General features: G+C 33.8%; 58 protein-coding genes and 2 other annotated features (1 of these 60 running past the window's edge). Of the genes, 4 read left to right on the forward strand and 54 right to left on the reverse strand.

All coding sequences use genetic code 11. The features are described 5' to 3' along the window. From BHF71_RS09010 to hemA, 51 genes are all read right to left on the reverse strand, one after another. On the reverse strand, window positions 1-273 hold a 273-nt coding region (locus BHF71_RS09010), incomplete at its 3' end, for a helix-turn-helix domain-containing protein (protein WP_176717347.1). A 178-nt stretch (window positions 274-451) separates the two neighbouring features. Continuing rightward, window positions 452-1,432, reverse strand: coding sequence for a phosphotransferase (locus BHF71_RS09015; RefSeq protein WP_069657329.1), 981 nt, complete (start codon window positions 1,430-1,432; stop codon window positions 452-454). Window positions 1,433-1,512: 80 nt separating this feature from the next. Next, window positions 1,513-2,085, reverse strand: coding sequence for a LysM peptidoglycan-binding domain-containing protein (locus BHF71_RS09020; protein ID WP_069657330.1), 573 nt, complete (start codon window positions 2,083-2,085; stop codon window positions 1,513-1,515). An 86-nt stretch (window positions 2,086-2,171) separates the two neighbouring features. Continuing rightward, window positions 2,172-2,624 carry an ACT domain-containing protein gene (locus BHF71_RS09025; protein WP_069657331.1) on the reverse strand — a complete coding sequence of 151 codons (453 nt, stop codon included), beginning with the start codon at window positions 2,622-2,624 and terminating at the stop codon, window positions 2,172-2,174. Window positions 2,625-2,860: 236 nt separating this feature from the next. Further along, the gene (gene obgE, locus BHF71_RS09030) at window positions 2,861-4,144 is read right to left on the reverse strand and encodes a GTPase ObgE (RefSeq protein ID WP_069657332.1); all 1,284 of its coding nucleotides are present in this window, start codon (window positions 4,142-4,144) and stop codon (window positions 2,861-2,863) included. Between the two features lie 15 nt (window positions 4,145-4,159). Beyond that, window positions 4,160-4,774 carry a Spo0B domain-containing protein gene (locus BHF71_RS09035; RefSeq protein ID WP_069657333.1) on the reverse strand — a complete coding sequence of 205 codons (615 nt, stop codon included), beginning with the start codon at window positions 4,772-4,774 and terminating at the stop codon, window positions 4,160-4,162. Window positions 4,775-4,876: 102 nt separating this feature from the next. Next, the gene (gene rpmA / locus BHF71_RS09040; RefSeq protein WP_069657334.1) at window positions 4,877-5,167 is read right to left on the reverse strand and encodes a 50S ribosomal protein L27; all 291 of its coding nucleotides are present in this window, start codon (window positions 5,165-5,167) and stop codon (window positions 4,877-4,879) included. A gap of 13 nt (window positions 5,168-5,180) precedes the next feature. After that, the gene (locus BHF71_RS09045; protein ID WP_069657335.1) at window positions 5,181-5,528 is read right to left on the reverse strand and encodes a ribosomal-processing cysteine protease Prp; all 348 of its coding nucleotides are present in this window, start codon (window positions 5,526-5,528) and stop codon (window positions 5,181-5,183) included. Window positions 5,529-5,540: 12 nt separating this feature from the next. Further along, window positions 5,541-5,852, reverse strand: a complete 312-nt coding sequence (gene rplU / locus BHF71_RS09050; RefSeq protein WP_069657336.1) for a 50S ribosomal protein L21 — start codon at window positions 5,850-5,852, stop codon at window positions 5,541-5,543. A gap of 12 nt (window positions 5,853-5,864) precedes the next feature. After that, window positions 5,865-5,937 (reverse strand) — a sequence feature (ribosomal protein L21 leader region). Between the two features lie 64 nt (window positions 5,938-6,001). After that, complete coding sequence (locus BHF71_RS09055; RefSeq protein ID WP_069657337.1) at window positions 6,002-7,450, reverse strand: Rne/Rng family ribonuclease; 1,449 nt, start codon at window positions 7,448-7,450, stop codon at window positions 6,002-6,004. A 104-nt stretch (window positions 7,451-7,554) separates the two neighbouring features. Then, window positions 7,555-8,442, reverse strand: a complete 888-nt coding sequence (locus BHF71_RS09060; RefSeq protein ID WP_069657338.1) for a site-2 protease family protein — start codon at window positions 8,440-8,442, stop codon at window positions 7,555-7,557. Continuing rightward, window positions 8,435-9,127, reverse strand: coding sequence for a M23 family metallopeptidase (locus BHF71_RS09065; protein ID WP_069657339.1), 693 nt, complete (start codon window positions 9,125-9,127; stop codon window positions 8,435-8,437). Before BHF71_RS09065 ends, BHF71_RS09060 begins: the two co-directional genes overlap by 8 nt. A gap of 123 nt (window positions 9,128-9,250) precedes the next feature. Next, window positions 9,251-10,378, reverse strand: coding sequence for a rod shape-determining protein RodA (gene rodA, locus BHF71_RS09070; RefSeq protein WP_069657340.1), 1,128 nt, complete (start codon window positions 10,376-10,378; stop codon window positions 9,251-9,253). A 175-nt stretch (window positions 10,379-10,553) separates the two neighbouring features. After that, window positions 10,554-11,351: a septum site-determining protein MinD gene (gene minD / locus BHF71_RS09075; protein ID WP_069657341.1), complete on the reverse strand. Its 798-nt coding sequence runs from the start codon at window positions 11,349-11,351 to the stop codon at window positions 10,554-10,556. Between the two features lie 11 nt (window positions 11,352-11,362). Beyond that, a complete protein-coding gene (locus BHF71_RS09080) occupies window positions 11,363-12,022 on the reverse strand; it encodes a septum site-determining protein MinC (protein WP_069657342.1) in 660 nt (219 codons plus the stop codon). Window positions 12,023-12,101: 79 nt separating this feature from the next. Then, window positions 12,102-13,955: a peptidoglycan D,D-transpeptidase FtsI family protein gene (locus BHF71_RS09085; RefSeq protein WP_069657343.1), complete on the reverse strand. Its 1,854-nt coding sequence runs from the start codon at window positions 13,953-13,955 to the stop codon at window positions 12,102-12,104. A 29-nt stretch (window positions 13,956-13,984) separates the two neighbouring features. After that, on the reverse strand, window positions 13,985-14,485 hold the full coding sequence (mreD, locus tag BHF71_RS09090) for a rod shape-determining protein MreD (protein ID WP_069657344.1): 501 nt from the start codon (window positions 14,483-14,485) through the stop codon (window positions 13,985-13,987). Continuing rightward, window positions 14,486-15,376, reverse strand: a complete 891-nt coding sequence (mreC, locus tag BHF71_RS09095; protein WP_069657345.1) for a rod shape-determining protein MreC — start codon at window positions 15,374-15,376, stop codon at window positions 14,486-14,488. A gap of 21 nt (window positions 15,377-15,397) precedes the next feature. Continuing rightward, window positions 15,398-16,429, reverse strand: a complete 1,032-nt coding sequence (locus BHF71_RS09100) for a rod shape-determining protein (protein WP_069657346.1) — start codon at window positions 16,427-16,429, stop codon at window positions 15,398-15,400. A 44-nt stretch (window positions 16,430-16,473) separates the two neighbouring features. Further along, complete coding sequence (gene radC, locus BHF71_RS09105; protein ID WP_084024479.1) at window positions 16,474-17,166, reverse strand: RadC family protein; 693 nt, start codon at window positions 17,164-17,166, stop codon at window positions 16,474-16,476. Between the two features lie 50 nt (window positions 17,167-17,216). Continuing rightward, the gene (locus tag BHF71_RS09110) at window positions 17,217-17,822 is read right to left on the reverse strand and encodes a Maf family protein (RefSeq protein WP_069657347.1); all 606 of its coding nucleotides are present in this window, start codon (window positions 17,820-17,822) and stop codon (window positions 17,217-17,219) included. A 10-nt stretch (window positions 17,823-17,832) separates the two neighbouring features. Beyond that, a complete protein-coding gene (locus BHF71_RS09115; RefSeq protein WP_069657348.1) occupies window positions 17,833-18,072 on the reverse strand; it encodes a DUF4321 domain-containing protein in 240 nt (79 codons plus the stop codon). A gap of 245 nt (window positions 18,073-18,317) precedes the next feature. Further along, entirely contained in the window at window positions 18,318-19,724 is a 1,407-nt protein-coding gene (aspA, locus tag BHF71_RS09120) for an aspartate ammonia-lyase (protein WP_069657349.1), read from the reverse strand. 102 nt (window positions 19,725-19,826) lie between these two features. Further along, the gene (locus BHF71_RS09125) at window positions 19,827-20,921 is read right to left on the reverse strand and encodes an SPOR domain-containing protein (RefSeq protein WP_069657350.1); all 1,095 of its coding nucleotides are present in this window, start codon (window positions 20,919-20,921) and stop codon (window positions 19,827-19,829) included. A 113-nt stretch (window positions 20,922-21,034) separates the two neighbouring features. Continuing rightward, on the reverse strand, window positions 21,035-21,424 hold the full coding sequence (locus BHF71_RS09130) for a hypothetical protein (RefSeq protein WP_069657351.1): 390 nt from the start codon (window positions 21,422-21,424) through the stop codon (window positions 21,035-21,037). Window positions 21,425-21,440: 16 nt separating this feature from the next. Next, window positions 21,441-22,388, reverse strand: coding sequence for a hypothetical protein (locus BHF71_RS09135; protein ID WP_069657352.1), 948 nt, complete (start codon window positions 22,386-22,388; stop codon window positions 21,441-21,443). Window positions 22,389-22,414: 26 nt separating this feature from the next. Then, the gene (locus BHF71_RS09140) at window positions 22,415-22,921 is read right to left on the reverse strand and encodes a type II secretion system protein (protein WP_069657353.1); all 507 of its coding nucleotides are present in this window, start codon (window positions 22,919-22,921) and stop codon (window positions 22,415-22,417) included. 18 nt (window positions 22,922-22,939) lie between these two features. Continuing rightward, window positions 22,940-23,401, reverse strand: coding sequence for a type IV pilus modification PilV family protein (locus BHF71_RS09145; protein ID WP_069657354.1), 462 nt, complete (start codon window positions 23,399-23,401; stop codon window positions 22,940-22,942). A gap of 22 nt (window positions 23,402-23,423) precedes the next feature. Further along, window positions 23,424-24,053 (reverse strand): type 4a pilus biogenesis protein PilO, encoded by a 630-nt coding sequence (gene pilO / locus BHF71_RS09150; RefSeq protein ID WP_069657355.1) that lies wholly within the window; start codon window positions 24,051-24,053, stop codon window positions 23,424-23,426. Further along, complete coding sequence (locus BHF71_RS09155) at window positions 24,046-24,639, reverse strand: hypothetical protein (protein ID WP_069657356.1); 594 nt, start codon at window positions 24,637-24,639, stop codon at window positions 24,046-24,048. Before BHF71_RS09155 ends, pilO begins: the two co-directional genes overlap by 8 nt. Further along, window positions 24,629-25,591, reverse strand: coding sequence for a type IV pilus biogenesis protein PilM (gene pilM / locus BHF71_RS09160; RefSeq protein WP_069657357.1), 963 nt, complete (start codon window positions 25,589-25,591; stop codon window positions 24,629-24,631). Before pilM ends, BHF71_RS09155 begins: the two co-directional genes overlap by 11 nt. A gap of 38 nt (window positions 25,592-25,629) precedes the next feature. Beyond that, on the reverse strand, window positions 25,630-26,385 hold the full coding sequence (locus tag BHF71_RS09165) for a prepilin peptidase (protein ID WP_069657358.1): 756 nt from the start codon (window positions 26,383-26,385) through the stop codon (window positions 25,630-25,632). 74 nt (window positions 26,386-26,459) lie between these two features. Then, window positions 26,460-26,831, reverse strand: a complete 372-nt coding sequence (locus BHF71_RS09170; protein ID WP_069657359.1) for a type II secretion system protein — start codon at window positions 26,829-26,831, stop codon at window positions 26,460-26,462. An 81-nt stretch (window positions 26,832-26,912) separates the two neighbouring features. Further along, window positions 26,913-28,118, reverse strand: coding sequence for a type II secretion system F family protein (locus tag BHF71_RS09175; RefSeq protein WP_069657360.1), 1,206 nt, complete (start codon window positions 28,116-28,118; stop codon window positions 26,913-26,915). A gap of 12 nt (window positions 28,119-28,130) precedes the next feature. Further along, window positions 28,131-29,171 (reverse strand): type IV pilus twitching motility protein PilT, encoded by a 1,041-nt coding sequence (locus tag BHF71_RS09180; RefSeq protein ID WP_069657410.1) that lies wholly within the window; start codon window positions 29,169-29,171, stop codon window positions 28,131-28,133. A gap of 10 nt (window positions 29,172-29,181) precedes the next feature. Continuing rightward, on the reverse strand, window positions 29,182-30,837 hold the full coding sequence (locus BHF71_RS09185; RefSeq protein WP_176717348.1) for a GspE/PulE family protein: 1,656 nt from the start codon (window positions 30,835-30,837) through the stop codon (window positions 29,182-29,184). A 149-nt stretch (window positions 30,838-30,986) separates the two neighbouring features. Further along, window positions 30,987-32,366 carry a UDP-N-acetylmuramate--L-alanine ligase gene (murC, locus tag BHF71_RS09190; RefSeq protein WP_069657361.1) on the reverse strand — a complete coding sequence of 460 codons (1,380 nt, stop codon included), beginning with the start codon at window positions 32,364-32,366 and terminating at the stop codon, window positions 30,987-30,989. 43 nt (window positions 32,367-32,409) lie between these two features. After that, window positions 32,410-33,747 carry a bifunctional folylpolyglutamate synthase/dihydrofolate synthase gene (locus BHF71_RS09195; RefSeq protein ID WP_245683851.1) on the reverse strand — a complete coding sequence of 446 codons (1,338 nt, stop codon included), beginning with the start codon at window positions 33,745-33,747 and terminating at the stop codon, window positions 32,410-32,412. Between the two features lie 104 nt (window positions 33,748-33,851). Then, window positions 33,852-36,506 carry a valine--tRNA ligase gene (locus BHF71_RS09200; protein WP_069657363.1) on the reverse strand — a complete coding sequence of 885 codons (2,655 nt, stop codon included), beginning with the start codon at window positions 36,504-36,506 and terminating at the stop codon, window positions 33,852-33,854. 65 nt (window positions 36,507-36,571) lie between these two features. Then, window positions 36,572-36,789: a binding site (T-box leader), on the reverse strand. Window positions 36,790-36,865: 76 nt separating this feature from the next. Next, a complete protein-coding gene (locus BHF71_RS09205; RefSeq protein ID WP_069657364.1) occupies window positions 36,866-37,420 on the reverse strand; it encodes a GNAT family N-acetyltransferase in 555 nt (184 codons plus the stop codon). Continuing rightward, window positions 37,405-37,974: a GNAT family N-acetyltransferase gene (locus BHF71_RS09210; RefSeq protein WP_069657365.1), complete on the reverse strand. Its 570-nt coding sequence runs from the start codon at window positions 37,972-37,974 to the stop codon at window positions 37,405-37,407. The genes BHF71_RS09205 and BHF71_RS09210 overlap by 16 nt, the downstream gene beginning before the upstream one ends. 354 nt (window positions 37,975-38,328) lie before the next feature. Continuing rightward, a complete protein-coding gene (locus BHF71_RS09215) occupies window positions 38,329-39,342 on the reverse strand; it encodes a phosphotransferase (RefSeq protein ID WP_069657366.1) in 1,014 nt (337 codons plus the stop codon). Window positions 39,343-39,359: 17 nt separating this feature from the next. Then, the gene (locus BHF71_RS09220; protein WP_069657367.1) at window positions 39,360-40,352 is read right to left on the reverse strand and encodes a protein kinase family protein; all 993 of its coding nucleotides are present in this window, start codon (window positions 40,350-40,352) and stop codon (window positions 39,360-39,362) included. Window positions 40,353-40,361: 9 nt separating this feature from the next. After that, window positions 40,362-41,654 carry a LysM peptidoglycan-binding domain-containing protein gene (locus BHF71_RS09225; protein ID WP_069657368.1) on the reverse strand — a complete coding sequence of 431 codons (1,293 nt, stop codon included), beginning with the start codon at window positions 41,652-41,654 and terminating at the stop codon, window positions 40,362-40,364. Window positions 41,655-41,951: 297 nt separating this feature from the next. Further along, on the reverse strand, window positions 41,952-43,244 hold the full coding sequence (gene hemL, locus BHF71_RS09230; protein ID WP_069657369.1) for a glutamate-1-semialdehyde 2,1-aminomutase: 1,293 nt from the start codon (window positions 43,242-43,244) through the stop codon (window positions 41,952-41,954). 6 nt (window positions 43,245-43,250) lie between these two features. Further along, window positions 43,251-44,294 (reverse strand): siroheme decarboxylase subunit alpha, encoded by a 1,044-nt coding sequence (ahbA, locus tag BHF71_RS09235; RefSeq protein ID WP_069657370.1) that lies wholly within the window; start codon window positions 44,292-44,294, stop codon window positions 43,251-43,253. 1 nt (window position 44,295) lies between these two features. Beyond that, window positions 44,296-45,276 (reverse strand): porphobilinogen synthase, encoded by a 981-nt coding sequence (gene hemB, locus BHF71_RS09240; protein WP_069657371.1) that lies wholly within the window; start codon window positions 45,274-45,276, stop codon window positions 44,296-44,298. 4 nt (window positions 45,277-45,280) lie between these two features. Next, entirely contained in the window at window positions 45,281-46,792 is a 1,512-nt protein-coding gene (gene cobA / locus BHF71_RS09245) for a uroporphyrinogen-III C-methyltransferase (protein WP_069657372.1), read from the reverse strand. A gap of 1 nt (window position 46,793) precedes the next feature. Beyond that, complete coding sequence (hemC, locus tag BHF71_RS09250; RefSeq protein WP_069657373.1) at window positions 46,794-47,720, reverse strand: hydroxymethylbilane synthase; 927 nt, start codon at window positions 47,718-47,720, stop codon at window positions 46,794-46,796. 4 nt (window positions 47,721-47,724) lie between these two features. Further along, window positions 47,725-48,366, reverse strand: coding sequence for a precorrin-2 dehydrogenase/sirohydrochlorin ferrochelatase family protein (locus BHF71_RS09255; protein ID WP_069657374.1), 642 nt, complete (start codon window positions 48,364-48,366; stop codon window positions 47,725-47,727). Window positions 48,367-48,386: 20 nt separating this feature from the next. Continuing rightward, on the reverse strand, window positions 48,387-49,703 hold the full coding sequence (gene hemA / locus BHF71_RS09260; protein ID WP_069657375.1) for a glutamyl-tRNA reductase: 1,317 nt from the start codon (window positions 49,701-49,703) through the stop codon (window positions 48,387-48,389). 190 nt (window positions 49,704-49,893) lie between these two features. Between hemA and BHF71_RS09265 the strand changes: the two genes are divergently transcribed. Then, window positions 49,894-50,913, forward strand: a complete 1,020-nt coding sequence (locus BHF71_RS09265) for an ABC transporter substrate-binding protein (RefSeq protein ID WP_069657376.1) — start codon at window positions 49,894-49,896, stop codon at window positions 50,911-50,913. 120 nt (window positions 50,914-51,033) lie between these two features. On the opposite strand, the gene BHF71_RS09270 is transcribed toward BHF71_RS09265, so the two are convergent. Together BHF71_RS09270 and BHF71_RS09275 are read right to left on the reverse strand one after the other, a co-directional pair. Beyond that, window positions 51,034-51,540 carry a ferritin gene (locus tag BHF71_RS09270; protein ID WP_069657377.1) on the reverse strand — a complete coding sequence of 169 codons (507 nt, stop codon included), beginning with the start codon at window positions 51,538-51,540 and terminating at the stop codon, window positions 51,034-51,036. 116 nt (window positions 51,541-51,656) lie between these two features. Further along, window positions 51,657-53,426: a M3 family oligoendopeptidase gene (locus BHF71_RS09275; protein ID WP_069657378.1), complete on the reverse strand. Its 1,770-nt coding sequence runs from the start codon at window positions 53,424-53,426 to the stop codon at window positions 51,657-51,659. 159 nt (window positions 53,427-53,585) lie between these two features. Here BHF71_RS09275 and BHF71_RS09280 point away from each other — a divergent pair, with 159 nt between their 5' ends. The 3 genes from BHF71_RS09280 (at window position 53,586) to BHF71_RS09290 (ending at window position 57,462) form a co-directional block, all read left to right on the forward strand. Beyond that, window positions 53,586-54,356, forward strand: a complete 771-nt coding sequence (locus BHF71_RS09280; protein ID WP_069657379.1) for an ABC transporter ATP-binding protein — start codon at window positions 53,586-53,588, stop codon at window positions 54,354-54,356. Beyond that, on the forward strand, window positions 54,346-55,170 hold the full coding sequence (locus BHF71_RS09285) for an ABC transporter permease (RefSeq protein ID WP_245683852.1): 825 nt from the start codon (window positions 54,346-54,348) through the stop codon (window positions 55,168-55,170). Before BHF71_RS09280 ends, BHF71_RS09285 begins: the two co-directional genes overlap by 11 nt. Window positions 55,171-55,329: 159 nt before the next feature. Continuing rightward, window positions 55,330-57,462 carry a cache domain-containing protein gene (locus BHF71_RS09290; RefSeq protein ID WP_069657380.1) on the forward strand — a complete coding sequence of 711 codons (2,133 nt, stop codon included), beginning with the start codon at window positions 55,330-55,332 and terminating at the stop codon, window positions 57,460-57,462. A 49-nt stretch (window positions 57,463-57,511) separates the two neighbouring features. Here the strand turns inward: BHF71_RS09290 and BHF71_RS09295 are convergent, their stop codons facing one another. Further along, on the reverse strand, window positions 57,512-57,671 hold the 3' portion of the coding sequence (locus BHF71_RS09295; protein WP_069657381.1) for a hypothetical protein. 23 nt of this gene lie beyond the right edge of the window; only the last 160 of its 183 coding nucleotides appear in the window; its start codon lies off the right edge, out of view — the gene reads right to left on this strand; the stop codon is at window positions 57,512-57,514.

The following is a 57,671-nucleotide window of genomic DNA, read 5'->3' on the forward strand; positions in this document are numbered from 1 at the left end:
AAACTTTGTGAAGCTATCGCAAGCGTCTTTAATAGCTTGCTTAGTTACATTATTTGAATAATTATTTAACCAACTATATTCTTTTGTTTTCTTTAAAATAGTTAGTTCTTTTCTTAGAACACTATCTTTAAGAAACTTTCCACCTTTATCATAGTTATCTTTTTGTCTTGCTAAAGCAAAGTTATAAGCCCATCTACTTACACCAGCATTTTCAAATAACTTAGTTCGCTGCTTGTTATTTGGTTTTAATATCACTTTGTAAGTTTTAATCATTTTCTTTCATTTCCCTTATTATTTTTTGGGCTGTTACTATTTGGATCATATCTTCTCTGTAACATATAAATTCGTCAACTGTTAATCAGCCTCCTTGTTTCATTTAACACGGTCAAACTCGTTCCGTAAAAGTTCTATCAAGATGATTATACAAAAGCTTCAATGTTTTAACAAATTATTATATATCCTTAAGATTTTTTTGAAAAAAAAGATATGCTTCTAGGTTTTCATTGTATTTATTGATAATTTTTAAAACATTTTTCTTTTTATATCTGTTTGGATATAAATATGCTCCTAAACTTTCCCTAAAAAAATCATTAGGAAATAAAGATAGTTGACGTATTAGTTTTTTTTCCTCATTTCGTATTTTCCGATAAGAATGATAAGTATTTTCCAGTTTAACAAACATCTCAAGATCCCAATTCCAATCTACTATAACCCTATTTATTAGTTGTAATAAATCTAAAAACTGTGGCTCATAGCTTGACAAATCAAAATCAATAATCCATGACTGCTCCCCGATAATGAAGTTATGACTTGCAACATCTCTATGTACTACCAAATGATTATCAATAGCTTCTTGGTACAAATGATTAAGTTGTTTAAGGTCTATCGCCTGCAAAGAATTTTTAGCAAGTTTAATGATTGTAGGAGCTAAAACAAGTATTTGCCGATCTAACTGATCTTTTTTTACTTTGTTAATGAGATGTTGATATAGTTCCTGAAAACGTCCTAATCGTTCTAGATATTTGAGGTATATGGGCTTGTATATATTAGGAAAATAATCGTCACCAATCCAACCTCCATGATGATGAAAACCAGCCAATACTTCTATTACCTTTTCAAGATCTGTTTCCATTGTATAATTGGCCATTTTCCCTTTGATACATGGCATAAGTATGAATAATTGTTCACCTATATTAAACCAAGGCAGACCATTATTTGTTAATAAAATCATTGAAATTCTTTTAAATCCTTTTTTTTTCAATTCTTGGCTTAAATAATTTATCCACATAATATTTGAAACTGGTTTCTTATAACCCTTTATCACCCACTCCCCTTCCCTTGAAGTAACCCTCAAAAGATGATTAAAACGTGTAATTTTATTAGGTAAAATACCATAATTTTTGAATATTTTCTCTTGAAACAGTTCCCCCATACCTATTCCCCCTAGAAAATCATATATATAATAAACTCCCACTCAGTCCAGTGGGAGCATATTTTATAAAGATAAATTGCCTAATCAGAACTATCAGAGTTTTCATATCCCTCATAATTTGAGCTTGAAGAACTCTCATATCTTTCATAAGGTGAGTTCATGTCCATGCATGGGTCCATTTGTGACATTTGACCATATGGCATTATAAAATATGGATTCTTCATTGGCATTTTAGGCGGTTTCTTTTGCGGCATTTGTGGCATTTGTGGCATCTTCATGGGATATTTTTCTTGAGGTGGTTCAGGATAAGGAACTGGCATCTCAGGCATATATGGTGGGAATATCGGTATTATCGGAATTACTGGAATCATCGGCATTCCCGGCATTTTTGGCATCTTATGTGGCATCTTGTGTGGCATTTTTGGTTTTTCAGGCTTTTCAGGTGGTTTTGGCTTCTCAGGTTGCGGCATTGGTTTTGGGTGTTCTGGTTCTTTAGACATATTTCCCTGAGGAATAATTATCTTCATTCCGACCTCTAACTTATCAGGATTTTTAATTTGTGGGTTAGCTTCAATTAATGTTTGCATGTCAACATTATGTTTTTGAGCTATTATCCATAAATTATCACCTTTTTTTACAATGTGAATTTTCATCCGTTCTACCCTCCTAGCTAAAATACAATACATCATATGCGTCTATAGGCATTTTGCTAATAAATTGGGCAGAAAAATATCTTTCACTAACCTCTCCCGATAAGTTGGACCCTCTTAACACCTTCCATTTCCTTTAACAAATCTAGCAATTCTGTAATTCCATCCTTCATATTTACCGTATCAATTGAAAGGACAATATTTGCTATTTCTTGCAGAGGAATCGTTTGATTTATCGTTAATACATTTCCACCTAGTCTTGCAATTAGTGATAATACTTTAGATAAAAGTCCCGATTTATGTTCCAAATCCATGGAGATCGTCACTATTTTTTCTTTCATCATTGCATTAAAGGGAAAAATTCCATCTTTGTATTTGTAATAAGCACTCCTGCTTAGTCCAACCCTTTTCACAGCTTCATAAACCATATCTACTTCTCCACTATCTAATAGCTTTTTTGCTTCAATCGTTTTAAGAATAGCCTCAGGTAAAATATTTGAACGAACTAAATAGAACGTATCTTTTTCGGTATTTTTCTTCATATAGTCCCCCTGGAATGTACGATGGTATTTTTATAATGGACATTTTACTATGGATTTTGGTGAATAACAATAACAATTTTGGGAGCAACTGCTCCCAAAAAAGTTTAATAATCATAAGAAACCTAGTCATTCAAAGCTAACTTTATTGTTGGAAAACTTATTTGCTGGACTTCTTCTAATAAAATCCTTCTCTTATCTGGTAATACTGCTAGAGCATCATCAATAAAATTTTTGATTTATTCAACGAATTCAAACTCATAATCTGCTATCCGAACGCTATCGCCATTTTTAGCACCCATTTTCCTCAATTGATCATCCACACCCATTTTACGTAGAATTCTAGCAAAACGTTGTACAGAATCATATTGATTAAAATCAGTCATTTTAAATAACTTTTCGATTTTCTTGCTTTCGATTACAAAAATTTCATTTTCCCTTCTTATGGTGAACTCAACTTCTTCTTTTGGCTTATGTTTATAAATTTTTCGCTCTTCTTCTACAACTTCTTCTACCAATGGTTCTATAGGGATTTGATCTAACATGTCTGCTACAGCAAATAATAATTCTTGGATCCCTTGTCCGGTTGCTGCTGAAATAGGGTATATAGGATATTTATCTCCGACTTTTTTTCGAAACTCTACTAAATTTTCTTCAGCCTGTGGAATATCCATTTTGTTTGCAGCAATTATTTGCGGCCTTTCCATAAGTTTTAAATTATATTGCTCAAGCTCGTTGTTAATTTTAATCCAGTCTTCATAAGGATCTCTACCTTCAATTCCCGACATATCAACTACATGAACTATAATCCTAGTTCGTTCAATATGTCGTAAAAATTGATGCCCTAATCCTGCTCCTAAATGAGCACCTTCTATCAATCCAGGGAGATCTGCCATTACAAAGCTTCTGCCATCACCAACATCGACTACGCCTAGGTTTGGCATTAATGTAGTAAAATGGTAAGCAGCAATCTTGGGCTTAGCCTTTGAAACTGTTCCTAATAAAGTTGATTTACCTACACTTGGAAAACCAGCTAATCCCACATCAGCAAGAACCTTAAGTTCGAGCGTAATATAACGTTCCTCACCTGGTTCACCCTTTTCTGCAATATCTGGTGCTGGATTTGCTGGGGTAGCAAAACGCATATTTCCTCTGCCTCCTCTACCCCCTTTAGCAATAACTACTTGTTGTCCATGATGAGTTAAGTCAGCAAGAACTTCCTTTGTATCATCATCAATAACCACTGTTCCAGGTGGTACTTTAATAATCTTATCTTCAGCATTAGCACCATGTTGTCCCTTACTTCTTCCGTGTTCCCCTCTATCAGCTTTAAAATGTTTTTGGTAACGAAAATCTAATAAAGTCCTCAAACCTTCATCTACTTCTAAAATTATATCTCCACCCTTGCCTCCATCTCCACCAGCAGGGCCACCTAGTGGAACATATTTTTCACGGCGAAAGGCTTTTTGACCGTTTCCGCCATCTCCAGCTTTAACATATATTTTGACTACATCAACGAACATAATAACACCTCAATCTTATTGATTTAACAGAAAGTGTAATTCCAATACAAATTCATCATCATTATTTATATTGATGAAAAATTCACCATTTTGATTATTAAATTCTTCTCCCAAGTTATGTATAGCTTGAGAAATCTCTTTGGTATTCCCTTCAAACTCTAATTTAATGATCAAGTAGTTATTTGTTCCAGAAATTGATATATATAATTTTTGATCCTCATTTTTAGTAACAGCTTCATTAAAAATATCAACAAATTTCTTTAGAATAACTAAAACCAGATCACCATCTACATACTTTTCTTTAGAAGGTACGCTTTCTTCTAACTCTAGCTCAATAAATAATTCCTGATAATCCAAAGTTAATTTTAGGAGATAAGCCGCCAAATTTACATTATTGAAAGAAGAAATAATAGCTTCTCGCCTTGAACTATGATTAATTTTTTTTATGTATGAAATAATCTCCTCAGATTTTTTTAAGGTGGCATAACCAAAAATAATTTGCAGATGATTTAACCAATCATGTCGGTATTTTCTCAGGACTTGAATTAATTCTTCATTTTTTGCAACGTCAAAAAAATCATCACTATCGTTAGATTCCCACTTTTTTTGATTTCTAAACAAATCTTTCAAAAAAACCATCTCCATATTATTTCTACATTTCAGTATATCTTATTTTTTAGTGATGAAGAAACAAAAAAATCCCAGTCATAAGACCGGGAATCTAGTTTTCAATTAAGCTTCAGCTGCTACTGGATATACGCTTACTCTTTTGCGATCACGTCCAAGGCGCTCGAATTTTACAACACCTTCTACTTTAGCAAATAAAGTATCATCTCCACCGATACCCACGTTTACGCCTGGATAAATTTTAGTACCACGTTGACGAACTAGAATGCTTCCAGCAGTTACTAATTGTCCATCAGCACGCTTAACACCTAAACGCTTGGAAATGCTGTCACGACCGTTTTTAGTACTACCTACTCCTTTTTTCTGAGCAAATAGTTGTAAGTTCATTTTTAGCATAACTATCCACCTCCTATTGGGCTGTTTCTATGAACACTTTTATATAACGTTTATATTCCTCTTCAATCATCAGTAATGACTCAACCATTGCCTTCATTAAAAGCTGTAAACGATCGTCTGTTTGTGGATCATCTATCTTAGGAACATCCCAAGCTAAGTATCCATTCTCCTCTAACCCTTCCTTAGGATTTAAGTTAAGGTTTAAAAGGATCTCCACCGAATTTACCGCACCTATCGCTAGAGCAGATACGGCAGAACAGACGATATCTTTACCTGGTTCATCATAATAGGCATGACCCTTAATAGTTACATGAAGAATCCGATCTTCAGTTATCGATTTCTTTACTATTACCTTAATCATAACCTTAACAAATTAAGCATTAATTTTTTCGATTACTACTTTACTGTATGGTTGACGATGTCCTTGCTTACGACGATAGTTCTTCTTAGCTTTATACTTGTACACGATAATCTTCTTACCTCTACCGTGCTTTTCTACTTTACCAGTAACTTTAGCATTAGCTACTGTTGGATTGCCCACAACTAGCCCATTGTCATTTTGAACCATTAATACTTGATCAAACTCAACAACGTCTCCTTCATTTGCGGACAACTTCTCAACGTAGATTACATCGCCTTCTTGAACTTTGTATTGTTTTCCACCAGTTTTAATAATTGCGTACATATGCCGCACCTCCTCTTAATTAGGACTCGCCATCATAGGTGCATGAAAACATGCTTAAACCCACTCTGAGCGGTTGTCGAAGTGTTTTTTGCACACTACAGAAAAATATTATCATATACGAGATAAAGTGTCAATTCACTTTTTATCTATTACATAAATTGTATATTGTAATGATGAAAATGAAGATTACTATTTCCTTTGATATATATCAACTTATCACTTATTTTTTCTAGATATTGTAAATTATCCTGATTCGTACCTTTAAAATAGGGAACCATTAACGGATGAACTTCAATGATCAAGCTCTTAATTGACGTATGCTCTTTAAAAGAGGCTATTTCCCTTTCAATTTTGCGGTATATTTCATCTTCGGAAATAACTCTTCCTGTACCATCACACATTGGGCATGATCTTAATAGAACGCTATCTAAACTTTGCCTCACTTTTTTTCTAGTTATTTCTACAAGACCTAATTGTGTTAAACCCAATACTTTAGATTTAGTACTATCCTTTTTCAATTCTTCCTCAAGAACTTCTAAAATTTTTAATCGATTATCTTCATTTTCCATATCAATAAAATCGATAATAATAATACCACCAATGTCACGTAATCTTAATTGCCTTGCTATTTCAACAGCAGCTTCTAAATTAGTCTTAAGCACAGTATCTTCTAAGCGCGAATGTCCAATGTACTTACCTGTGTTTACATCAATAACAGTAAGAGCTTCTGTTTTGTCAATAATAATATAACCGCCACTTTTTAGCCATATTTTCCTTCTGGTAGCCTTATCAATTTCAGCTTGAATATCGTAAGCATCAAATATATGTTGTTTATCAGTATACAAAGATAAGCGTTCAACAAACTCTGGAGCAGAATGTTTAATCATTTCTTTAATTTTTCGGTATTCAAAGCCATCATCTATTACAAATTGCAACACGTCTTCTGTAAGTAAGTCTCTAACTAATCTTGCCACTAAATCTAAATCTTTGTATATCAATGATGGAGTGTTAATTTTTTTACTTTGTTCTGTTGTTGATAGCCATAAACCTCTTAGAAATTCAATATCTCTCTTTAGTTGCTCATCACTAGCTTCAGTTGCCTTTGTTCGTATTATCAAACTTTCTTGCTCTTGTCTCAATGAATCACCAAGTGTTCTTAAGCGGTTGCGTTCTTCGTCATCTGTAATTTTTTTTGATACCCCAATATGTGATCCATTTGGCATATAAACTAGATAGCGACCTGGCAGCGATATCTGAGCGGTAACCCTTGGACCTTTAGTTCCAAAGGGTTCTTTTTTTACTTGGACAATTAATTTTTGTCCTTCTTTTAAAACTTCGTTGATATTCGGTAATACCTTGCCCTTTTCATTTTCATTGATATTTATGGCATCACCTACATACAAAAAAGCATTCCTTCCAATTCCGATATCAACAAAGGCTGCTTGCATACCCGGCAAAACATTCACTACTTTTCCTATGTAGATATTTCCCACTAACTTCTCTGTAGGTTTTTCAACGTAAAACTCAATGAGTCGCCCATCTTCAAGTATTGCTGCCCTTGATTGATTGTGAGCTATATTAACAATAATTTTTTTCATAAATTTCCACTCCAACATTACCAAATTATCTTTAAGAAAGCCCTAAGATTGGTACTGAATAATATAACCATTTTAACATATTTTACTTTTATTCTATATACGTTTTAACCTACTATCTGATAAATCGGCCGGTACAATTCCTTATTATCAAAAATGTTTTCTAGTAACTTCTCTTCTGGTATAACATTAATAATTTCTCCATCATCAGAAAGTAAATAATACAGATGGTACTTTTCCTTTCGCAATAATTGCAACGCTTCAATCAAAGGAGTATCCCGATGTACAATTATAGGGAGAGCCTGTATATTCCTTCTTGGCTTTATCTTCAACTTCTGAATGAGAAAATTCCAAAAAAGGTATGGAACCTGTTTAAAATCTTGTAAATTGTTGTAAATAAAAAAAATAGCTAAGATTAGTCCATTAATATTTATTTTCGTACCTAAAATTATTCCACTAACTAATAGCAAAAATAATATGCTTAATACAATACTAATAAATATTGAGTATATCAAAGCCTTACGAAAGGGAAAATACCGATAGAAAAATACTTTCAAAATTTTACTACCATCTAAAGGGGAAATAGGCAACAAATTGAATACTCCAACTAATACATTTGCATTAATAAAAAAAGTGGTCCATTCCTTTGACCACAAATTCATTTTTTGAAAAGTAATCGCAATAATGATCATCATTAAATTTTGAAAAGGTCCAGAAATGGCGACAATAAATTCCTCCCAGATGGAATCAGTAATTTGTTCAACCTTTGCCATCCCTCCAAAAGGCAACAGCTGAATCTCTATTATTTTCCATTGATAACTATTTGCTGTAAATAGATGTCCTATTTCATGAATTATTACTACAGCGAACAACGTAATTATTTCCACTATTTGGCCAGTTAATATTGCTCCGATTATAATAATCCAAAAAAAGGGATTAATCGTTATTTTGAACCTTTCAAAGGAATAGAAGCTTATAAAGAATGCTTTATTCAAAAGAAATCACATCCTGGGGATTTAAATAACTATTATTACTTTTGATGGCTAAAAACATTCTTTGTTTCACAGTACCTAATAATTGTCCTGATTCAACCCATTCATTTTTTTCGATAGCTACCTTGTCTAATAACGCATATATACTTTCAACCCCATTTTTGTGTCTTATCATTACTATATTTCCTAGTTTACGATTTTTTCCTACATTGATTACGATCCCTTTTCCAATTGCAAGAACAGGTTGTTTATCCTTGACGTCTATATAAATTCCTTGTTCACTTCTAGTGATTTTAGTAGGAGCAATTGAAAATGGTGATTGAAATTCATAATTAATTTTCCTTACCTTTTTTTTGAATGTCGGTATAATAGCAGGATTGCCGACAAATATTTGATGATACCAATTATATAAACCTCTAAAATTATATTCTCTTGTCAGTGATTCTTTAATAAAATTTTGTGTATTAATTGCATTTGGCTGATTGATTTGAAAGACTACGTAAACCGCAAGCACCAAAAATATCGATATAATAGCTCTTATTAAAAATCTTGAACCATAATTAAAACCTAGCTCGCTTGAGGGTAAATATTCGGGGCGCCTATTATGTTGAAAAGATAATCCTTTTTTGTTATAGAGTTCAGATATTCTTTTTTTTCTTCTTTTTTGTATCTCAGAATTGTACCCCATTTCTGCTCCCCCTTTCGGCTTGTCTAATCTATTACAACATATGAACTATTTTTTTAATTTATTCATAAAAAAGCTAACGCACCTTTGAGTAAGTAAAAAAAATAAGCCACTGATGTGACTTAATTATTCAAACATCAACGGCTTTCTCCTCATTCCAATATTCAATATAATTCCAATAGAGATAAAGTTAGTTAATAGAGAACTTCCTCCATAACTTACAAAAGGTAAAGGGATACCAGTAATCGGCATTAAACCTATTGTCATCCCCACATTTTCAAAAATGGTGAAAACGAACATCCCAACCATGCCTGCAGCTACATAAGTTCCAAATCGATCCTGCGAATTAATTCCTATATGAACGATTCGATAAATCAATAAGAAGAATAGTAAAATTAATATACTTGCACCAATAAAACCATGTTCCTCAGCAATAACCGAAAAAATAAAATCCGTATGGGCCTCAGGAACCCAGTTGTTCTTGCCTTGTTGTCCTTGATATAACCCTACACCATATAATTGCCCCGAACCGACGGCTATCAGTGATTGAATAACTTGATACCCACTCCCTAAAGGATCTTTACTGGGATCGATAAAGGAGACTAATCTATTCAACTGATGTGGGGGGACAAGCTTAGAAAACAATTCTTGATTAAATTTGTATAAAAGTGTTAATCCTAAAAGTCCCAGCCCAGCAATACCACCTAAAATCGCGAAGTGTTTACCTTTTACTCCATAAACCAACATCATACTAAGCATGATACTTACAAAAACAAGAGCGGTGCCCAAGTCAGGCTGAATCAAAATTAATAAAAGCGGTACACCAAATATTAAAAACAAGGGAAATAATTCTATAAAACTTTCAAATCGTTTTTCTTGTCTCTTGTCTAAGTATTTAGCGACGGTAATAATTGTAAATATTTTCATTAACTCCGCTGGCTGGAATTTGAAAAAACCTAAATTATACCAACCTGTGATTCCTTTAGTTTTACCAGCAAAAAGAAAAAGTCCCAATAATAAAACAATTCCTACAACATAAGCAAAATACGCATAATGACGGATCAAATCGTTATCAACGTAAAGTATTACTAATAAAACGATAAGACCCAAGCCATACCATATCAATTGCTTTAAAGCATAAGAAGAATCAGGTTTGGCACTAGATATTCCAAAATAGCTAAACATAGCTAATCCGATGATAATTAGTATTATCCAATAATCAATGTATTTAATTAACCGCTTTGAAAAAACCATATATGATACCCCCTCTAAATCTAGGGTAATTCTCCTATTTTATTATACTTTTTGACAGCAAAAAAAAACAGGTAAAAATTCATCCAAAAAATAACAACGCTAACTAACCTGTAATTAATTACTTTGTAAAAGTAAAAAACCCCTATTGCCGGGGTTTACATCACAATATTTAAGTTTATCTAATACCTAAGATTCTCTTGGCTTTAGTAAAGAATCCTGGTTTATCTTCTAGTTTTATCAAAGGTACTGTTTCTCCCAAGATTCTGCGGGCAATATTCCGATAAGCTAATCCACCTTTAATTTCAGGATTTAAAGCCACCGGCTCACCATAATTTGAGGATCTAATGATATTTTCATCATCAGGAACAATTCCTAATAAATCAATCGCCAAGATAGACACAACTTCTTCTACATCCATTATTTCTCCATTTTTCATCATATGTGGTCGAATACGATTAATTATTAGTTTTGGAGGACTTATTTGTCGCTCAGCTTCTAATAAACCAATTATCCGATCCGCATCCCTAACAGCAGATACTTCAGGAGTAGTAATCACAATTGCATGGTCAGCACCAGCTACTGCATTCTTAAATCCTCGTTCAATTCCAGCTGGACAGTCGATAAGAACGTAATCAAACTCATTCTTTAATTCATCTACTATCTCTTTCATCTGTTCAGGAGTTACAGCATTTTTATCCTTAGTTTGAGCTGCAGGTAAAAGTGATAGAGCATTAAATCGTTTATCTTTGATTAGAGCCTGCTTTAGACGACAAACCCCTTCAACGACATCAACGAGGTCGTAAATAATTCGGTGTTCTAAACCCATAATCACATCTAGGTTTCTAAGTCCAATATCTGTATCAACTAAACAAACTTTTTTACCAGACAACGCCAAAGCCGTACCAATATTTGCAGTTGTTGTTGTCTTCCCTACTCCTCCTTTACCCGAAGTAATAACGATAGCTTCTCCCATCTTTTTACCTCCTAATACAAAGTGCCCATGAAATCCCTATTCAATCTCGAAATGTGCTGGTACTTTTCTAAAACAATTTCGTTATTTTTGACATAAGCAAACAGATTTTTTGAATTATCCATTTCTCCCCATTGTTCTACAGCAAAACTGACGGACTTACCAATTCTTAGCTGGGTAGGTTCCATAATTGCCGCAGCTATAATTGAGCTCTCATCCCCATCATAACCTGCATGTGCTATCCCTCTTAAGGAACCTATTACATAAATATCCCCTGTAGCCTTCAAGAATCCCCCGGGATTAATATCTCCAATCAACAAAATATTCCCTTGATGTTGATATACCTGTCCCGAGCGTATTGTTCCAGTGATTACTTTTACTTGGCTCTCTACACGATTTTTTAGTTTATCAAGTTCATTCTCTATTTTCTCAACTAATAGATTTTCTTTTGCTTTAAAAACTTCTTTTAATCTCTTATATTGTTCGGTTGAGAAGTTTCGATACCCTACTTTGATAGTTACTTTTGTAGGTGGACCATCTAAAATATTTTGATGGGTATTTTCTAAAATATCCTTCAATTCATTTATTGCATCATCAAAAGAACAATCGTCATTAATAAGAAATACTAGGCCATCTTTGGTTCCTTTGATGCTTACATTTTGTTTTTTTGCCATTGCCAAAGATCACCTCATTCTTAACAATTCGCCAATAACCTAAAAATTCCTGCAACATGATGGTAAGAAAAACTATGATTTACGATTTATATATTTGAAGATATGCCTCAATAATATCTCTAACAATTGGACCAGCCGCAGAACTACCTCCACCATATGGAATGATGATTGCAAAGGCTATTTCTGGACTTTCATAAGGGGCATAACCGATAAAAATACCATGGTCATCCTTATTCCTTTCTGCAGCTTGAGCCGTTCCAGTTTTGGCTGCAATCTTAATTGGTAATCCTCTCAAAGCATAATAAGCTGTACCACCAGGTTGTGTAACTTCATACATTCCTTCTTGTACCGCTTTAAGATTCTCTTCAGATATATCTACTTTATTTAATACTTCAGGTTCAAATTTGTAGATGATCTTACCGGAAACACCATCCTCTATCGCTTGAACTAGATATGGTCTCATTCGATAACCACCATTAGCTATTGCAGTAACGTACTGTGCTAATTGCATTGCTGTAAAAGTATCATGCTGTCCGATAGTATGGTGAACGTAGTTTAAACTTGACGACATGTATCCGGGAAGTTCTTCAGGAAGATCAATGCCAGTTTTCTCCCCTAAACCAAACATTCGATCATAATAACGCATTATCTCTAAAGTCTTTATAATCCCAAATTTTTCACGCATCGCTAAAGCTATTTCCGTCATGAAAACATTACTAGATTTTTGAAGAGCTTGTTGTAATGTGATCGGTCCATTTGCTTTGCTTCCGTAGTTTTTCATATATAAAGGATTACCATTGGGATCTCGGTCATAAAGGATTCGTCCTTTATCAACGATAACCGTATCTGGTTCAATAATTTCTTCTTCTAACCCCATTAAGACTGTAAGTGGCTTTACTGTTGATCCGACTGGAAAACGTCCTCTAATGGCGGTATTTGCGGCATATGGCATAATATAATTTTCATATAATTCTTGTGAAATCGGACTATTATACCAATTAGGATCAAAACGTGGATAGTTTCCCATTGCAAGAACAGCCCCAGTTTTGACATCTAACACCACTGCAGTAGCTTTCTCAACATCTTTTAATGGTTTTACCGTTCTACTTTGTAGTCTATTGATCTGCTTTTCCATAGATTGTTCCACAGCCTGCTGAAAACGTCTATCCACAGTTAATATGATGTTATTCCCAGGAATCGGTTTTTTTAGGTCCTTTTGCTTGATCGCAGAGTACCTACTATCAACTTCAACAACATTTTCTCCATCACGACCATGTAATACATATTCATATTGTTTCTCTAAACCATACCTTCCAATCCGATCCGTTAATTTGTACCCTAAAGCTTGATAATAATCTAACTCGCTGTTTGGTATGCTTCTCGTATAGCCAATGACTTGCGCCATAAAATCATTATAGATATAGTTTCGCATTTGATCTGGAATGATCTCTATTCCAGGAAGCTCAGCTTTATGTTCTTCAATATAAGCTCTTGCTTTTTCGTTAATATCGACTTTAATAACCCGTGGAATATATTTAGATGCTCGATAATATGGACCAACATCCATACTTTTGAGGATGTCTTCTTTGACCTGTTCTATATCATCTTCAGGTTTTGCTAAAATTTTTGCCAAATTATAAGCTATTTTTTCGAAATCCTGCTCTGAATCTTCATCGATTTGGAAAGTTATCGTCCAAACAGTTTTATTACTAACCAAGATTTCCTTATTAGCGTCTTTAATTAATCCCCTTGGTGCAGTGATTGGAATCTTTTTCGTTCTATTCTTATCAGCTAATTCCTTATATTTTTCACCTTCAACTAATTGGACATATGATAATCGAAAAATGATAGCAGCAAATAGAATAAAAACAATGAAAAAAAGAATATTTATTTTTTTTATAGCAATTGGCTTCTTATCCTTTGACAACTTCATAGCTGCTCACCCCAAAATAAAGACAATTATCACTCACTGCCTTCTATTAATTTTCTTAAAGGTAAATAAAAAACTAGTGCAAAAAAGAGATTAAAAATAACTGTTGGAATTAGAATATTGGAGGCCATCCAATTAAATGGAATATTTATCAGTTGGTACAATCGTAACATCCCGTACAAATACAATTCAAATGCCAAATTTCCTATTAATTCAGCTAAAAAATATAATAAAAAAGTAGGGTGGAAATGTTGAGTGAGCCAACCACTGAAATAAGCAATCCCAGCCATTCCTATCATATAAACGCCAATAACCCTTCCAAGTACAATATCATGTAGTAAACCAAATATGAGCCCTGCTATTAAAGCAAATTTTTTGTCCTTGTAGATAGAAATATATATGATGAAGATTAACATGAAACGTGGAAAAATAGAATAATCTGATCCATAACGGCCGAAAAGCAACAACTGAAAAACTGTACTTTCCAAAAGGAACAGAAGAAATAGGGTAGCACTCATCCATCTTCTTTGCACCTAATCTTCCTCCTTTTTAGGTACAGCAGTAGCGGTTGACTGATTGTTTCCAAATAATGCTTCGGTAACTACAAATACTTCATCTATATGATACATATCTGCAGCAGGTCTCACATAGGCTATCTTCGTCAGACCTCCACTACCATCTTCTTCAACCCTAACCACTTCACCTATGATTAAGCCATCTGGGAATATACCACCCAAACTAGAAGTAATAACAAGTTGTCCGGGTTCTACATTGGCGTCTAAATCTATTTTTTCTATTTTTAGTTCATTCTTAACTTTATCGTATCCTCCAACAACGCCATAGGTTTTGGGTTTACTTTGAATAGAAGCAAAAACAAAACTATTATCTTCATTATCAGTTATTAGCTGTACGTTTGCTGAAAAATTAGAAACGTTGTACACTTTACCTATAAATCCTTTGGTAGTAATCACAGCCATATTCTTTTTTATCCCCTGCTTTGAACCTTTATTGATCACTAACATATTATTCCAACGATCAGGATTCCTCGCTATTACTTTCGCCACGGTAAGCTGATAACGAGAGCTATTTTGTTGTCTGTAATCTAGCATTTCTTTTAAGCGAACGTTCTCTTCCTTTAATTCATTTAATTCTGCCAAAACTTGTATATATTGATCTAAACTATTCTTCAAAGCTTTATTCTCTTCAAAAACAACCCTATAATCATGAACATCTTCAAAGAAACCCGCTATGACATTAGCGGGTTTATATAAAATATTCTGGGTCCATGCTACTGTATCTTTAATTAGTTTTTCAGGCCATGTTAAATCACGTTGATTGATCGTTATCCCCATTATAATAATTAAAAATATTAAACTTAATAAAATGATAATCAGATGTTTATTATTTAATAGCTTAGAAACCAACTCAAACACCTACTCATAAATTTACTTGGTCCTCTTGATTCGTTTAGACTGGTTCTGCAATAACTCCCTATGTTGAAGGGACTGTCCGGTTCCAATAGCAACACAGTCTAAAGGATTATCTGCAATAAGAACTGGCATACCAGTTTCTTGACTCAACAGACGATCAAGGTTTCTAAGTAAAGCTCCTCCACCTGCTAAAACAATACCTCTATCCATTATATCCGCTGCTAGTTCCGGTGGTGTTTTCTCTAGAGTCATTTTTACCGCATTGATGATATTATTAACGGTTTCAGATAACGCTTCAGCTATTTCAGTTGAAGATACTTTGATCGTCTTAGGTAAACCAGTTACAAGATCTCGACCTTTAATCTCCATAAATTCTTCCTTTTCAGGAGGTATAGCAGATCCGATTTCAATCTTCAAACGTTCTGAAGTTCTTTCCCCAATCATTAGATTATACATTTTCTTAATGTAATGAGCGATTGCTTCATCCATCTCATCACCAGCCACACGTACTGAGCGACTACTAACGATTCCACCTAAAGAAATAACGGCTACTTCAGTAGTTCCACCACCTATATCTACGATCATACTTCCGGTTGGTTCCCAAACTGGAAGATTAGCACCTATTGCCGCTGCCAATGGTTCTTCAATCGTTCCGGCTTCTTTTGCACCAGCTGCTTTAGCAGCATCAATTACAGCTCTTTTCTCAACTTCTGTTATTCCAGATGGAACACAAACCATAATAAAAGGCTTCCTTGGAAGAATACCCCGTGTTTTTACGGTTTTGTTAATAAAATATCGTAACATCGTTGCAGTAGTCTCAAAATCAGCAATAACTCCATCTTTCATCGGTCTTCGTGCAACTATACTTCCTGGAGTTCTCCCAATCATCTGTTTCGCTGCTTCACCTACAGCTTGAATCTCTTTAGTATCATTGTTAATCGCCACTACTGACGGTTCTCTCAATACAATACCTTTACCCTTAACATAAACCAATGTATTTGCTGTACCAAGGTCAATTCCAATTTCACGATTAAATCCACCAAACATTATTGTATCTCCCTTCATGTTCTTATGGTGTATTGTTCCCTAATTTATAACATTCCTCTATCTTTAAGTGATATATACCGCGAATCTCCAATTATTACATGATCTAAAAGATCAATACCAAGAATATTACCAGCTTCAACAAGTCTGTTAGTGACTTCAATGTCTTCCTTACTTGGAGTAGGATCACCACTTGGATGATTATGTACCACAATTATTGCTGAAACACTTTTTTTAATCGCTGGTTTAAACACTTCTCTTGGATGAACGATAGATGAATTTAAGCTACCAATACTTATTGTTTCTTTTGCAATGATTTGATTCTTTGTATCTAATAGTAATGCTATAAAATGCTCCTGTTTCAAATGTTTCATATCTTCTAATATAAAATTGGCCACATCCCTTGGAGAACGAATTTGAATCTTATCCTGAGGAATCGATTTAACAACCCTTCTCCCAAGTTCAATAGCCCCCTTAATCTGTATAGCTTTTGCTGGACCAATCCCTTTAATCTTAGTAAGCTCCTCTAACGTAACATCATTAAGATTTTGCAAAGTTTCTAACTCAGATAGTACTTTTTGCGCCAATTGAAATACAGATTCATTAGAACTACCAGTTCGCAGAAGAATAGCCAGTAACTCGACATTACTAAGACTTTGTGGCCCAAAACGTATCATCCGTTCCCTTGGACGCTCGTCCTTCGGGATATCTCTTACCATTATTTGCTTCATCTGTTCCATATTTTATACCTCCCACTTCTCATCCACAAGCAGGAGGAAAGCACGGATGATTACACTTTGCTTTTGGGATGTAATATACCTTTCATTATATTAATTCCAAACTTCTCGAATAGAGTTTTAAGGAGTGATAAAGGAAGTCCAACCACATTAAAGTAGTCCCCCTCAATCTTTTCGATAAATAACGCTCCATAACCCTGTATTCCATAAGAACCTGCTTTATCCATTGGTTCTTTGGTTTTAATATAAAGATTTATTTCATCATCTGTTAAAGAACTCATATATACATTGGTCACTTGATGGGCGGCCAATGATTTTCCTGTTTTAGCATCCACCAAAGCAACACCGCTATACACTTGATGTACATTACCTTGAAGCATTTTTAACATTGAAAAAGCTTCCTCTTCATCCTTTGGCTTTCCTAATATCACGTCGTTATACACAACGATAGTATCGCCACCAATTATTATCCCATCTTGATAATAACTAGAAACTTCCTTAGCTTTTATCATTGCTAACTGTTCAACTACATCTTCTGGTGAAGCATCTTTTTCAATTACTTCTTCAGCTTTACTTGGATGGACAGTAAAGGGAATTTTAATCAATTCTAACAGCTCTTTACGTCTTGGGGAAGACGAAGCAAGTATGATTTTTTTCATTTGACATCACCTATATTTTTCGATATAACCAAATTGCAATCAACAAACCGATTACACTGGCTACATTTAGTTTAACCTGAAGATAAAAATCATACTTCAAAATATTAAAATCGGCTCTTGGCTCCCATACAATCTGTTGTGACTTGTTTAATATTGGAAGCCAATTTGCAAAAAATTCCCCAATTAGACTTCCTAGTAATAATCCAACTACAAGAAATATCACTAGTATCGCTGTTTGTTTATTTCTCATAAGATTCAATTTCTCCCTATACTCCAAGTACTATAACATTACCATTACTTATTTTGAAAAATTATTCATAAATGAAAATTTCTATTTAATGTACTTTTTTACTGATTACTACAATCAATTATAAGTGTAGCAGAAGAGTTATATGGTGACAAGTGCACAAAGATGATTTCCTAGATGTTAAAAAAGACTGCTCGATAATTAGCAGTCTTATGAATTAGTTATTCTAACCAAATTAAGTTAAAAAACTATAATTTAGCTCCAGCAATTCCAGGGGAGGTCATTTCCTTAACATCAAGAATGACATCTAACTCCTCCTTTGTCAATAAGCCCCGTTCTAAACAGATTTCTCTAATTGACCTACCTGTTTCTAAAGCTTCTTTGGCCACTTGGGTTGCCACCTCATATCCAACATGAGGATTAATAGCTGTAACTATTCCAACACTCTTTTCAACCAGATGTTCACAATGATCAACATTTGCCGTAATACCATCAATTAAATATTTTGTAAACACTTTTATTCCATTTTGTAAAATACTTAAAGATTGTAGTAGATTAAAAACCAAAACTGGTTCCATAACATTTAGTTCTAATTGACCTGCTTCTGAAGCAAGAGAGATAGTATGATCATTTCCAATAACCTGGAATGAAATCTGGTTAATTACTTCGGCTAATACCGGGTTAACCTTACCTGGCATTATTGATGACCCAGGTTGGCGAGGTGGTAGGTTAATTTCATTAATACCTGTTTTAGGACCAGATGCCATCAATCTAAGATCATTAGCAATTTTTGAGATATTTATCGCTAATATTTTTAATGATGAAGAGACCTCAGTATAGGCATCTGTGTTTTGTGTTGCGTCAACAAGATTTTCCGCATTTTTTAATGGGTGTCCAGTCAATTCTGCCAATATTTCAACAACCCGTTTAATATATTCAGGTTTGGCATTAAGTCCTGTACCGACGGCGGTAGCACCCATATTAATTTCCCCAAGGTGTTGAACAGATTGTCCAATTCGTTTTATATCTCTACCAATAACTTTGGCGTAAGCTCCAAATTCTTGTCCAAGTCGGATAGGAACAGCATCTTGTAAATGGGTTCTTCCCATTTTGATAACATCATCAAATTCTTTTTCTTTTTTATGTAATGATTTTTTTAATTCATATAATGCTTCTAACAATCCCTTAGCTAGATTAAATATCGCAATATGAATGGCCGTAGGGAATGAATCGTTTGTTGATTGCGCCATATTAACATGGGTATTGGGACTAACAACTGAATAATCACCTTTTTTCCCACCCAATATTTCAATAGCTCGATTAGCAATAACTTCATTAGCATTCATATTAAATGAAGTACCTGCTCCACCTTGAATCGAATCAACTATAAATTGGTCGTGTAATTTACCAGCGATAATTTCGTCAGTGGCTTTAATTATTGCCTCAGCAATTCTTTTATTTAAATAACCAACTTCAGAGTTTGCCATTGCTGCTGCTTTCTTCACATAACCAAAAGCAATGATTAATTCCTTATGAGGTGGATATCCGGTAATTGGAAAATTTTCTACAGCACGCATGGTTTGAATACCATAATAGGCATCACGTGGTACCTCTTTAGTTCCTAGTAAGTCTCTTTCGATACGATATTCGCTCATATTGCTTTGACCCCCAAGTAAAATTAGAACAAATTTTTCATATTTTTTGTTTATTTCACGTATTAAATATTATCTCACTTATGTTTTATAAAGACAATATTATTATATTTCACTTTGACTTTTGGTTAATCCTTCATAACTCATCTTATAGTTTATCAATGATTCTTGTATCTTCCATAAATATTGTTTATTTGGATTTTTTCTGTACTCAGTAGCTGCTTCAACTGCATAATTCATCTGTTCAACCATACTCTGAAGAACTTTTTGCTCTAAAAAGAGGTTTTCTTCTTTTATATATGCTTTTATGATTTGTGCTTCCAATAAAAATTGTTGATGTAACCTTACTAATTCCTCATAATCAATTCCAGATGGATAATCAGTTAAACCACTAATTGACCCCTTAGCTAAAAGATCTACCATTTGGTCCCCTATAGTTATAAATTTAAAAAATGATTGATTAGTTTCACTAGGTAATTTTATCTTATATTCAGGTATCGTATATTCTTTTACATATATCTCTAAATCCTGGGAATTTAATGATGATTTTAGGCTTTCTGCTACCTCTTTTGTCGACCCAATTCCCACGAATACCCGATAAGGACCTTGTCCAACTATAACTGCAGCCCTCCCGAGTGTTTTTTGCTCAGATAAAATCAGCTCCGCCCTTGAACGTTCTGAAAACACACCTACTTGGAGCACATATATATTTTGTAATGGAATTGATTGATTAATCTTAATTTCAGAATTAGAAAACTGTTGTTGACTTGATATTTGCCCATTGACATTCTCTTGCTCAAACATCGGTTGCAGATAATAATTAAGTAGGATATAACCAAAAATCATTCCAGTAATTATGGCACTGGTACCAGCAACTATTGCTTTAATAAATTGGGGATTAATCCCATTATTTTTACGTTTTCTCCTATTTATTTTCCTTCTGTCAACATCTGAGTAGTCCCTATAGTATATATTCCTAGTTGGGTGCTTTGTAAAAGTTACATAATCCATATTGTGTTGATCATTTAATTCTGATTGAAGGTTATCTTCCTTATTAAAATTTTTTTCCACTAAGTCCATACTTCCAATTGTCTGTGTATTAAAAATTAGCTTACTATTGTCTTTTAGTTGATTATCTGAAGATTTTTTTCGTTTTTCCAAAGGTACCCATGCTCTAATGGTTATTTTAGGCTTGTCCATTCTATTCAACTCCTTTTGATAAAACTACTATTCAATATATATTTCAAAAAAAGCTAAATAGAACTTTATTACCAAAAAATCTAGCAAAAAAAAATAGACTTCTATGAGTCTATTTAGTCAATTATCCAACTATCGAATTGCAGTTGTCCATCTATGAAGTCAGATTCACCACTACCATTTGATCCGGTATTAGAATCACCATTTCCTCCCACATTCCCATCATTACTTCCATTATTAGAATCTTCATCTTCATCTTCATCATCATCTTCATCTTTGCCGTCTTCATCTTTTTTATCATCATCTTTTTTATTTTTATCGTCATCTTTATCCTGGTATCCATCTGTTCTATCTCCATTATCTATCTTGTCATCACCACTATAGTAACCTCCGCTTCCATCGTAAGTACTATCAACAGACCTGTTCCAACATCCCGTTAAAGAAAAAATCAATAAGATAGATATTATAATTAAATAAATTTTCTTCAGCACCGATATTTTCGTCATTCTATCACCCCATCAGCTAATTGGCAGGAAATACGTCTGTATTACTAGACTCGACATAAATTTGATCAGCAGCAATACTTTTCAGATATATCTTGGGAGATTTTTTGATCTCTATTTTACCTTTAACTATCAAATTACCACCAATATTAATGTTATTAACTTTATCAATCTTCAAATCGCCATCGTAGATCACTAAATCTCCTAAAACTGTAAAATTATTTAGTTTGTTAAGCTCCATATCCCCTTTAATATACGCATCACCGTTTACTGTAATGTTTGGTCTTTTTTTACCTTTTCCTTTAATCTTCAGCGGGCCTTCCACCCATAAATTAGTAAAGGTTACATTACTATCATACTTTTCATCTAAGCTGTCAAACTTAGAATAACTATTTTCGTTGTATCCAATCACAAAACTACTATATTTTTGAAAGATTAAATTAGCAAATAGGGTGTCAGAAATTCCTATTATATCCTGTGCTTGATAACTAGACTTAAAATTATTATTTCCATCAACTTGTGCTTCCGGATTGGTTTTACTACTTATTATTATCTTATTATTATCAAATATCGTAATATCAAAAGTCCGATAAGTTATTGCAATTTGACTATTAGATCTTTGATTAAAAAAATCGCCTTCAGTAGCATAAAATATTCTATTTTTACTTTTGTCAATTCCAGAGCTCAATTTAATATTAAATAGGGTTTCACTATTGACGCCGATCTGCTTTACTACTTCTTCTAACTGGTCTTCTGTTTGAAGATTATTAGCTTCAACTATAGCCTTAGTTATTTCAACGGCACTCTCAAGTACATAATTATTTTGATTCTTGAGGGTTTCTATCTCCATCTCCCGAGTATCATGTAAAATAGTATTCAAATAAGGGACAGTAAAGATTGTGGCAATCACGATAAATGCCAACACCATTATAAGAGCATACCCTTTTTCATTAGATAGATACTTCATTGTTATCACCTTTAAAATATTGCCCGTCAATAGTTCCAAATCGGGAAATAAATGTATCTGTTTTCTAATTTAACTTCGATATTTTTGTCGTTTACTGTACTTGATAGTTTAATAGTATATAGTAACTTTTTAACCGTTTCACCCTCTTCTTTAAGAAAAAAACCGGTAACATTATTCGAAAGTGTGACAGGAAAATTATCATTATAATATATTAAACTTGTACCATTTAATTCAAATACAAACTTTTCAGTCTGATCTTCCGATGAATAAAAACTATAACGGTTTCCAGTAACTTTTAGAAATGAATTCTGATCTGGAATATTGGTTGAATTTCGCACAACAAATATTAATTGTGCTTCGATCTTCTGTGCTTCTTTAAAAAGTTTACTCCTTAATGTTTCCTCTTGAAAATCATTTATCGTTTCCATAACTAAAGGCAAAGTGACTGCACTTATGGTAGTTAATAATGCCACAACTGCTAATACTTCTAATAAGGTTATACCATCGTTTTTGTGAAGAATTTTTTTTAACATTAAAACATCCCTTTACCACTAACGTTTTATTATCACACTTAAGTTAATAGGTTTGTAATTTATTACGTCACTTTTTGGTGCTAAACTAACACTAATTTTGTAGAGATTCGTTGGCTTTGTATTGATAATAGCAGAGAGCATACTATCTGGTATTAGATAATTTTCAATGGTAAATGATAATATGAAATCTGTTCCGTTAAGTGAAATCGGATAATTAGTTATCTTGACAGAGCTTGGATTAGAAATATCAAATGATTCTCCTCCAATATTCACAGATAATTGATTTTGTCGCAACCCCGATTTTAATTCTTCAATAATGCCAGTGGCAACAATTTTGGTATCTAATTGTTTAATATTTTCCTGATTTGATTTGTAACCTTGAAAAAATAAGTTAGTAAATGGTATTAGAACCACCATCAAAAGTGTCATTGCCGCCAATAGCTCTATTAGAGTTACTCCTTTTTCATGCTTCTGTTCCATATGTTTCACCATTTTCCCAAAGCTAATCTTCTAGCTCTATCACAGGAGTTATTTTATTTGATGGAGGATAAGTGATAATAGGTTCTAAATCAGGAATTTTACCTTGCATATCTGGAATATAAAATATATCAAATGTTAACTCATAGATAGGACCGTCCTCATCCACAAAAAAACCTAATTTTTTTAAATTAATCAATCGATCAGCTTCATAGATATTTTGAATAAATGATCTTATCTGCTCGTATTTATCACTAGTTACCATCATATTAAAAGTCAATGATTGATAAATTGTATTTTCTTCATTTTTTTTCCGACTATCTTGATTCTTAACATCGTCATCATCATTAAGATTTAAGGATATTAAGTTGATTTTGTCTGCTTTGGATATTTGATAGAAAAATTGAAATAACTGAGGAATCCCTTTAGAACCGGGCAAACGATAATAAAAACTATCGATATCATCCTTTGTTGGTTCTTTCTTCATTTTAGCTAGCTGTTCAGTAATTAAAGTTAAATATTCTTGTTCTTTCTTAATTTCCTGTTCAACAGCATAAATACCTTGATTCAAAGCATTAATCTTATAGAAATAAAACCCTCCTAAAGCTATAAAAAAAATTCCAATGAGAATAATCGCTTTTTTAGCCTCATTCATTATATGTAGCTCCCTTCTTATAAAAGGACTGAAGGTCTATTTTGATTTCCATATTAAATTGCATTAATTGGCCACGGTCACTTTTTTGATTGGATTGTAAATCTAAAGAAAATTCACTTTCATTCACGCTTTTAATACTTATATCTTTCACCCAGTATAACTCATTAAGGAGTTGAATATATTGACCAATAACTTCAAGAGATGGAAATTCACCTATAAGATTAATAATTCCTTCTTCTGACCATTCAACAACATAAAGATATCCATTACTTGGTAATAATCTGCTCATATCATCAATTAAAGGGACCAGATTAACATGTTTTTTTATTAACGAATTGTAATTGGCTAAATAAGCTGAAAATAGTTGTGAATCTTCTTTGTTTTTATTTAATATCTTTTGTTGTTGTTCACGTTGCTTCTTTATTAGCTCTAATTGTTGATTTTTGTCAGCTAAAATTCTGGATTTTTCCCAAATATGCCAACTTACCAAAGAGCTAGTAGAAATTATTAAAATAGCCGCTATGATCGCAATAGGCCACAAAAATTTTTTTGTTGCTGGTATTTCTGGTAAAAGATTAATTTCCATTTTCAACTACCGCCTTTCTCAAGAAGAGACCAATACCAACTTCATACCCCTTATACTCGTCTCCTTGTTGAGACAGTTCACTATTTTTGTAAACTAATGGATTTACGCTTATATCTAGCCTCTCTTTTAATAAACGATAAAAATCTTCAGGAAAATCTATTTCTGAAGTAATCCAGCAACTATTTATTTTTTTATCCCGGTTATTTAAAGTATATTGATAAAAATTTATCGCCCGTTCAATCTCATAGGCAAAGTCAGATATGAAAGGTTGATAGTTTTCGGAGTTGGAGACTTCCATCGGTATATGTCTTGTAAATGCCAAGATTCCTTTATCTAAAATATGCGCATCTACTCCATGCTTAGTAACATTCACCAATAATAACGCATCATCAGATTGATATGGATACAGGTGAGAAAATAATCTATATAAGCTTAAAGCTGGGATATCGATTACTTTTGGCTTCATTTTGTTTTCATACAACACATCAACTAAAGGAAAGATAAATGAACCTGGTGCCGCTACCAAAACCACTTGGATCGCCTGTTCACCCACTTCATTAAAAATCGGTAAATCGGATTTTACTTTAACTAGATCAAATATTGGATTGTTAAAAGGAAGGTGAATTGAATATCCAAGCTCATGTTGAACAATTTGTTTTAAATCCTTGACGGGTATATCCGGCATTGTTTGATGACGAATGATTACTATGGAACTAGGGATAACAATCCGCACCGTTTTTGCCTTAATATTGTTAGATTCTAATTGTTCCAATAGGAGATCTTTCCATTTTTCTTTATCTAAAATTCCATTTTCAACAACATTGTTCTCAACTGTGGATACGTGGTGGATAGCAATAATATCATCATTTTTTGTTGTAACTTCAACAAATCTTATAGTATAATCATCGAATACGATTGCTAGTTGTCTCAACTTTTTACTGAAAAATGTCATAAATAATCCACCTCATCTATCTGTAGAAAAAAATAAGACTATATAACCAATGTTAAATACCAACGCCAAATTTCTTCACCATAAAAATAGGTGATGATTGTTCCGATAAAAATAAAAGGACCAAAGGGAATCATCTGCTTACGTTGAACTTTTCCAGTAATTAGAAGTATTCCTCCAAAGATTGCACCGATTGCCATCGATAAAAATAATGCCAGTAGAGTATTCTGCCATCCTAAGGCCAGGCCAATGAAGAAGAATAACTTAATATCGCCGCCTCCCATTCCGCCTCGACTTAAAATGGCAACTAATAATAGAAATCCACTTCCGACAAATGCACCAATCAGATAGCTCCAAATAGCTTCAGTATGTATCCATAAACGTAAAACAAATAACAAAACAATGCCTGGATAAGTTAAGCGATTAGGAATAATCTGATATTTTAAATCACTTAGGGTAACAGCAATCATTAACATTACAAATGGATAACCGATAACCAATTCTGTATTGTATCCAACAAAATAAGGTAACAATAAAAAAATAAAAAGAGTTAATAATTCTCCTAATGGGTAAATTGGAGAAATCTTCGTACCACAATAACGACATTTCCCCTTAAGTCCAATGTAACTTAATACTGGGATCAAATCTAGTACAGATAAACGATGTTGACAAATTGGACAATGGGAGGGTGGAAAAATAATAGATTCTTTTTTAGGAACGCGTAAAGCCACCACATTTAAAAAAGAACCAATAAATAATGCTAAAATACTATAAAAAATCCAAAATAATAGATTCATAGTTTATACCTCATTTTTAAAAAATAATGGTAGGTGCCAACATATTATAGAAGGTTGGCACCAAAGAAATAGTATTAGTTAGTGATTTTTGATTGGTATTTTGTATCGTTTGCGTTACCATCTTCATATATTATATTAGGTTCATCTCTGGATATATAATCATCTGTTTCATAACCATCTGGTAGATTCTTTAAATACTTCGCTGTGATTAACTCACCAACAGTAACATCGTCATCACTAGGTGTCATTATAAAATACCTTTGGGCAGCATCTAAAATAATTTCACCACTTGCATCTTCTGCTTCACTACTCGCATTTTCAATCTGATTTAAAACTACAGGAACTGCCACGCTTGCTAAAATACCTAAGATTACAATAACAGCAAGTAACTCTACTAAAGTTACACCACGTTGGTTAGATAAATGTTTATGAACTGTCTTCCTCATTCATTTCACCTCCCTCATCTAGTATATCTTATTGTGGCCTAGTCAGGATCGCACTGTAGGCCACTTAAATCTATTAATATCTTATCCTATCATGTTATAAATACCAAACATCGGTGTCAACACTGCCATAATGATCGTGCCGATAATCACCGTCAGTAGTATTATCATCATCGGTTCAAGCAGTGCCTTTAATTGATCTGTCATCGCCTCAACATCAGATTCGTAAAAATCGGCTACCTTATTTAACATTTCTTCCAATGAACCCGTTTCCTCACCAATGGCCATCATGTGAATAAGTAACGGAGGAAAAACACTATAATTCTTAAGAGGTTCATGTAACGATTTACCCTGTCTTAGACTATCCATCGATTCCCTAATTGGTTTTGCGATTGCCTCATTATTAACAACCTGACTTACCATCGTAAGCGCCTGCAAGATAGGAACTGCACTAACTAGCAAAGAGCTGAGCGTTCTTGAAAATCTAGCAATCGCTGCTTTTTGTAATAGTTTACCAAATACCGGCATTTTCAATTTAAAATAGTCTAAGTAATATTTAGTCTTTATGTTTCTATCAAGTAAGTTATAAGTTATGACTATTAAAATACCAAACCCTAATAGTAAATACCATCTATTTTGAATGAATTGACTTACTCCAATAACAATTCTAGTAGGTAGAGGTAGCTCAGCCCCAAAATCAGCATACATCTGAACAAAAGTCGGTACTACACTTACCATCAAAAATACTGTAACAAATGTCGCAAAAATCGTTATAACTATCGGGTATGTAAGTGCCGATTTAACCTTTTTTCTAGTATTACTTTCCTTTTCAAGATAAGTTGCCACACCATCTAATGTTTCATCAAGATTACCAGCAACTTCTCCTGCTTTCACCATATTTACGAACATGGTTGGAAATACCTTTTTATGAACTGCCAAAAGTGAAGAAAATGTTTCGCCATTCCGCAATCCAGAATCTATCTGCTTCAAAATTTTTTTCAATCTTTTATTCTCTGTTTGCTCACTAAGGATATATATTGCATCAATAATTGTTACACCAGCCCTAATTAAGGTGGTCAGTTGTCTAGTAAAAACTACTAACTCCTCAATCTTTACTACTTTACCGATTTCAATTTCTTTCTTTAAGATGCTTTGTTTTTCTTCTTTTATTTCTAAGGTGTATAATCCTTTATTTCTAAGCAATTTGATAACTTCTTCTTTACTGTTACCTTCGATGGTCCCTTTTTCACGTTTTCCATTTTGATTAACCGCTAAATATTGATAGACCATCCAATTCACCTACTATCCATTCCAATTTAACAAATACCGTTTAGCACTTTGATCACTGATTTTGCCCATTAGTACTAACTCTTTCAAAGCTGCCTCCATCGTCTGCATTCCAAAACCTTTACCTGTTTGCATTACCGTCTTGATTTGATGAACCTTCTCTGATCGAATTAAGTTGGCGATAGCTGGTGTGTTAACCAGGATTTCCATAGCGACAACTCGTCCCTTTTCATCAAACGTCGGTATTAAACGCTGTGATACAATACCAACCAATACTGAAGCTAATTGAAGTCTAATTTGTGGTTGTTGGTAGGCTGGAAATACGTCAATAATCCTATCAATCGTATTAGCTGCATCTGTTGTATGTAAAGTTGCCAATACTAAATGTCCTGTCTCTGCAGCAGTAATAGCAGTAGAAATCGTTTCTAAATCACGCATCTCACCGACTAAAATGACATCAGGATCCTGACGTAAAGCTGACCTTAAGGCAGTTGCAAAACTATCAGAATCAACTCCTATTTCCCGTTGATCTACTAATGATTTGTCATGGCGATGTAAGTATTCAATCGGATCCTCAAGGGTAATGATATGTTTTTGTTGAGTCCTATTTATCAAGTTAATCATCGCGGCTAGGGTAGTAGATTTACCACTTCCTGTGGGACCAGTTACCAAGATTAGGCCTTGTGGTTTATCCACAAAAGTTTTCAAAATAGGTGCTGCACCCAATTCATCTAAATTAGGTATTCTTGTTGGAATTACCCTAATAGCTAAACTAATAGTCCCACGTTGCTTGTAAGCATTAATCCTAAATCTAGATACGCCCGGTATTCCGTAAGAAAAATCCAACTCACCCTTGTCCAAAAATTCCTGATATTGGCTTTCGGTCACTATTTCCTTAAGATATGATGAGGTATCTTGGGATGTCAACGTCCGTTCGCCAATTGGAACTAACCTGCCATGAATTCTCAATGTAGGCTTAGCCCCCACAGTTATATGCAAATCCGATGCCTGTCTATTAAATGCCTCTAGCATCAATTCTTTTATCCCTTGTTGCAAGTTATCCACCTCAATCATTCATAGTCACCCTCATTACCTCTGCAATTGAAGTAATTCCTTGTTTTACTTTGATTAACCCATCTTCTAATAAAGTGACAAAACCATTTTGCTGCAAATATTTACGATACTCTGAATCTGGTTGTTTTTCTACCACCATCTTTTTTATCTGATCGTCTAATAGAAGCAGTTCATGGATTGCCACCCTTCCTCTATAGCCTGTCATATTACATTTAGGACAACCTTTACCTTTAACCAATCTTTTATTGTCTACGTTATATCGTTCTAGTAAAACTTCCTCTTCGACTGAAGGGACATATTCGACTGCACAATCAGTACACACTCTACGAACCAACCTTTGGGCAACAACTCCAGTTAACGATGAAGAGACAAGAAACGGTTCAATTCCCATATCAATCAATCTAGTAATACTTGAAACAGCATCATTAGTATGTAAGGTACTTAAAACTAGGTGCCCGGTTAATGCTGCCCTTACGGCCATACTTGCGGTTTCGTGATCTCGAATTTCACCGACCATAATAACATCGGGATCTTGTCTTAAAACAGAACGTAATCCCCTGGCAAAGGTTAACTCGATCTTTTCATTTACCTGGATTTGATTGATACCTTGTAATTGATATTCCACAGGGTCTTCAATGGTAATAATATTGACATCATCTTTATTTAATTCATTAAGCGCACTATATAGTGTCGAGGTTTTACCGCTACCAGTCGGACCAGTCACTAAGATTAACCCAAAAGCTTTATGAAACATTTGTCGATAGAGGTTGGCATTAGTTTCAGTAAAACCTAGGTGTTCAATTTTCTTAATGGCTTGGCTTAAATCTAAAATCCTTAGTACTACCTTTTCACCATGAACTGTTGGCAAAGTTGATACCCTAACATCTATTGGACGATGATTAATTTCCAATTGGAAACGTCCATCTTGAGGCAATCTTTTTTCAGCTATATTCAACTTACTCATTATTTTTAACCGTGCAGTAATAATTCCCTGTAAGTGTTTAGACAATATTTGTTCTGTTCTTAAAATACCATCAATTCTAAAACGTACACGTAACTCATTCTCCTGTGGGTCAAAATGAATATCGCTTGACCGTTGTTGAACGGCGTTTTGAAGTATTTGGTTAACCATCCTACTAACTGGAGCATCTTCCGATTGAATTTGCTCATCTATCTCATCTTCTTTAGGAAGATGTTCCATAATCTCATTTACGGTCTGTTGTATTCCATAATAGCGATCAATAATTTTAGCTAACTCATCCTTTGAAGTGATAACTGGTTCAATTTGAAATCCAGTTGTCATTCTCAGATCATCAATCGCATAATAATCAAGAGGATCTGCCATAGCAACCGTCAATTTATTGCCATTTTTTTTAATTGGAATAACTTGATATCGTAGTGCTAATTGCTCTGGAATAATTTGAACTATACTTCGATCGATTTTGTATTTATATAAATTAACATGGGGAATACCTAGTTGAAACTCTAATACTTCAATCAGTTGCTGTTCTGATATGATTCCTTTGGAAATCAGAATATCTCCCAATCGTTTCTTGGTTTGTTTTTGTGTTTCTAAAGCATCCTCTAGCTGTTTTTTTGTAATTAATCCTGTTTCAACTAAGATGTCTCCTATTCGTTTTTTTACCATTTTTATCCACCCATTCAATTCCCCACGGAAGGTAAATTGTTTTAATAATTAAACATTAACAGTTAGATATCTAGGTAAATAATACTATTTTTTGCTAACAAATGAAACATCAAAAGATAATTTTAAAAATATTATTAAAAAAATTAATTTTATAACTTTTCGTTATCCCACTTGTCCGCCAATTGGTAAGCCACTTTCCAAATATCTCCGGCACCCATCGTTAGGATTAGGTCATTTGGCCTAGATACTTCAGAAAGATACTCAAGAACCTCTTCTTTTGTAGGAAAAAATTTAACATTTGGATTGCTGTTTTTCTTTATTAATTCAACTAATTTTTTAGCATTAATTCCTTCAATTTGATTATCCCCTGCTGGAGAATAAATATCTGTAATCACAACTTCATCAGCTTCTGAAAAGGCACGACTAAAAGCATCCAGAAGGAAAAATGTCCGTGTATATCTCTGTGGTTGGAAAACTGCAACAATTCTCTTTCCAGTTGCTTTTGCAGCACTTATAGTTGCTTGAATTTCAGTTGGATGGTGAGCGTAGTCATCAATTATCACCCTTTGCTTATGTTCAGCAATAACTTGGAACCTTCTTTTCGCACCTGTAAAATCTTTAAGGGCTTCAGCAATTCCTGAAAAAGGAATTCCTATTTCTAGTCCAACCACAATTGCCGCTAACGCATTTAAGATATTATGTTTTCCTGGAATAGAAAGTTTTACATTCCCAAGTTTTTTACCACGATAAACAACGGTAAATATTGAGGTTCTGTTTATAAACACAAGATCCTTAGCAACCATATCAGCATTATTATCAAATCCAAATGTAATAGTCTTACCTTTTACATCCGGTAGCATTTCCCTTATGTAAGGATCATCATAACAAACAATGGCCAGTCCTTCTGGTTTTAATTGATTTAAAAATTTTCGATATGCCTGTTTTAAGTTTTCAAATTTTCCACCATAATTCTCCAAATGATCGGCTTCTATATTGGTAACTACACTGATATATGGATAATATTGTAGAAAAGAGCCATCACTTTCATCAGCCTCTGCTACTACATAATCACTTTTTCCAGCCTTAGCATTACTGCCAATATTTAAGACCTCTCCCCCAATCACAAAAGTTGGGTCTAAATTGTTACTCTCCATAATCAAAGCAATCATTGAGGAAGTAGTTGTTTTCCCATGTGCCCCAGCTACAGCAATTCCCTTTTTTTCATTCATAATCTTAGCCAACATTTCGGACCTGTGGATATATGGAATATTTTGCTTTTTTGCCGCCAATAATTCCACGTTATCATGTGGAATGTCTGTTGAATATACAACTAATTCAGCACCTTCAATATTGGACTCTTTATGCCCAATAAAAATGCGTGCCCCCCTAGCTGCTAATTTATCAGTCAAATCCTTTTTCATCACGTCAGAACCACTAACATGATATCCTAAATCAAGCATTACTCGAGCAATTGCACTCATCCCGTATCCGCCAATACCAATAAAATGAACATGTTGAGCTGTATTCAACCTATTCACCAACCTTTAAACTCTAAATGTTATCGTTGTTCTATTAACTATGGATCTTTTTATATTCTTCTAATAGATAACGTCTTACATCGGATATTAAATATAGCGACCCTGTAATTACTACCAGATCTTCTTGATCAGCCATTTGCAGAGCTTGTTTAACCGCATCACGCCAATCAGGATTTAAGATTACTTCTTTTGTAGGAACAATGGTACTAATAACTTTTTTTATATCTTTTAAATCTAAAGCCCTAGGATTATCTGGTTTCGTAATAATCAATTGATCAGCTATAGGTATAAAATTCTTAAAAAGATCCTCAATTGCTTTATCTTTTAATACTCCTGTTACCATAATCAAACGGTTATATTCAAATAATGATACTGTTTCCCCTAGACTTAACGCCCCTTCTGGGTTATGTGCTCCATCAATTATTACTGTAGGCTTTTCTGAAATAATTTCAAAACGTCCGGCCCAAAAAGTATGTTTTAACCCTGAATAAACCGCTTCTTCCTCAATTATAAAAGCATAATACTGTCTCAATATTTCTAATGCCATTAAAGCTACAGCAGCATTTTTGATTTGATGCGGACCTACCATTTTTATTTCAAGATTTGGCATAGTTAAAAATGGTCCTGTAAAATCAAATTTGCTACCTAGATGATTCATTTTATGGGTTTTTATAAAAAATTGTTCATTTAATTGATATAGACTAGCTTTTTTTGATTTAGCAATATCCTTTATTACTGACCTAGCTTCTTCATTTTCTACTCCAGATACTACAGGAACACCAGGCTTGATAATCCCGGCTTTTTCCATGGCAATTTGCTTAATATCATCTCCCAACAAATCCATATGATCAAAACCAACGTTCGTAATCACCGATACTATTGGATACACTACATTAGTTGAGTCAAATCTTCCACCAAGTCCAGTTTCCCACACAACAATATCTGGATAAGCAACACTAGCAAAATATAATATTGCTATAGTGGTAACAACCTCAAATTCAGTGGGACTCCCTAGTTCAGAAACTTCTAGTTCTTTTACCAAAGGGATTACACGGTTTAACATTTCGACTAAATGTTCCTCGGAAATATCTTCCCCATTTATTTGTATCCGGTTTGTAAACTCGATTAAATATGGAGAAGTAAACATTCCTACCTTATATCCTGATTTTCTCAAAACATTACTGATAAAACTTGCTGTTGAACCTTTGCCGTTGGTACCAGCAATATGCAGAAATTTCACCCTCCGCTCAGGATTTCCTAATCTCTCTAACATCCATTCCATCCGCGAAAGTCCCGGTTTAATTCCAAGAGTTTTAAGGTTATGAATCCATTCAATTGCTTCATCCTTAGTCTTGACCTCTTTATACTCCACCCTATCCACCTCTTAATTATAGTTTATGTTAAGCTAAAGCAGATATTTATGGGAGGACGAACCCAAGGTTCGCCCTGTTTTCCTATCATAATAAATTAGTAATCTTAACCTTTTAACTCTTTTATTCTTGCTAAGACTTTATTTCTTTTTTCTATATAATCCTTTTCTTTCTCTCTTTCTGCCTCTACAACTTTTTGCGGAGCTTTCTCAACAAAACCTTTATTAGCTAGTTTTTTCTGAACACGTTCTACTTCAAAATTAAGGATTTCTAATTCTTTCTCTAGCCTACTTACTTCTTGTTCAATATCGATTAATCCTGCTAAAGGTAGATAGATTTCTGCTCCTGTGACCACCGCAGACATTGCTTGTTCAGGTGATGCTAATTCAGTCGATATTTCTAGACTTTCTGGGTTACAAAATCTAATAATGTAAGCTTTACCTTTTTGAATGGTCTCTTCACTTGCTTGACTATTAGGTTTGATCATTAATTGTATCTTCTTGCTCAATGGAACATTAACTTCAGCCCTAATGTTTCTTACTGAACGAATAACATCCATCAATAGAGTCATTTCTTCTGCTGAGGCAGGATTATAGAAATCTTCTTGGTATTCTGGCCAACTAGCTACAGTAATACTTTCTCCTTTGTGAGGTAAATGCTGCCAAATTTCTTCAGTAATAAATGGCATATATGGATGTAATAGACGCAATGTGTTATCTAACACATAGGTTAATACCGACTTAGTAGTATTTTTAGCTTGCTCATCATCACCATATAATGGCAATTTAGCCAATTCAATATACCAATCACAAAATTCATCCCAAATAAAGTGTGTTAATACTCTTCCTGCTTCTCCAAAATCATATTGTTCTAATAGACGGGTTACCTCTTTTACAGTTTCATTGAAGCGATGAAGAATCCATTTATCAGCAGTAGATAGTTCCCCAGATAAATCTATATCCTCGACACTAAAATCCCCTAGATTCATAATAGTAAAACGAGAAGCATTCCAAATCTTATTTGCAAAATTTCTTGCCGCTTCAACTCTTTCAAAATAAAATCTCAAGTCTTGACCTGGAGTAGTACTAGTAGAAATCATGAATCTTAAAGCGTCAGCACCATATTTATCTATCACTTCGATTGGATCAATACCATTACCAAGGGATTTAGACATTTTTCTTCCTTCGCTATCCCTTACAAGTCCATGAAGATAAACATCTTTAAATGGCATTTGATCCGTGAACTCAAGTGCTGTAAAGATCATACGTGCTACCCAGAAGAAAATAATATCATATCCTGTAACTAATAAATTAGTTGGGTAGTATCTGTTTAGATCTTCCGTTTGTTCAGGCCATCCCATGGTTGAAAAAGGCCATAATCCAGAGCTAAACCAAGTATCTAATACATCTTCGTCTTGTTTTAGATGTTGATGACCACATTTTGAACAAACAGTTGGTTCTTCCATCTGTACATGTATTTCACCACAGCTCTCACAATACCAAGCTGGAACACGATGGCCCCACCATAGTTGTCTGGAAATACACCAATCCCTAATATTTTCAATCCAATTCAAGTAAATCTTTTCGAAACGCTCCGGTACAAAACGAACTCCCTTACCACTTTTTTGTAACTCAATCGCCCGCTTAACTAATGGTTTCATCTTAACAAACCATTGTGTTGATAAATATGGTTCAACAACTACGCCAGTACGCTCACTATGTCCAACAGAATGGATATGTTCTTCAATTTTGAATAGAACACCTTGCTCTTGTAAATCCTTTACGATTTGTTTACGACACTCAAATCTATCTAAACCACGATATTTACCAGCATTTTCATTCATATGTCCTGATTCGTCCATAACTAATACCCTTGGTAAATCATGACGTAAACCAATCTCAAAATCATTAGGGTCATGAGCAGGAGTGATCTTAACAGCACCACTTCCAAATTCACGATCAACATATTCATCTGCAACAATTGGTATTTCTCTTCCAATAATCGGTAGTACAACAGTTTTTCCAATTAAATCTTTATAACGTTCATCATCTGGATGTACCGCTACAGCTGTATCACCTAACATAGTTTCTGGACGAGTTGTAGCCACAACTACATGACCACTACCATCTTTTAATGGATATCTCATATGATATAAGGCACCTTTGACTTCCTTATACTCCACTTCAATATCTGATAAGGCAGTCCTTGCTTGTGGATCCCAGTTAATAATATATTCACCACGATAGATAAGCCCTTTTTCATAAAGACTTACAAAAACTTTTCTTACTGCCTTTGAAAGTCCTTCATCCATCGTAAAACGTTCTCTAGAATAGTCTAAAGACAAACCTAACTTAGCCCATTGTTCACGAATGGTATTGGCATACTTGCCTTTCCATTCCCAAACCTTTTCAAGGAATTTTTCTCTACCTAAATCATAACGACTGATACCTTCCTCACGTAATCTCGCTTCAACTTTAGCTTGGGTAGCAATACCCGCATGGTCAGTACCTGGTAGCCAAAGGGTATCATAACCTTGCATTCTCTTCATTCGCGCCATAATATCTTGAAGCGTAAAGTCAAAAGCATGGCCCAGATGCAACATTCCTGTTACGTTTGGTGGTGGAATTACAATCGAATATGGCTCCTTACTTTGATCCTGACCTGCTTTAAAAAAATCATGTTCTGCCCAGTAGTCATTCCATTTCTTCTCCACATTTTTCGGGTCATAGGTTGTAGGAATTTGTTGTTCAATTTTTTCCATTTTTTATCCCCCCTAATATTAATAAACAAATAATTATTCCATAGAGCAAAAAAACACTTTCCATCCCAAAGGACGAAAAGTGTTCGCGGTACCACCTTTATTCATGGCATAAGCCATGCACTCTTTCTTAACGGATAAAACCGGTCTGTTCTACTCGACTTACGCATCAAACAGACTACTTAAGGGCGACCTTCAGTAAAGAAACACCTAGAAAACCTCACAGCTAAATGGCTTTCCTCTCTTTAGGGTTCTGTTACCTACTCCTCCCTCGCATTGTATTTAAAATATCCAGTTATAAATAGCTCATGAATTCCTAAACCCAGAGTTAATTTATATTTTAATGAGGTTATGAGATAATGTCAAATTAGTTCTAGAAATTCTTCCCTTAAAATCCCCATCACGATCATATTCCAATATCTACCATTTCGAAAAATATGCTTTCTTAAACGCCCTTCTTCCTTAAATCCTGCTTTAAGATAGGCATGATGACCAAGTTCATTAAATTCAAAATGGGTTAACATCACACGATTTAAGTTCATTTCCAAAAAGGCAAAGCGAAGTAATGTTTTGATGGCATCTGTACCATAGCCCTTGTTTAAATGTTCTCTTTTGCCAATAACGATACCTAGTTCAGCAGTACGGTTTAGCCAATTGATATCATGTAAACCAATATGGCCAATATATTCCTCTTCTTTAGGAAGATCAAGAGCATTGATTGAAAAGTTTCTTACCTTTTCCGAAGGACGTTGACTACGTTCAGCAAATGATTTCGAACTTTCAAGAGGGAACGGTGCAACCCCAACATTAAGATTTTTGGTGATATAGGGATCATTAAACCATTGATTAACTAGTTCGATTTTGTCCAGTGCTACTGTATCTAATCTTACTCTTTTGCCTTTTAATATTGCCGCCATCTCTCTTCATCCTCCTTTTGAAATTTTTCTAAGTACTCTTCACGTAGGATAGCCATGATAACCTCATCATAAAAATTCCCATTACGATATATGGCACGACGTTTTCTTCCCTCTTCGACAAAACCCAATTTTTTATAGCTTTTTATAGCTCGATCATTAAATTCAAAAACTCCTAGCTCAATACGTCGAAGATTAAATTCTTGAAAACCAAGATATAATAATAAACGTAATGCTTCAGTTCCATATCCTTTACCCCAATAGTTTTTATCCCCGATAAAGATCCCTGTGACTGCGGATTGATTTTTCCAGTTAATATTAAAAAGGCTACAATTTCCTATTAATTGGTCATTTTCAATCGTGTGTATGGCATACGTCTTTCTACTTTTGTCTTTGAGCATTGACTCATACCAATCATTCTCTTCTGTCATAGTTAAAGGATAAGAAATTCCAATGGCTAAGTACTGCCTCACTTCTGAATCATTCATCCATTCAAGATACTTAGGTAAATCTTCTCTTTCTACTGCTTTTAATTGCACTAACTTTCCCTTTAGCATAAGATCGCCCCCCCAGTAATGTTGTATAAAAAATTTTAAATAAGTAGTATTTTTGTATAAGTGCGACTTTTGGAAGTGAAACGAACAAGGTAAGCACGTTACAAAATACTACTTCTGATGCAAAGAGAAGATAATGATATGCTTAATAGAAAAAAAACTCTTTGCAGGTAGATTCGACACTGGAACCTACCGCAAGAGTCTTTTATACCCACGGTGTAGCATTACGCTTGGAATCGCTCGGACCAGACTTCTAACTTTGTAGAACGGAACCCTAGATTCCCTCCCATTGCTATTTTTTTCAATATTTTTTGAATATTATATAATAAGTGAAATATTTGTCAAGACGTCAGTTTACTATTCATTTAGCCATCTTTGACTATCGATAAACCAAACCATTTCTTTCATTTGAGTCCAACTTACTTGTAGTCTATTCAAATACTCGAGGTCAGACAAATTATTCACCTTATCCACATATCGTTTGGCTAGAACAATCATCCTTTCCGGAAAAAGAAGATAAATTGCTAAAAGTTTCTTTTCAGCGACATCTAGTGGAACTAATTGTTGATACGCATCTAACCAGTCTTGAGTCCAATTTCTATTTTCTTTATCAAGAATATAATGACGAATAAAAAAAGCTATATCCCTCACCGGTGTATCCATACTAAAATGATCAAAATCAATGAGCTTTATTCTATCATCGGTGGTAATGATAATATTACGATGATGAAATCTACCGTGACAAATCGTCTTTCTTAATCCTCCTATTGAATTGTATTGAATAACCCAATTATTCAAATATTCAACAGCTTCTTTGGCCCAATCTAAAAGAAAAGGAATATAGGTAAGATATATGTGCTCAAATGTGGTTTTTGAAACTTTTTTCTTCAACTTCTTTTCATATTTTTTTAACCAACTTATCCGATCTTCCCAATAATTTCGCAAATATATTTCATCTACAAAGGGAGTCTTTGAAACTTTTTGATGGTATGAAAATCCCAATTTATGCAGCTGAGCCATCATTGATATAGACTTAAGTAGGTGAGGATAATAATTTAATGTTAATGGTTTGCCGTCAATCCATTTCACCACATAAACGATGCTTCCCTCTAAATCGATAAAGGCGTCACCGTATTTATTTTTTAACAAGTTAACAACTGGATAGTTGTTGTTTTCAAGATATTCTAAGACATTTTTCATTCTTTCTGCTTGAACTTTACTAATCTTAGATTTTTTTACGGCATATTCCCCAAATTGGGTCTCAATTTTAAACACTGACTTGATCCTATTAACACTTTTCACTTGAAAATCGTATTCTGTGAAAATATGAGGGTAAATGCCTATCTCAATGAATGGCTCCATGAGTGACATGGTGGATACCTCCCCCATTATAAATCAAAATAAGTAAACAATAATTGATAAAGCTTACCCAAATTTATTTGTTCATCCATTAATTTTTTATATTGAGATAAATTTTCTGTTGGATGGGGAATTTTCGCAACATAATAGACATATAAAAATTTCCAAATATTATGTGGATAAGCGATATAAGTTAATATCCAATATTTTTCTTCTTTCTGCAAAGGCTTAACACTTTGGTAATGATTGAGAAATTGATAAATGATCTCATCTTTAAACCCACTTTCCTTGTAAATACGGATTACGAGTTTAGCGATGTCATAAACCGGTATATCAATTATTGGTAAACCAAGATCAACTATCCAGCCCTCTTTATACTCATCAATTTTAAATGACTCAGAATAAAGATTCCCATGACATAGCTTTGGTTCTATTCCAATCCTAAAAGAAGTTTTCTCTATTTTTCTAGCCATTTGAATACTTCTATCTACCTGTTCGTTTAATTTAACGATATCTTTGAGGATAATTTCATCTAAATCATTTTTGTCTGACTTATTATCCAGATATCTTTCAACGTATTGAAGATGTTTTAATCCCCGAAAAAAATGCTCTGACCAAGGAGCTATTTGATGATTAATATTTATCTTAGCAGTTGCAAGATTAAAATTACCCAAGGTAGTACCCAATATTTTCAAATCCTCTTCATCAAATATAGAAGGTTTTTTTCCATCTATCCAGTCTGTTAGGGCATACCCATGCCCTTCATAAAGCACAAAAGGTTTACCTTCTTTAGTCCTAATTAAACGATCGATCTTCCGAAATCCAGCTTTTGCAAGCGATTCTTTAAAACGAAATACTTCTTTTAAGGTGTCAATATCATTCCATTTTTTTAATATTTTCGTTCCACGGTCAGTTTTTAATTTATAAAATGAGGGGTAAGTTTCTATTGTCGCTACTCTAAGTTCATATTGCCTTAGTACTTCTACCAAATTCATATTATTTAACACATTAATAGAATTCATTATTACTTATTACTCCCTTTTTACCGGAAGATATAATAACTGACCTTTTTCAAGCTCCTTATTTTCTAAGTTGTTATAGTTAATTATATCTTCTTCTTTTAAATCGTACTTTTCCGCAATTTGGTCTAAAGTATCTTCATGTTGAACTAAATAGATTTTGATTCTGTACTTACGCTCCTCATTTCCCTGCATTAAGCTATATAAGATTTCTTTAGTGTTCTCTTCTTTGGTTTCTGACCCTTTATTTTCGGAAGTATTATATCCACTATCCTCAAAACCGTCTTCTTCCAAAACAGTATTTTCATTTGATATTAAATAATCTTGATCTCTATTAAACGTTGTTTGAGCATCAGTTCCTACATGATGTTTGTTTTCATTATGATTATCATTTTTCCTTTTGTTTGCCCTATCATGATTGAACAATGAATATAATGGATTTACTTGTTCTTTATCAGGAGAAGTCCTGCTATTTCTATCATGTATGCCGATATTCATTTTTGCAGTACTATCATCATCAACGTCGGCACCTTCTATATTTTCTTCTATTTCTTCAATAACTTCTTTTCCTTTTTCTTCATCAAACTCAGCTACTGTATCATCTTCGGTTTCGTGACTTTCCAAATCCTTACCAGAATCATCAGATTTAATATCCTTCTGTTCTACAGGGTCTTCTTCATTTTTAATATTACTTTCTTCAGCTCCAAGATTTTGATTCACGTCTTTTATAATAGTTTCCTCATCTTGATCTTCGTTACTTTGTTTTTCTTCCTTACTCTGATCTTCGCTAGTAACATGAGATAATAATTCTGTCCTAGTTGTATTTTCAGGATCTGCAATTTCATCAAGTTCATAATGATTTACATTTGGTGTATCTTGTTCAGGAATAGGATGAACACCAAATAATTTAATTTTGGCTATCAATTCAATCTCTTTTTCGGATAAGACTTGATAGTCAAAATACTCAACTTCGACCAAAATATCTGCATGATTAGTTATCCGGTCATTTTGAATCTGGATTGAAAGTGGAATTTGATATTGAAAAGTTTCAATTTCATTTTCTTCGGTAAAGAAAGAGCCATAGTGTATCCCATCTGAATTATCAAACTGTTTTTCCCAATCTTTACCCTTTTGAAACTCCCCATTCAATACCAAAAAACCTGAAACTTCCGTTTCTTTTTCGGTCTCATAAACTTTAACAATCGGTTGTAACTCTAAACTAGCTAAGTTCGTAAAACTTTGTCCATCATTATGATGTTTTACTTTCTCGCGAATTTCAAAACTCATAAATGGTAGATCCGTCACCTTAATCACCCCTTGTAAAGGTAGTTCTCTCGATTAAATATATTTCATCTTCGTCCTAGATATGACTTAAAACAAATTTTTATTCATAAAAAACATTAATCCTTATCGGAAAAGGAGTACCTTTGCACCTCATGGTGTAAAAAAAGCCATCATAACTCTAATTAATTATTGTATTTTATACCGTGCTCACCTTGTCCGTTTCACTCCCAAAAGTCGCACTTATACAAAATACAACATTTTACTCTTTCTTTAACAAAAAAAACACCTCACTTAAAAATGAGGTGTGTGTGAATTTCCTTATTTAACTAATTCTTTTAACGCTTGGTAATGAATCTCTATTGTTTTATTAATATCGGCATCAGTATGTGCTGTAGAAATAAATAATGCTTCAAACTGTGATGGAGCGATATAGATACCATGATCAAGTAAATAACCGTGAACTCGTTTAAATCTTTCCAAGTCGGAGGTTTTTGCAGTTTCATAATCTATCACTTCTACACCAGTATAAAAAAATCCAACCATCGATCCTACGCTGTTAATATGATATGGAATTGCCAGATCCAAAGCATTTTTTGCTAATCCTTCAGCAAGCATTTTAGCTTTTCTTGCTAATTCCTCATAAACACCCGGTTGTTTCAATAGTTTCAGCGTTGCTATACCTGCTGCCATGGCCACAGGATTACCAGAAAGTGTTCCTGCTTGATAAACGCTACCTACTGGAGCAATTTGTGCCATGATTTCCTTTTTACCACCGTATGCTCCAACCGGTAAACCACCGCCAATGATTTTACCCAATGTGGTTATGTCAGGAGTTACCCCATATAATCCTTGAGCACTATTTGGACCAACCCTAAAGCCAGTCATCACTTCGTCAAATATTAACAAAGCCTCATACTTATCTGTAATTTCCCTTAGATCTTGTAAAAATCCCGGCTTAGGGGGGACCACTCCCATATTTCCTGCTACTGGCTCAACTATAATAGCAGCAATATCTTCACCATATTTTTCAAAAGCAAACCTTACACTTTCTATATCATTATACGGCACAGTAATTGTATTTACTGCGATACCTTCGGGTACACCAGGACTGTCTGGTAGACCTAAGGTAGCAACTCCTGAACCTGCTTTTATCAATAAACTATCACTATGACCATGATAGTTACCTTCAAACTTGATAATCTTACTTTTACCAGTATACCCTCTAGCTAAACGAATTGCACTCATTGTTGCTTCAGTACCTGAATTAACCATTCTCACCATCTCGATAGATGGGACCATTTCAATAATAAGTTTAGCCATCTCTGTTTCAAGTTCTGTAGGAGTTCCAAAACCTGTTCCTTTAGATAATGTTTGCCTAACAAAAGATATAACTTCTGGATGAGCATGTCCTACAATTAATGGGCCCCATGAAGCTACGTAATCTATATATTCATTTCCATCGATATCATAAATCTTTGAACCAATTCCATGGTCGATATAAACAGGGTTTCTATCAACAGATTTGAAGGCACGTACTGGACTATTAACTCCACCGGGAATTATTTCCTTGGCCTCAGTAAATTTTTCTATCGATTTAGCGTATCGATTCATGTCACTCTACTCCTTTTTCAGAAATTGTTCTTCCCATCTCTCCACTTCAGGTGTAAAATATTGAACTCTTGTCTTTTTATATTCCTTAGTAGAATAGAGAACAAATCTTTCAGTTATTCCAGTATCTTCCTCAATCATCCTAAAAATATCCTCTACCTCTTCTACACTTCTTCCATGTACCATTGTGAAAATATTATATGGCCAATCTGGATAGGTAGGTCGTAAATAGCAATGACTTACAGCTTGGTAGGCAGCCATTTTAGCACCAATTTCCTCTTGTTTCTCTTTTGGAACCTTCCAAACACCCATTCCATTTGCTTTAAATCCAGCTTTACGATGGGATAAAACAGCAGCAAAACGACGCATTATCCCTCTTTGTTTAAAAGCGTTGGCTTTATCCAATAATTCTTGAACAGTAACCCCCGCTTCATTTGCTAAATCAGAGAATGGTCTAGATATAATAGCCAAATCCTTTTGTAATACACGAATAATAGCAATCTCTTTATCTGTTAACTGTATTGATGATTCCTCACGCTTTTTCTCATTATAAAATTGGGATTCTACTTTCCTTTTAGTATCCTTACCTGTCATATCTAGCTGAACACCAATCTTAAAAAGCTTTAATGTAGGAAGTAAACGAATCGATTCTACTCCAGCTAATTTCCCTAAGATTTCTACTGTTTTTTCCAATCCTAAACGACTATTTGGCGGAACTGCAATTGTAAACCAAAGATTAAATTCATGGTTTCTTTTATAATTATGTGAAACACCAGGATGTTGATTAACTATTTCAGCTGCTTTATCTATACTTTCAGGATTAACTTTAGCTGCCACTAAACTAGATTTATACCCTAAGCTCTTAGTATCAAAAATAGCAGATATCTGGCGGATAACATTCCCTTTTAATTCTTTAATCCTATTAATTACCTCTGCTTCAGAGATATTTAAACGATTGGCAATTTCTAAAAAGGGTCTTTCAACTAATGGAAAATCCTTTTGTATTAAATTTAATAATTCTTGATTGATTTTATCCATTTGCAAGATACTCATCCTAATTCCCCTCTTGTAACCATTTCGCCACATCCTTGGCAAAATAGGTTAATATTATATCTGCACCGGCACGTTTCATACCGGTTAACATTTCTAGAACAACTGCTTTTTCATCTATCCAACCATTCTTTGCTGCAGCCTTAATCATCGAATATTCACCACTTACATTGTAAGCAGCTACAGGTAGATTAAAGTTTGTTTTTACTTGCTGAATAATATCCAAGTAAGCTAGTGCAGGTTTAACCATTAATATATCTGCACCCTCTTTTATATCTGAATACGCCTCTCGTAATGCTTCTCTACTATTGGCTGGATCCATTTGATATGTCTTACGATCACCAAATTGTGGGGCCGACTCAGCAGCTTCCCGAAACGGTCCATAAAAAGCCGAAGAATATTTTACAGCGTAAGACATTATCGGTATATCTGTATATCCAGCTTCATCAAGTCCATGTCGAATGGCCGTTACGAATCCATCCATCATATTTGAAGGAGCAATAATATCAGCACCTGCTTTAGCTTGGGAGATTGCAGTTTTTGCTAGTAAATCTAAGGAAGGGTCATTTAATATTTTCCCTTCATGTACCACTCCACAATGTCCATGGTCTGTAAATTCACATAAGCATGTATCTGCAATAACTAATAATTCAGGAACTTGTTGTTTAATTTGTCGTATTGCCTTTTGAACAATTCCATGATCGTGATAGGCTTCTGTTCCCATCGGATCTTTTGTATTGGGTATACCAAAAAGAATTACCGCTTGTATTCCCAAATGAACTATTTCCTCTATCTCCTTGGATAATTGATCTAGCGAAAGTTGGAATACATTAGGCATCGAGGATACTTCTCGCTTAATCCCTGTACCCTCGGTTACAAATAACGGATATATCATATCATGGATGTGAAGTCGGTGTTCCCGAACTAGGTTTCGTATTCCTAAATTTTGTCTTAATCTACGGTGGCGATCAAATTTAATTTCCATAATATTAAACTCTCCTTATAGCATCTACCAATCCTGGAATTGTATATTCCGCAGCTGTAATATCAATTTGTAATCCTAGTTTTTCAGCTGTTTTTGATGTAATAGGTCCGATACTAGCAAGTTTTACTCCTTGGAGCAATTCTTCTAAAGATTCATCTTTTAGTGCCTCAACAAAATTCTTTACAGTAGAAGAACTAGTAAAGGTGATAATTTGTATTTTTCCTTTTTTGAACATATCTATTATTTCATTTTTATTTTCAGCATCAATTTTTGTTTCATATGCATCTACTTCGATTACTTCTAATCCCTTATCCTTTAGTTTTTCAGACAATACTTTACGTGCAATATCCGCTCTTGGTAATAAAACCCTCTGTCCTGCTTTTAATTGGTCTTCTAATGAATCTAATAAACCCTCTGCTCGAAATTCTTGAGGAAGAACGTCGACTATAAGTCCCTTTTCCTCTAAAACTTTTGCCGTTTTAGGTCCAATTGCAGCAATTCTTGCATTGCTCATTTTACGAATATCTGTTTTCTTCTCCTTTAACTTATCGAAGAAAGAATTAACTCCATTAACACTGGTAAAAATAACCCAATCAAAAGTATCTAATTGGTTAATCGCTAAATCATACTTGGTTGAATCACTAGGTGGAACGATTTTAATCACTGGGAATTCAATTGGTTCTCCTCCCAATTCCTCAATCATGGCCGATAATTCACTCGCTTGGCTTCTTGCCCTGGTTACTAACACTCTTTTCCCAAACAAAGGTTTTTTCTCAAACCATTGTAGTTGTTCCCTTAGTTTTACCACATCACCGATAACGATAGTTGCTGGAGAAGTAATTTTAGCTTCTTCAACCTCTTGAACGATATTATTTAATGTCCCTACAACCGTTCTTTGTTCAACCGTTGTCCCCCACTGAATTACGGCAACTGGAGTATTAGGATCTCGTCCATTATTAATTAATTTCTCTCTAATTAAGTTAATATTAGAAACTCCCATTAGAAAAACGATTGTTCCTGTCGCTGTAGAAATTTTTTCCCAATTGATATTAGATTCATTTTTACTAGGATCCTCGTGTCCAGTAACAATCGCTAATGATGAAGTAAAATCTCTATGGGTAATTGGAATCCCCGCATAGATAGGTACAGCAATTGCCGATGTTATACCTGGTATGATTTCAAAGGGAATTTGCTGCTTGACTAAAATTTGCGCTTCTTCTCCAACTCTTCCAAAAACCGACGGATCGCCACCTTTTAACCGAGTGACAATACTACCCTCTAAAGCTTTATCAACTAATAATTGATTAATTTCATCTTGTTTTAAGGTATGTTTATTGGGTAATTTCCCAACATATATTTTTTTAGCAGATTTTTTTGCATACTTTAATAATGATGGATGTGCTAGGCGATCATAAATAACAACATCAGCTTTTTTAATCGCCTCAATTCCTTTTAAGGTTATTAATTTTGGATCACCAGGGCCAGCACCCACTAAAAAAACTTTACCTACACTCAACCTATTCTTCTCCTTTCACCTCAGCTAAAATTTTAGCAGCACCTTTTGCTAATAATTTATCTGCAACTTGAATTCCTAACTTAACTGCTTCACGCTTACTAGCTTTACCTTCTTGCTTAATTATCAGCTTTCCATCTAAAGAGGCTACCATTCCAACTAAATGAATGTTATTATCCTCCCATTTAGCATGTGCTCCAATAGGAACTTGGCACCCTCCTTGTAATCTATTTAATAAAGATCTTTCAGCAGAAACTAAAATCTTCGTTTTTGAATCATCTATCTTTTTTAGTAATTCTAATAATTCATGGTCATTTTCTCTAGCTTGAATACCAAGTGCTCCTTGCCCTACCGCGGGAATAGAAAGATCAACGTCTAAGCATTCTGTTATTTTGTCTTCCCATCCCATTCGTTTAAGCCCTGCTGCAGCTAATATTATTCCATCTAAACCTTCTGTTTCTAACTTTCTAATTCTGGTATCAATATTTCCTCTGATCGATTTAATGTGCAGATCATCTCGATAAGATAGTATTTGCGCGGCCCTTCTTAAACTACTTGTACCTATCCTAGCTCCTTTAGGTAAGGAATCAATGGTGAATCCTTGCCTGGAAATCAAACAATCTCTAGGATCTTCTCGCTTCGGTATTGCGGCTATTGTTAGACCTTCTGGCATTTCAAATGGCATATCTTTCATACTATGAACAGCAAAATCTATTTCACCATCTAATAATGCTTGTTCAATCTCTTTAACAAATAAGCCTTTCCCACCGACCTTTGATAAGGTAACATTAAGGATTTTATCACCTTTAGTAACAATTTCCTTAATCTCGAATTCATAGGGAAGATTTAAAGCTTTAAGCTGATCAATTACTGATTTAGTTTGGGTTAAAGCTAATTGACTTTTCCTAGAACCTACTATGATTTTTTTCATCTTTCTAGAAATTCTCCTTCTTAAACATTTGCTTGAATTTTTCTTCTACTTGCGTTTTTTTATATTTCGATACTTCTTGTATCCATTTGTCATCCAATAATTTGCTAAAATAGTGTCTACGACGTTCCTGATCAATATTTTGACTAAGAATCCATTTTCTCATTCTAGCCAAAAATGCAGTATAATCATCATATTCTACACCATATCGTTTTTCTAAATCTTGTCGTATTTTTTTGGACAATCCCGGACTTGCTCCACCAGTTGTTATGGCAATTTGCAAATGTCCTCTTTTAAATGTTGAAGGTACAACAAAAGTACATAACTCGGGGTGATCCACTATATTCACAAACTGAGTGGAATGATCAACAGCCCGATAGATACTCAAGTTTAGTTCTGAATTATCCGTGGCTATAATTACCAAAAAAAAACCCTTTAAATCACCTTGATAATAGCCCCTGTTTATCCATGTAATAGCCTCTTTTCTTGATAATTCTTCTATATTAGGTGTCACTTTTGGACTGATGACTGTAACGTTAGCTTGTGATTCTAAAAGTGAACTTATCTTTCTTTGTGCTACCTTACCTCCACCAATTACTACACAGGACTTATGACTTAAATCTATCATTAAAGGGTAATATGATTTCATTTTTTTGTTGTTATTCCTCCCTATTTCCTGAAGATATTATAAGTTTTATACACAGAATTAGTTTTCAATTCCTCGTCTTCTAAGCCAAAAATTTCCTTGAAAAACCTCATCATATTCTCCGCATCTGGCTGCACAGCCATTTCCTTAACTTTAATAATTGGATTTTTTAATAGCTGATTAACAATGCTCTTAGTGTGCTTACGAATCACTTTCAGTTCTCTCTCACTAAGATGCGGAAGTTTTTTTTCTATCGAGTTCATTGTCTCTTCTTGAATTATTAAGCTTTTTTCTCTTAAAGCCGCTATTAAGGGAATTACTCCTAAGGTATTAACCCAACGATAAAATTCTTCTACCTCACTAGCGATCCAATTATTTACTTGATTGGCAATTATTTGTCGTTCTTTCATGTTACTATCAACAATATCCTGTAAATCATCAATATTATATAAGTGGACATTGTCAAAATTGCCAATGGATGGATCAATATCTCTAGGAACAGCAATATCAATTAAAAATAATGGTTTGTCGCTCCGTTCCTTGATAACTTCTTCAATTAGAGAATTATTAATAATCAGTGAATTTGAGCCGGTGGAGCTTATTACTATATCTGCCTTTGTTAGTGCCAATTTCAGTTGCTCCATTGTATAAGCTTCACCTTTAAAAGCTTTCGCCATTTTTTCAGCTTTTTCATAAGTTCTATTAACTACCATTACATGTTTAACGCCATTTGAATAAAGATGAATTGCTGTTAATTCTCCCATTTCCCCAGCACCAATTATTAACACATTTTTATCATCTAATCGACTAAATATTTTTTTCGCTAATTCAACTGCTGCATAGCTAACGGAGACTGCTTTTTCTCCGATTCTTGTTTTCGAGTGAACTTTTTTAGCAAAAGTAATTGCCTGTTTAAATAATGTATTAAAAATCGTGCCGGTTGCTTCATGGTGTTGGGCCAAAAAAAAAGCTTGTCGAACTTGACCTAAAACTTGTGTTTCACCTAAGATCATTGAATCCAGTCCGGTAATAACTTTAAATAAATGTTCCGTAGCTTCAAAATCTTTTTTTACATATAAAAAAGGAATAATTTTTTCCTTAGACACCGAAAACCATTCTGAATAAAATTTTTTAATAAAGTGTTCTCCGGTGTGAAGTTGGTCAACAATAGCATAAACTTCTGTTCTATTACATGTTCCGACGATTACAGCTTCAAGTATGCTTTTTGTCTGCTTTAATCTTAATAAAGCTTGGCCTATTTTTTCCTCAGAAAAAGTAAACTTCTCTCTTATTTCCACTGGTGCTGTGCGATAATTTAAACCTACAACCATAACATGCATTTTTTCTCACCCTAGTGCTCAATTAAAATTGATTATCTTCATAAGTTTTTACACTCTAATTAATTACAATCTTTTTAATTTCATTATATCATTGTAAAGATTTTTCAGCATTTTTTTTTTATCTTTTGAACATTTTATCGTGTCGTCTCATATTATAACCTATGAGTTTAGGCATTTGTGGAGGTGTCTTATGTTTAAAAAAATTGTAAAAATTAGCTTGATTATCTTGATTCTCACGTCTATTATTTTTGTCGTTGGGTGTTCAAATTCTACTGGTAAAGTTGATAATCCAAAAATCAGATTGGTTGAAGTAACCCATTCTATTTTTTATACACCTCAATATGTAGCATTAGAAATGGGATTTTTTAAAGAAGAGGGATTGGATGTAGAACTAACGACTGCCTATGGTGGAGATAAAACAATGACTGCCCTTCTAAGCGGAAATGCAGACATTATTTTAGTGGGAACAGAAACCACAATCTACGTATACAATCAAAATCCCAAAGATCCAGCAATAAACTTTGCACAATTGACCCAAACCGATGGCTCATTTTTGGTTTCAAGAAAACCAATTAAGAACTTCTCTTGGGATATGCTTAAGGGTAAAGTTCTTTTAGGACAAAGAAAAGGCGGTATGCCTGAAATGGTAAGTGAATATGTTCAACATATTAATGGAATCGAGCCAAAAGTCGACAACGAAATCATTCAAAATGTAGACTATAAAAACTTAAGCAGTGCATTTGTTTCAGGAACTGGTGACTTTGTACAGTTATTTGAACCAGTAGCTTCAAAACTTGAGGCGGAGCGTAAAGGATATATCGTTGCTTCATTTGGAGAAAGTAGTGGAAAACTTCCTTACACAGTTTATATTACAAAACAAAGTATGATAGACAACAACCCGGAAATCATCCAAAAATTTACTAACGCAATATATAAAGCCCAGCTTTGGGTTCATCGTAACACTCTAGAAGAGATTGCAAATGTGATCGCGCCCCAATTCCCAGATTTGGATCGTGAAATAATGTTACAGGTTTTAAATCGCTATCGCTCACAAGGTTCATGGGCGATGGATCCCATCCTTGACATTGAAGAATACCAAAATCTTGAAAAAGTGATGGAATACTCCGGGGAATTAAAACAAAGAGTTCCTTACGAAGCAATCGTTAATACAGATTTTGCAAAAAATGCAATCAACACTAAAGAGCAATGATTAAATTGTAGTTTAGTTACAATATATAACTTTTGATTTATTAATAAAAAAAGGTAGAACTATGAGTCATCTCAAGTTTCTACCTTTTTTCGATTAAATTTATTTTCAATTAAATTTCTGCTATTCTGCAGGTGGAGTAAATACCCTCTTAGCCAATTCATCATTTAACATATATAAGGCACTACTATCATTGCCAATTCGTTTTAATTTCTTTACGAGGGACTCAAAAGTAGCTTCTTCTTCCACTTGCTCATCAATAAACCAATTTAGAAAACTGATAGTCGAATATTCTTTTTCTTCAGTTGCTATATCTTGAAGGGCATAGATTCTCTTAGTTACTAACTTTTCGTGCTCTAATGCTTTTTCAAATACATCTATAATCGAATCAAACTCATTTTCAGGATCTTCATATCCCTTAACAATAACCCTTCCACCTTTGTCATTAATGAAATCAAAAAACTTCATAGCATGAAATCTTTCTTCTTCAACCTGTACTCTAAAAAAATGGGCAAATCCATCTAAATCTTCTGATGCACAATAAGCAGACATCGCTAGATAGATACTAGCAGATTCAAACTCAAAGTTCATCTGATCATTTAATGCGTTCAATAGTTTTCCACTTAGCATGACAATCCCCCCTAATCATTCTCTATTAAATATTAACATCCTTTATATTTATTAGTAAATATCAATAGGTTTATTCAGAAAAAATTCATTACTAACCACTTCAAATAAATCCATGATCATTTCATGTTGATAAAAGCTTCAATGTCTTTTTCAATTAAGTTTAATGAATTTTTCCAGAAATCAACTGAACGAATATCAATATTCATAATCAGAGCCACATCAACAATACTCTTCTTTCCTGTTACAGATAATAACTTATCATATTCTTTGACGAAAGAATCCCCCTTCTTTAAATATTCTGCGTATAGCCCTTTAGCAAACAATAGTCCAAAAGCATACGGGAAATTATAAAAATTATAATCAGCATCATAATAGTGTGGTTTACAAGCCCACATATATGGATGTAAATATTGATGGTCAAGGCCATCTCCATAGGCTTCCTTTTGAGCCTTCAACATTATTTCTTTTAGCTTATTTACAGAAAGCGATGCCTCTTCTCTTAATTTGAACACTTCTGTTTCAAATAAATAACGGCTATAAATATCAACGATAACTTGACCGGCATCGGATATGTCATTCTCTAAAATTGAAAAAACTTGTTCTTTAGTAGCCTTTTGAATAGCAGCATTTTTTATGATTGTCTCACAAAAAATTGAGGCTGTTTCCGCAATTGGCATTGGATAATTACTGTTTAAATATGATTCATCGGTTAAACAAGATCCATGGTATCCATGTCCTAATTCATGAGCTAGTGTAGTAACGTCATTAAAACTACCAGTAAAGTTAGCCAATATTCTACTTTCTTTAATCGCATGTATATTAGCACAGAAGGCTCCGCCCATTTTTCCTTCCCTTGGTTCAGCATCAATCCAACCATCATTAAAAGCTCGTTCAGCGTAATCCGCCAGTTTATCACTGAAGGTCCTAAAATTAGTTACAATAAAATCTTTAGCTTCCTCATAGGTATATTCCATATCTACATTACCTAACGGAGCAAATAATTCATAAAAAGGTAATCCACTACTATATCCTAAAAGCTCGGCTTTTTTTCGATAAAACTTATGAAATGTTGGTAAACTCTCTCTAATCGCTGAAAGCATCGCTTCTAATACTTCTTGATCTATTCTAGAGTCAATTAAAGTTTTTTCCAATACGGATTCATAACCTCTCATTTTAGCTAAAGTTATTACCTCTCCCTTAATACCATTTAGGCACGCAGCCGAGGACTCTTCTATTTTCTTGTACGCCCTTAGCTCCGCTTCATAAGCCGTCTTCCTTAATTTCTTATCCTTATCGTAAGCCATATTTCTAACAACTGATAGTGGAAGTTGCTTTTGTTCCCCATTGATTTCTATATCGACTAAAAGGGTAGATGTAAGTAAATATTGTAATTTTGACCACGCATTAGAACCAGTATTTTTCATCTTTGCTATCAGTACTTCCTGATCTTCACTCAAAGTATATTTATTATTCTGTACTATCTCTTTGAGATAATAGCGATGTTCTTCTAATACTTTTGAAGACGAAATTATCTCATCCAAATTCTCTAAAGAACCTAAGAACTTTTGAAAAATTACATTTGGCTCTGTTAATTCCGTTATCATCTCTTCTAGTTTTTCTAATATTCCTAAAGCCTTTTCATTTTTTGCTTCTACACTTAATGTTAGCCCAGCATAACTATGTAAACGACTGAAAAGATTATAGTTTGAATTTAACATATTAAGGTATTGTTCAACCTTCTTCCCAGCATTTTCTTTATCTTTAAAATTGACCCCAACCCACTCTTTAATTTCAGTTATCTTTTCGATTGACTTTTCCAAATCACTCTTAAATTGATCAGAATCAAAAGATGTATATAAAGCATCTAAGCTCCATCTCATATTCATTTTTACCATCCTCTCATAATTTAAATTTTTCTTTATTTAAAATATTATCATTCTCAAAGTTTAACAAAAATCCTTCATAACAACAAAAATTAAGTATCAAAGAATGACTATGAACTAAACTAACGTCTAGTGAATAGTATATGAAAAGGGGGGGAGATAATGAATAGAAGTATTATCAGCTTAAAAAACGTAAGTAAACTTTACCATACTAAAATAGACGAAATTTTTGCAGTTAAAGATATTAACCTGAATATAGAAAAGGGAGAATTCATCAGTTTGGTAGGACCTAGCGGTTGCGGAAAAAGTACTATCTTATCGTTAATCTCCGGTTTGTTTCCACCAACCAAAGGAAAAATATATATTGATGGACAAGAGGTAACTGGTCCTACAAGAAAAATCGGATATATGTTACAACAAGATTATTTATTAAATTGGCGAACCGTTGAAGAAAATATTTTATTGGGATTAGAAATTCAAAAGAGATTGACCACTAAAAACAGAAACCAAGCCCTTCACCTTCTTGAAGAAATGGGACTAACTTCATATAAAGACTCTCATCCCAACCAACTCTCTGGAGGAATGAGACAACGTGTCGCCTTAGTAAGAACTTTAGCGACTAATCCCGATATTTTATTACTAGATGAACCATTTTCAGCACTTGATTATCAAACAAGATTAAAACTTGAAGACTTAGTTGTAGAAACGATTCATAAGCATGAGAAAACAGCAATTTTAGTCACTCACGATATCAGTGAAGCTATTGCTATGTCAGATCGAATTGTCTTATTAGGAAAAAATCCTGGACACATTAAAAAGGTATTTAATGTCCCCGACCCTATCCGTAATTCCCTTCCCTTAAAAGCAAGAAATGTGCCCGAATTCCAAAACTATTTTCATTTGATTTGGAGTGAAATAGAAGATGATGAATAGATATTTGACGAAGGGTGCCAAATCTGAAGAACATGGGATTTTCCTATCCAAATTAAGACTTAATTATATATATATCAGGATTACGCAATTACTACTACTTATATTCCTATTAGGAACATGGGAATTAACAGTGAAATTAAAATTGATAGATGAATTTTTATTTAGTAGACCAAGTAAAATTTGGGATCTATTTATTGAAATGTTGACCACAGGTGAATTACAACACCATATCTATGTTACCTTACTAGAAACTGTTGTTGGCTTCATCTTAGGAACATTACTCGGAACAATATTGGCTACTTTAATTTGGGCTTCACCATTTATTTCAAAAGTATTAGAGCCTTATCTTGTAGTATTAAATGGAATGCCTAAGGTTGCACTTGGACCAATTTTTATCGTAACCTTTGGATCCGGCTATACATCAATTATTGCAATGGCTTTAGCAATTTCAATTATCATTACGACTATCGTTATTTACGGCAGTTTTAAGGAAGTTGACCCTAATTATCTGAAACTGGCCAGAACTTTTGGAGCAAAAAAACATCAAATATTTTTCAAAGTTATTTTACCTGCCTCATTTCCTACGATCATTGCTACTCTAAAAGTTAATGTGGGTCTATCTTGGGTAGGGGTGATTGTTGGAGAATTTTTAGTTTCAAAAGCTGGTTTAGGATACCTTATTATATATGGATTTCAGGTATTTAATCTAACGTTGGTCATGATGAGTTTATTCATAATAAGCATTGCAGCTACATTAATGTATCAAGCTGTTGCACTTCTAGAATCAAAAATTCTCTCAATAAGAAATCGTTAAAAATAGCCTAGCGCTATTTTTTTTCATGGTTTTTATTTATTTTTGCATAAATAAATTTTTTTGAAGGAATTTGGCATATTTTGACGAATTTAATACTGGATGTCCAAATTCATGTTAAAATAACACATTAGTTAATCAAGCAAGGAGACGTGATATGATTTGAAAAGTTTAAGGGCTAAGTTAACTATCTTTATATCAGTAATGATTATAGTTGTATTAAGTGCTCAAGGGATTACAACTCTTTATCTCACACAAAAAGAACTCGAGAATAATGCCAAAGAAACTCTTTACAGAGAAGCACTTCAGATGAATGAATCGATGATCAACATTGAAAAAACATCAGCTTTATTAAAAGAAGAATTATTGGAAAAATATGACCAAAATATAAAAAATCAAGTTGAAAACGTAATTAGTATTCTAAATTATTACTACCAATTATCCCAAGAAGGTGTAATGACTGAAGAAGAAGCTAAAAAGGCAGCTATCGATGTGGTAAGAAGTGCCCGGTATGGCGATAGTGGATATTTTTGGATTGATAATACTGATTATATCCTATTGGCTCACCCATATCTAAAGGATAAAGAAGGTAAGTATCGCGGAGACGTAAAGGATGTCAATGGAAAATTGATAATCAAAGAACTAGTTGATGGAGCTAAAAATAAGGGTGAAGTCTATGTTGACTTCTACTGGACAAAACCAGGGAAAGAAGGTACTTTCAAAAAAAGAGGATATGCCAAACTTTTCGAGCCTTGGGGCTGGGTTCCAGGTACAGGTAATTATGTAGATGATATTACCAAAGAAATAGATAAATTAGCTGCCAAGAATAGAATACTTTTACAAAATAAGATTGATGAACTAAGCAAATCAGAGGACATCGTTATCTTAGATAAAGATGGAAAAATCTTGTATTATACTAATAAGAAAAAAATTGGAACGAAATTAAATCTTAAAGACCTTAATACAGGTGAAGATATCCTTACTAAAATTCTTAATACCGATAACGACTACATTGAGTACACGGTAAAAGATTATACTTCCGATAATGCAATATCAAAGATCGCTTATGTATTGCATGACGATGAAAATCAGCGTTATGTTTTAGTTGCTAAACATACTAGCAAAGTTTATGAAGCTGTAAACTATATTTCAAAACTTATAATTAGCATATTAATAGTTAGTGTAATTATTGCCATAGTTATCGTTATTATTATTGCAAGAAAGTTTACCAAACCAATTTTAGCTTTAAAAGAAGTGAGTAGAAAGGTTAGCAGTGGAGATTTAAGTTCTACTGTAGAAGTTACGAGTAAGGATGAACTAGGTGAACTACAACAATCTTTCAATGATATGATTGTTAATCTTAGAAATTTAACAGCTAAATCATCAGATGTTTCTAAAGCTGTTGAAGACACCTCAAAAAACCTAGCAGAAATGATAGGCCAAATAACAATTTCAATTGAACAAGTATCTACTGCTGTTGAAGATATAGCTAGCAACGCTTCAAACCAAGCCCTTGAAACAGAGCAAGGTGTTAAAAAAGTGACTCTTTTAGAAGAAAACACCAATATGTTATACAGTGAGTCTGAAGAAATGAAAAAGTCAGTAGATGAGATGAAATTATTAAATGATAAAGGTAAAAACGTTGTAGATGAATTAAAACAGAAACAAGAATTAAGTAAAATTTCCGTCGAAAAAATTAAAAAGGTTGTTACAATACTAAACGAACAAATAGAGTCAATAAATGTCTTTACCACAACAATATCGGATATTGCTAATCAAACTAACTTACTTGCATTAAATGCCGCGATTGAAGCAGCTAGAGTTGGAGAACAAGGAAAAGGGTTTGCTGTTGTAGCAGACGAGATTAGAAAATTAGCCGAAGAATCCAACCAATCTGCCACTGAAATCCATGATATTGTTGTTAATATCATCAATGATACCAAGGCAGCTATGGAGTCAGTTGCCGAGGCAGCTGAAGTAGCACTTGAACAAGATAAGTCTGTAAATCATACTCATGATATTTTTATGGATCTAAACAACACAATTAATACCACAACCGAAAAGATTGAAAATGTTTATGCTAAAATTAAAAATCTCGAACAAGCAAAGAACGATGTTGTAGAAATTATTAATAATATTAACATTGTAACTGAAGAAACTGCTGCAACAACCGAAGAAGTATCTGCTTCTGTAGAAGAACAAAATGCATCTATGGAAGAAATTAATTCATATGTTCAAGAGTTAGCTCAAAAAGCTAAAGAATTAAAACAGTTGATCGAACTATTTAAACTATAAAACATTAAAAAACTACTGACAAAATTCTGTCAGTAGTTTTTTAATTTAATTAAAGATTACTAGCCAAGCGAAATTCGGTAATTGTTCCATTATTCAATGCTTTATAAAATTTTCCTTTCTCCATTAAAAAGCTAAGATCTGAATCCAAGTAACAACAAGCATAAAATAGTGGGTCGATATCTCTCAAATAAAAAGGCTTACCATCTTTA

Origin of the sequence: Vulcanibacillus modesticaldus (genome assembly GCF_001730235.1) — a bacterium.
In the GTDB taxonomy this organism is placed as follows: Bacteria; Bacillota; Bacilli; order Tepidibacillales; family Tepidibacillaceae; genus Vulcanibacillus; species Vulcanibacillus modesticaldus.

Excerpts from the sequence above, each read along its gene's own strand:
- hemL (WP_069657369.1), bottom strand. The coding sequence starts at position 43,244 with ATGAATCGATACGCTAAATCGATAGAAAAATTTACTGAGGCCAAGGAA.
- rodA (WP_069657340.1), bottom strand. The coding sequence starts at position 10,378 with ATGGTTTTTTCAAAGCGGTTAATTAAATACATTGATTATTGGATAATA.
- BHF71_RS09020 (WP_069657330.1), bottom strand. The coding sequence starts at position 2,085 with ATGAAAATTCACATTGTAAAAAAAGGTGATAATTTATGGATAATAGCT.
- BHF71_RS09205 (WP_069657364.1), bottom strand. The coding sequence starts at position 37,420 with ATGGCGGCAATATTAAAAGGCAAAAGAGTAAGATTAGATACAGTAGCA.
- BHF71_RS09145 (WP_069657354.1), bottom strand. The coding sequence starts at position 23,401 with ATGGAACAGAAGCATGAAAAAGGAGTAACTCTAATAGAGCTATTGGCG.
- BHF71_RS09285 (WP_245683852.1), top strand. The coding sequence starts at position 54,346 with ATGATGAATAGATATTTGACGAAGGGTGCCAAATCTGAAGAACATGGG.
- pilO (WP_069657355.1), bottom strand. The coding sequence starts at position 24,053 with ATGAATGAGGCTAAAAAAGCGATTATTCTCATTGGAATTTTTTTTATA.
- BHF71_RS09080 (WP_069657342.1), bottom strand. The coding sequence starts at position 12,022 with ATGGCAAAAAAACAAAATGTAAGCATCAAAGGAACCAAAGATGGCCTA.
- BHF71_RS09275 (WP_069657378.1), bottom strand. The coding sequence starts at position 53,426 with ATGAATATGAGATGGAGCTTAGATGCTTTATATACATCTTTTGATTCT.
- rplU (WP_069657336.1), bottom strand. The coding sequence starts at position 5,852 with ATGTACGCAATTATTAAAACTGGTGGAAAACAATACAAAGTTCAAGAA.
- BHF71_RS09055 (WP_069657337.1), bottom strand. The coding sequence starts at position 7,450 with ATGAAAAAAATTATTGTTAATATAGCTCACAATCAATCAAGGGCAGCA.
- BHF71_RS09025 (WP_069657331.1), bottom strand. The coding sequence starts at position 2,624 with ATGAAGAAAAATACCGAAAAAGATACGTTCTATTTAGTTCGTTCAAAT.
- BHF71_RS09140 (WP_069657353.1), bottom strand. The coding sequence starts at position 22,921 with ATGTTAAAAAAAATTCTTCACAAAAACGATGGTATAACCTTATTAGAA.
- hemA (WP_069657375.1), bottom strand. The coding sequence starts at position 49,703 with ATGCATGTTATGGTTGTAGGTTTAAATTATCGCACAGCACCAGTGGAA.
- BHF71_RS09100 (WP_069657346.1), bottom strand. The coding sequence starts at position 16,429 with ATGTTTGGTGGATTTAATCGTGAAATTGGAATTGACCTTGGTACAGCA.
- BHF71_RS09110 (WP_069657347.1), bottom strand. The coding sequence starts at position 17,822 with ATGAAAAAAATCATACTTGCTTCGTCTTCCCCAAGACGTAAAGAGCTG.
- BHF71_RS09065 (WP_069657339.1), bottom strand. The coding sequence starts at position 9,127 with ATGGGGTACAATTCTGAGATACAAAAAAGAAGAAAAAAAAGAATATCT.
- BHF71_RS09165 (WP_069657358.1), bottom strand. The coding sequence starts at position 26,385 with ATGAATCTATTATTTTGGATTTTTTATAGTATTTTAGCATTATTTATT.
- BHF71_RS09085 (WP_069657343.1), bottom strand. The coding sequence starts at position 13,955 with ATGAAGTTGTCAAAGGATAAGAAGCCAATTGCTATAAAAAAAATAAAT.
- BHF71_RS09220 (WP_069657367.1), bottom strand. The coding sequence starts at position 40,352 with ATGAATTCTATTAATGTGTTAAATAATATGAATTTGGTAGAAGTACTA.
- BHF71_RS09200 (WP_069657363.1), bottom strand. The coding sequence starts at position 36,506 with ATGGAAAAAATTGAACAACAAATTCCTACAACCTATGACCCGAAAAAT.
- pilM (WP_069657357.1), bottom strand. The coding sequence starts at position 25,591 with ATGACATTTTTCAGTAAAAAGTTGAGACAACTAGCAATCGTATTCGAT.
- BHF71_RS09215 (WP_069657366.1), bottom strand. The coding sequence starts at position 39,342 with ATGTCACTCATGGAGCCATTCATTGAGATAGGCATTTACCCTCATATT.
- BHF71_RS09265 (WP_069657376.1), top strand. The coding sequence starts at position 49,894 with ATGTTTAAAAAAATTGTAAAAATTAGCTTGATTATCTTGATTCTCACG.
- obgE (WP_069657332.1), bottom strand. The coding sequence starts at position 4,144 with ATGTTCGTTGATGTAGTCAAAATATATGTTAAAGCTGGAGATGGCGGA.
- minD (WP_069657341.1), bottom strand. The coding sequence starts at position 11,351 with ATGGGAGAAGCTATCGTTATTACTTCGGGTAAAGGAGGAGTAGGGAAG.
- BHF71_RS09170 (WP_069657359.1), bottom strand. The coding sequence starts at position 26,831 with ATGAGGAAGACAGTTCATAAACATTTATCTAACCAACGTGGTGTAACT.
- hemC (WP_069657373.1), bottom strand. The coding sequence starts at position 47,720 with ATGAAAAAAATCATAGTAGGTTCTAGGAAAAGTCAATTAGCTTTAACC.
- ahbA (WP_069657370.1), bottom strand. The coding sequence starts at position 44,294 with ATGAGTATCTTGCAAATGGATAAAATCAATCAAGAATTATTAAATTTA.
- BHF71_RS09155 (WP_069657356.1), bottom strand. The coding sequence starts at position 24,639 with ATGGAAATTAATCTTTTACCAGAAATACCAGCAACAAAAAAATTTTTG.
- radC (WP_084024479.1), bottom strand. The coding sequence starts at position 17,166 with ATGGAACAGATGAAGCAAATAATGGTAAGAGATATCCCGAAGGACGAG.
- BHF71_RS09115 (WP_069657348.1), bottom strand. The coding sequence starts at position 18,072 with ATGAGAAATAAACAAACAGCGATACTAGTGATATTTCTTGTAGTTGGA.
- rpmA (WP_069657334.1), bottom strand. The coding sequence starts at position 5,167 with ATGCTAAAAATGAACTTACAACTATTTGCTCAGAAAAAAGGAGTAGGT.
- aspA (WP_069657349.1), bottom strand. The coding sequence starts at position 19,724 with ATGAGCGAATATCGTATCGAAAGAGACTTACTAGGAACTAAAGAGGTA.
- BHF71_RS09130 (WP_069657351.1), bottom strand. The coding sequence starts at position 21,424 with ATGACGAAAATATCGGTGCTGAAGAAAATTTATTTAATTATAATATCT.
- BHF71_RS09280 (WP_069657379.1), top strand. The coding sequence starts at position 53,586 with ATGAATAGAAGTATTATCAGCTTAAAAAACGTAAGTAAACTTTACCAT.
- BHF71_RS09125 (WP_069657350.1), bottom strand. The coding sequence starts at position 20,921 with ATGGACAAGCCTAAAATAACCATTAGAGCATGGGTACCTTTGGAAAAA.
- hemB (WP_069657371.1), bottom strand. The coding sequence starts at position 45,276 with ATGGAAATTAAATTTGATCGCCACCGTAGATTAAGACAAAATTTAGGA.
- BHF71_RS09175 (WP_069657360.1), bottom strand. The coding sequence starts at position 28,118 with ATGGTCTATCAATATTTAGCGGTTAATCAAAATGGAAAACGTGAAAAA.
- BHF71_RS09015 (WP_069657329.1), bottom strand. The coding sequence starts at position 1,432 with ATGGGGGAACTGTTTCAAGAGAAAATATTCAAAAATTATGGTATTTTA.
- BHF71_RS09135 (WP_069657352.1), bottom strand. The coding sequence starts at position 22,388 with ATGAAGTATCTATCTAATGAAAAAGGGTATGCTCTTATAATGGTGTTG.
- BHF71_RS09270 (WP_069657377.1), bottom strand. The coding sequence starts at position 51,540 with ATGCTAAGTGGAAAACTATTGAACGCATTAAATGATCAGATGAACTTT.
- BHF71_RS09210 (WP_069657365.1), bottom strand. The coding sequence starts at position 37,974 with ATGCTAAAGGGAAAGTTAGTGCAATTAAAAGCAGTAGAAAGAGAAGAT.
- BHF71_RS09255 (WP_069657374.1), bottom strand. The coding sequence starts at position 48,366 with ATGAAATCATATTACCCTTTAATGATAGATTTAAGTCATAAGTCCTGT.
- BHF71_RS09045 (WP_069657335.1), bottom strand. The coding sequence starts at position 5,528 with ATGATTAAGGTAATAGTAAAGAAATCGATAACTGAAGATCGGATTCTT.
- BHF71_RS09185 (WP_176717348.1), bottom strand. The coding sequence starts at position 30,837 with ATGGTAAAAAAACGAATAGGAGACATCTTAGTTGAAACAGGATTAATT.